This is a genomic window from Azospirillum sp. NS33, from assembly GCF_059703765.1.
This window is the reverse complement of record NZ_BAAKJB010000028.1, coordinates 1-56,640: the sequence shown is the minus strand read 5'-3', so window position 1 is coordinate 56,640 and position 56,640 is coordinate 1. Positions and strand designations below refer to the sequence as shown.

The 56,640-nt window shown below is 69.9% G+C and carries 47 protein-coding genes and 1 pseudogene (1 of these 48 only partly in view); 22 read left to right on the top strand and 26 right to left on the bottom strand.

What is annotated here, in order from left to right; translation table 11 throughout:
• From AC6H2I_RS22235 to mdh, 4 genes are all read right to left on the bottom strand, one after another.
• Positions 1 to 1,895 carry the 5' portion of a 2-oxoglutarate dehydrogenase E1 component gene (locus tag AC6H2I_RS22235; protein ID WP_497502908.1) on the bottom strand. 1,018 nt of this gene lie to the left of the window's left edge, so only the first 1,895 of its 2,913 coding nucleotides appear in the window; the start codon lies at positions 1,893 to 1,895; its stop codon lies beyond the left edge, outside the window.
• A 190-nt stretch (positions 1,896 to 2,085) separates the two neighbouring features.
• Positions 2,086 to 2,961, bottom strand: coding sequence for a succinate--CoA ligase subunit alpha (gene sucD / locus AC6H2I_RS22230; RefSeq protein ID WP_497502907.1), 876 nt, complete (start codon positions 2,959 to 2,961; stop codon positions 2,086 to 2,088).
• A gap of 1 nt (position 2,962) precedes the next feature.
• Positions 2,963 to 4,159: an ADP-forming succinate--CoA ligase subunit beta gene (sucC, locus tag AC6H2I_RS22225; protein ID WP_497502906.1), complete on the bottom strand. Its 1,197-nt coding sequence runs from the start codon at positions 4,157 to 4,159 to the stop codon at positions 2,963 to 2,965.
• Positions 4,160 to 4,354: 195 nt separating this feature from the next.
• Positions 4,355 to 5,323, bottom strand: a complete 969-nt coding sequence (gene mdh, locus AC6H2I_RS22220) for a malate dehydrogenase (RefSeq protein ID WP_497502905.1) — start codon at positions 5,321 to 5,323, stop codon at positions 4,355 to 4,357.
• A gap of 260 nt (positions 5,324 to 5,583) precedes the next feature.
• Here mdh and AC6H2I_RS22215 point away from each other — a divergent pair, with 260 nt between their 5' ends.
• On the top strand, positions 5,584 to 5,982 hold the full coding sequence (locus AC6H2I_RS22215; RefSeq protein ID WP_497502904.1) for a hypothetical protein: 399 nt from the start codon (positions 5,584 to 5,586) through the stop codon (positions 5,980 to 5,982).
• Positions 5,983 to 6,000: 18 nt separating this feature from the next.
• Here AC6H2I_RS22215 and AC6H2I_RS22210 read toward each other — a convergent pair whose 3' ends face one another.
• The 4 genes from AC6H2I_RS22210 to AC6H2I_RS22195 form a co-directional block, all read right to left on the bottom strand.
• On the bottom strand, positions 6,001 to 7,266 hold the full coding sequence (locus AC6H2I_RS22210; RefSeq protein ID WP_497502903.1) for a DUF2336 domain-containing protein: 1,266 nt from the start codon (positions 7,264 to 7,266) through the stop codon (positions 6,001 to 6,003).
• Between the two features lie 101 nt (positions 7,267 to 7,367).
• The gene (locus AC6H2I_RS22205) at positions 7,368 to 9,032 is read right to left on the bottom strand and encodes an NAD+ synthase (protein ID WP_497502902.1); all 1,665 of its coding nucleotides are present in this window, start codon (positions 9,030 to 9,032) and stop codon (positions 7,368 to 7,370) included.
• A gap of 57 nt (positions 9,033 to 9,089) precedes the next feature.
• Positions 9,090 to 9,971 carry an HpcH/HpaI aldolase/citrate lyase family protein gene (locus tag AC6H2I_RS22200; RefSeq protein ID WP_497502901.1) on the bottom strand — a complete coding sequence of 294 codons (882 nt, stop codon included), beginning with the start codon at positions 9,969 to 9,971 and terminating at the stop codon, positions 9,090 to 9,092.
• Between the two features lie 135 nt (positions 9,972 to 10,106).
• Complete coding sequence (locus AC6H2I_RS22195; RefSeq protein WP_497502900.1) at positions 10,107 to 10,508, bottom strand: hypothetical protein; 402 nt, start codon at positions 10,506 to 10,508, stop codon at positions 10,107 to 10,109.
• Positions 10,509 to 10,690: 182 nt separating this feature from the next.
• On the opposite strand from AC6H2I_RS22195, the gene pdxY reads away from it, so the two are divergent.
• Positions 10,691 to 11,551 carry a pyridoxal kinase PdxY gene (pdxY, locus tag AC6H2I_RS22190; RefSeq protein WP_497502899.1) on the top strand — a complete coding sequence of 287 codons (861 nt, stop codon included), beginning with the start codon at positions 10,691 to 10,693 and terminating at the stop codon, positions 11,549 to 11,551.
• Between the two features lie 10 nt (positions 11,552 to 11,561).
• Here the strand turns inward: pdxY and AC6H2I_RS22185 are convergent, their stop codons facing one another.
• Positions 11,562 to 11,972 (bottom strand): YbaN family protein, encoded by a 411-nt coding sequence (locus AC6H2I_RS22185; RefSeq protein ID WP_497502898.1) that lies wholly within the window; start codon positions 11,970 to 11,972, stop codon positions 11,562 to 11,564.
• A gap of 268 nt (positions 11,973 to 12,240) precedes the next feature.
• Between AC6H2I_RS22185 and AC6H2I_RS22180 the strand changes: the two genes are divergently transcribed.
• Positions 12,241 to 12,798: a hypothetical protein gene (locus tag AC6H2I_RS22180; RefSeq protein WP_497502897.1), complete on the top strand. Its 558-nt coding sequence runs from the start codon at positions 12,241 to 12,243 to the stop codon at positions 12,796 to 12,798.
• 68 nt (positions 12,799 to 12,866) lie between these two features.
• Here AC6H2I_RS22180 and AC6H2I_RS22175 read toward each other — a convergent pair whose 3' ends face one another.
• A complete protein-coding gene (locus AC6H2I_RS22175) occupies positions 12,867 to 13,637 on the bottom strand; it encodes a HAMP domain-containing protein (protein WP_497502896.1) in 771 nt (256 codons plus the stop codon).
• Positions 13,638 to 13,756: 119 nt separating this feature from the next.
• Between AC6H2I_RS22175 and AC6H2I_RS22170 the strand changes: the two genes are divergently transcribed.
• Both AC6H2I_RS22170 and AC6H2I_RS22165 read left to right on the top strand, forming a co-directional pair.
• On the top strand, positions 13,757 to 15,511 hold the full coding sequence (locus AC6H2I_RS22170) for a uracil-xanthine permease family protein (RefSeq protein ID WP_497502895.1): 1,755 nt from the start codon (positions 13,757 to 13,759) through the stop codon (positions 15,509 to 15,511).
• Positions 15,508 to 16,452 (top strand): TAXI family TRAP transporter solute-binding subunit, encoded by a 945-nt coding sequence (locus AC6H2I_RS22165; RefSeq protein WP_497502894.1) that lies wholly within the window; start codon positions 15,508 to 15,510, stop codon positions 16,450 to 16,452. Before AC6H2I_RS22170 ends, AC6H2I_RS22165 begins: the two co-directional genes overlap by 4 nt.
• Here AC6H2I_RS22165 and AC6H2I_RS22160 read toward each other — a convergent pair.
• Positions 16,428 to 17,693, bottom strand: a complete 1,266-nt coding sequence (locus AC6H2I_RS22160) for a cytochrome P450 (RefSeq protein ID WP_497502893.1) — start codon at positions 17,691 to 17,693, stop codon at positions 16,428 to 16,430. The genes AC6H2I_RS22165 and AC6H2I_RS22160 overlap by 25 nt on opposite strands.
• A gap of 182 nt (positions 17,694 to 17,875) precedes the next feature.
• Here AC6H2I_RS22160 and AC6H2I_RS22155 point away from each other — a divergent pair, with 182 nt between their 5' ends.
• Complete coding sequence (locus AC6H2I_RS22155; protein ID WP_497502892.1) at positions 17,876 to 18,319, top strand: DUF2141 domain-containing protein; 444 nt, start codon at positions 17,876 to 17,878, stop codon at positions 18,317 to 18,319.
• Positions 18,320 to 18,436: 117 nt separating this feature from the next.
• Positions 18,437 to 18,772 (top strand): hypothetical protein, encoded by a 336-nt coding sequence (locus tag AC6H2I_RS22150; protein ID WP_497502891.1) that lies wholly within the window; start codon positions 18,437 to 18,439, stop codon positions 18,770 to 18,772.
• Positions 18,773 to 18,806: 34 nt separating this feature from the next.
• On the opposite strand, the gene AC6H2I_RS22145 is transcribed toward AC6H2I_RS22150, so the two are convergent.
• The 5 genes from AC6H2I_RS22145 to dctP form a co-directional block, all read right to left on the bottom strand.
• Positions 18,807 to 19,742 carry a shikimate dehydrogenase gene (locus tag AC6H2I_RS22145; protein WP_497502890.1) on the bottom strand — a complete coding sequence of 312 codons (936 nt, stop codon included), beginning with the start codon at positions 19,740 to 19,742 and terminating at the stop codon, positions 18,807 to 18,809.
• 2 nt (positions 19,743 to 19,744) lie between these two features.
• Positions 19,745 to 20,179: a type II 3-dehydroquinate dehydratase gene (locus AC6H2I_RS22140; protein WP_497502889.1), complete on the bottom strand. Its 435-nt coding sequence runs from the start codon at positions 20,177 to 20,179 to the stop codon at positions 19,745 to 19,747.
• A 28-nt stretch (positions 20,180 to 20,207) separates the two neighbouring features.
• On the bottom strand, positions 20,208 to 21,509 hold the full coding sequence (locus AC6H2I_RS22135; protein WP_497502888.1) for a TRAP transporter large permease: 1,302 nt from the start codon (positions 21,507 to 21,509) through the stop codon (positions 20,208 to 20,210).
• Entirely contained in the window at positions 21,506 to 22,024 is a 519-nt protein-coding gene (locus AC6H2I_RS22130; RefSeq protein WP_497502887.1) for a TRAP transporter small permease, read from the bottom strand. Before AC6H2I_RS22130 ends, AC6H2I_RS22135 begins: the two co-directional genes overlap by 4 nt.
• A 78-nt stretch (positions 22,025 to 22,102) precedes the next feature.
• The gene (gene dctP / locus AC6H2I_RS22125; protein ID WP_497502886.1) at positions 22,103 to 23,089 is read right to left on the bottom strand and encodes a TRAP transporter substrate-binding protein DctP; all 987 of its coding nucleotides are present in this window, start codon (positions 23,087 to 23,089) and stop codon (positions 22,103 to 22,105) included.
• 206 nt (positions 23,090 to 23,295) lie between these two features.
• Here dctP and AC6H2I_RS22120 point away from each other — a divergent pair, with 206 nt between their 5' ends.
• The 3 genes from AC6H2I_RS22120 to AC6H2I_RS22110 all read left to right on the top strand — a co-directional run bounded on the left by AC6H2I_RS22120 (position 23,296) and on the right by AC6H2I_RS22110 (position 27,458).
• Positions 23,296 to 24,672, top strand: a complete 1,377-nt coding sequence (locus AC6H2I_RS22120) for a GntR family transcriptional regulator (protein ID WP_497502885.1) — start codon at positions 23,296 to 23,298, stop codon at positions 24,670 to 24,672.
• A 54-nt stretch (positions 24,673 to 24,726) separates the two neighbouring features.
• The gene (locus AC6H2I_RS22115) at positions 24,727 to 26,607 is read left to right on the top strand and encodes a bifunctional sugar phosphate isomerase/epimerase/4-hydroxyphenylpyruvate dioxygenase family protein (RefSeq protein WP_497502884.1); all 1,881 of its coding nucleotides are present in this window, start codon (positions 24,727 to 24,729) and stop codon (positions 26,605 to 26,607) included.
• Positions 26,608 to 26,858: 251 nt separating this feature from the next.
• Positions 26,859 to 27,458 carry a polysaccharide biosynthesis/export family protein gene (locus tag AC6H2I_RS22110; RefSeq protein ID WP_497502883.1) on the top strand — a complete coding sequence of 200 codons (600 nt, stop codon included), beginning with the start codon at positions 26,859 to 26,861 and terminating at the stop codon, positions 27,456 to 27,458.
• A gap of 223 nt (positions 27,459 to 27,681) precedes the next feature.
• Here the strand turns inward: AC6H2I_RS22110 and AC6H2I_RS22105 are convergent.
• From AC6H2I_RS22105 to AC6H2I_RS22090, 4 genes and pseudogenes are all read right to left on the bottom strand, one after another.
• Positions 27,682 to 28,074, bottom strand: a pseudogene (locus tag AC6H2I_RS22105) (NAD-dependent epimerase/dehydratase family protein); the annotation flags it as partial.
• 212 nt (positions 28,075 to 28,286) lie between these two features.
• Positions 28,287 to 30,422, bottom strand: coding sequence for a glycosyltransferase (locus AC6H2I_RS22100; protein ID WP_497502882.1), 2,136 nt, complete (start codon positions 30,420 to 30,422; stop codon positions 28,287 to 28,289).
• Positions 30,392 to 31,525, bottom strand: a complete 1,134-nt coding sequence (locus AC6H2I_RS22095) for a glycosyltransferase (protein WP_497502881.1) — start codon at positions 31,523 to 31,525, stop codon at positions 30,392 to 30,394. The genes AC6H2I_RS22100 and AC6H2I_RS22095 overlap by 31 nt, the downstream gene beginning before the upstream one ends.
• A gap of 419 nt (positions 31,526 to 31,944) precedes the next feature.
• Entirely contained in the window at positions 31,945 to 33,318 is a 1,374-nt protein-coding gene (locus tag AC6H2I_RS22090) for an outer membrane beta-barrel protein (RefSeq protein WP_497502879.1), read from the bottom strand.
• Between the two features lie 409 nt (positions 33,319 to 33,727).
• Here AC6H2I_RS22090 and AC6H2I_RS22085 point away from each other — a divergent pair, with 409 nt between their 5' ends.
• Positions 33,728 to 34,861, top strand: a complete 1,134-nt coding sequence (locus AC6H2I_RS22085) for a glycosyltransferase family protein (RefSeq protein WP_497502878.1) — start codon at positions 33,728 to 33,730, stop codon at positions 34,859 to 34,861.
• Here the strand turns inward: AC6H2I_RS22085 and AC6H2I_RS22080 are convergent.
• Positions 34,832 to 35,620, bottom strand: a complete 789-nt coding sequence (locus AC6H2I_RS22080) for a WecB/TagA/CpsF family glycosyltransferase (RefSeq protein WP_497502877.1) — start codon at positions 35,618 to 35,620, stop codon at positions 34,832 to 34,834. The genes AC6H2I_RS22085 and AC6H2I_RS22080 overlap by 30 nt on opposite strands.
• Positions 35,621 to 35,682: 62 nt before the next feature.
• Positions 35,683 to 37,125, bottom strand: coding sequence for an O-antigen ligase family protein (locus AC6H2I_RS22075; protein WP_497502876.1), 1,443 nt, complete (start codon positions 37,123 to 37,125; stop codon positions 35,683 to 35,685).
• Between the two features lie 101 nt (positions 37,126 to 37,226).
• Between AC6H2I_RS22075 and AC6H2I_RS22070 the strand changes: the two genes are divergently transcribed.
• From AC6H2I_RS22070 to AC6H2I_RS22045, 6 genes are all read left to right on the top strand, one after another.
• Positions 37,227 to 38,099, top strand: a complete 873-nt coding sequence (locus AC6H2I_RS22070) for a class I SAM-dependent methyltransferase (protein ID WP_497502875.1) — start codon at positions 37,227 to 37,229, stop codon at positions 38,097 to 38,099.
• 153 nt (positions 38,100 to 38,252) lie between these two features.
• Positions 38,253 to 39,680 (top strand): sugar transferase, encoded by a 1,428-nt coding sequence (locus tag AC6H2I_RS22065; protein ID WP_497502874.1) that lies wholly within the window; start codon positions 38,253 to 38,255, stop codon positions 39,678 to 39,680.
• A 124-nt stretch (positions 39,681 to 39,804) separates the two neighbouring features.
• The gene (locus tag AC6H2I_RS22060; RefSeq protein ID WP_497502873.1) at positions 39,805 to 42,015 is read left to right on the top strand and encodes a polysaccharide biosynthesis tyrosine autokinase; all 2,211 of its coding nucleotides are present in this window, start codon (positions 39,805 to 39,807) and stop codon (positions 42,013 to 42,015) included.
• 34 nt (positions 42,016 to 42,049) lie between these two features.
• Positions 42,050 to 42,733, top strand: a complete 684-nt coding sequence (locus tag AC6H2I_RS22055; RefSeq protein ID WP_497502872.1) for a hypothetical protein — start codon at positions 42,050 to 42,052, stop codon at positions 42,731 to 42,733.
• A 73-nt stretch (positions 42,734 to 42,806) separates the two neighbouring features.
• A complete protein-coding gene (locus AC6H2I_RS22050; protein ID WP_497502871.1) occupies positions 42,807 to 43,568 on the top strand; it encodes a class I SAM-dependent methyltransferase in 762 nt (253 codons plus the stop codon).
• A complete protein-coding gene (locus AC6H2I_RS22045) occupies positions 43,561 to 44,349 on the top strand; it encodes a polysaccharide deacetylase family protein (RefSeq protein ID WP_497502870.1) in 789 nt (262 codons plus the stop codon). Before AC6H2I_RS22050 ends, AC6H2I_RS22045 begins: the two co-directional genes overlap by 8 nt.
• Here the strand turns inward: AC6H2I_RS22045 and AC6H2I_RS22040 are convergent.
• Positions 44,286 to 45,479 (bottom strand): glycosyltransferase family 4 protein, encoded by a 1,194-nt coding sequence (locus tag AC6H2I_RS22040; RefSeq protein WP_497502869.1) that lies wholly within the window; start codon positions 45,477 to 45,479, stop codon positions 44,286 to 44,288. The two genes, AC6H2I_RS22045 and AC6H2I_RS22040, sit on opposite strands and share 64 nt — an antisense overlap.
• Before the next feature lie 195 nt (positions 45,480 to 45,674).
• Here AC6H2I_RS22040 and AC6H2I_RS22035 point away from each other — a divergent pair, with 195 nt between their 5' ends.
• Genes AC6H2I_RS22035 through AC6H2I_RS22025 form a run of 3 tightly spaced genes read left to right on the top strand, consistent with a single transcriptional unit; the run spans position 45,675 to position 49,336 of the window.
• Positions 45,675 to 47,018 carry an O-antigen ligase family protein gene (locus AC6H2I_RS22035; RefSeq protein ID WP_497502868.1) on the top strand — a complete coding sequence of 448 codons (1,344 nt, stop codon included), beginning with the start codon at positions 45,675 to 45,677 and terminating at the stop codon, positions 47,016 to 47,018.
• Entirely contained in the window at positions 47,015 to 47,809 is a 795-nt protein-coding gene (locus tag AC6H2I_RS22030) for a metallophosphoesterase (protein ID WP_497502867.1), read from the top strand. Before AC6H2I_RS22035 ends, AC6H2I_RS22030 begins: the two co-directional genes overlap by 4 nt.
• On the top strand, positions 47,810 to 49,336 hold the full coding sequence (locus AC6H2I_RS22025; protein ID WP_497502866.1) for an oligosaccharide flippase family protein: 1,527 nt from the start codon (positions 47,810 to 47,812) through the stop codon (positions 49,334 to 49,336). It abuts the gene before it with no gap.
• 19 nt (positions 49,337 to 49,355) lie between these two features.
• Here AC6H2I_RS22025 and AC6H2I_RS22020 read toward each other — a convergent pair whose 3' ends face one another.
• The 3 genes from AC6H2I_RS22020 to AC6H2I_RS22010 form a co-directional block, all read right to left on the bottom strand.
• A complete protein-coding gene (locus tag AC6H2I_RS22020) occupies positions 49,356 to 50,513 on the bottom strand; it encodes a glycosyltransferase family 4 protein (protein ID WP_497502865.1) in 1,158 nt (385 codons plus the stop codon).
• Positions 50,514 to 50,641: 128 nt separating this feature from the next.
• Positions 50,642 to 51,745: a hypothetical protein gene (locus AC6H2I_RS22015; RefSeq protein ID WP_497502864.1), complete on the bottom strand. Its 1,104-nt coding sequence runs from the start codon at positions 51,743 to 51,745 to the stop codon at positions 50,642 to 50,644.
• 432 nt (positions 51,746 to 52,177) lie between these two features.
• Positions 52,178 to 53,482, bottom strand: coding sequence for a glycosyltransferase (locus AC6H2I_RS22010; RefSeq protein ID WP_497502863.1), 1,305 nt, complete (start codon positions 53,480 to 53,482; stop codon positions 52,178 to 52,180).
• Between the two features lie 418 nt (positions 53,483 to 53,900).
• Here AC6H2I_RS22010 and AC6H2I_RS22005 point away from each other — a divergent pair, with 418 nt between their 5' ends.
• On the top strand, positions 53,901 to 54,578 hold the full coding sequence (locus AC6H2I_RS22005; protein WP_497502862.1) for a hypothetical protein: 678 nt from the start codon (positions 53,901 to 53,903) through the stop codon (positions 54,576 to 54,578).
• Positions 54,575 to 56,455, top strand: coding sequence for an O-linked N-acetylglucosamine transferase, SPINDLY family protein (locus tag AC6H2I_RS22000; RefSeq protein ID WP_497502861.1), 1,881 nt, complete (start codon positions 54,575 to 54,577; stop codon positions 56,453 to 56,455). Before AC6H2I_RS22005 ends, AC6H2I_RS22000 begins: the two co-directional genes overlap by 4 nt.
• Positions 56,456 to 56,640 lie beyond the last annotated feature (185 nt).

Genomic DNA, 56,640 nt, shown 5'->3' with positions numbered 1-56,640 from the left:
TAGGCCAGCTGCTCGGCGGTCGCCCAGTCGATCGGCCCGCCGGCCTCGACGGCCTTGCGCTTGGCGTCGAGCTGGCGGGAGATCTTGGAGTTGATGTTGAAGCCGTCGGGCACGTCGCACAGCCGCCGCCCGACCTCCTTCAGCAGGTCGATCGGCACCCCCGTCTTGGCGCGGAAGTCGTCGTCGGAGTTGGCGCCCTCCAGGCCGAGCCACTTGCCCTCGAGCCAGTCGGCCTTGTTGGGCTTGAACGAGGCGGACACCTCGAACTCCTCCTCCAGGCGCTTCATGAAGTCCTGGACGAGCTGGTCGCCCTCGCCCTCGGTGATGACGCTCTCGGTCACCAACTGGCGGGCGTAGAGGTCACGGGTGGTCGGGTGCTGGCGGATCGCCTTGTACATGATCGGCTGGGTGAAGCCGGGCTCGTCGCCTTCGTTGTGGCCATGGCGGCGGTAGCACACCATGTCGACCACCACGTCGGTCTTGAAGCGCTGGCGGAACTCGATGGCGATGCGGCTGACGTGGACCACCGCCTCGGGGTCGTCGCCGTTCACGTGGAAGATCGGCGCCTGCACGATCTTCGCCATGTCCGAGCAGTAGATGCCCGAGCGCGAGAAGTGCGGGTTGGTGGTGAAGCCGATCTGGTTGTTGATGATGAAGTGGATGGTGCCGCCGGTGCGGTAGCCGCGCAGCTCCGACAGGCCCAGCGTCTCCGCCACGATGCCCTGGCCGGCGAAGGCCGCGTCGCCGTGCAGCAGCAGGCCGACGACCTGGTCGCGCTCGTCGTCGTGGCGCTGCATCTGCTTGGCCCGCACCTTGCCCAGCACCACCGGGTTCACCCATTCCAGGTGGGACGGGTTGGCGGTCAGCGAGAGGTGGACGACGTTGCCGTTGAAGTCGCGGTCCGACGAGGTGCCCAGGTGGTACTTCACGTCGCCCGAGCCCTGCACGTTCTCCGGCGCCGAGGGGTTGCCCTGGAACTCCGAGAAGATGGCCGCGAAGCGCTTGCCCATGAAGTTGCCGAGCACGTTGAGGCGTCCGCGGTGGGCCATGCCCAGCGCCACCTCGCGCAGGCCGAGCTGGCCGCCGCGCTTGAGGATCTGCTCCAGCGCCGGGATCAGCGACTCGCCGCCCTCCAGGCCGAAGCGCTTGGTCCCGGTGTACTTCAGCTGGAGGAACTTCTCGAAGCACTCGGCCGCGGTCAGGCGCTCCAGGATCGCCCGCTTGCCGTTGACGGTGAAGTCGGTCTGGTTGCGCGCCCCCTCGATGCGCTCCTGGATCCACGCCTTCTGGCCGGGGTCCTGGATGTGCATGAACTCCACGCCGATGGTGCTGCAGTAGGTCTTCTGCAGCAGGTCCATGATCTGGCGCAGGGTCGCCGTCTCCAGGCCCAGCGAGTAGTTCAGGAAGATCGGCCGGTCGTAGTCGCCGGGCCCGAAGCCGTAGGTCGCGGGGTCCAGCTCGGGGTGCGGCTCGCGCTTCTCCAGGCCCAGCGGGTCGAAGTGGGCGTTCATGTGGCCGCGCACGCGGTAGACGCGGATCAGCATCAGCGCGCGGATGCTGTCGAGCACCGCCTGGCGGAGCTGATCGTGGCTGACGCCGCCGAACACCTGCTGGGCGTGGGCCAGCAGCGGCCCGCGGGCGGCCGGCATCGGCTCGGCCAGCGAGGCCGCCACCACGTCATCGGTGCCGTTGGCGCCGTTGGCGTCGCGCAGGGCCCACGAGGCACCGCGCAGTTCGTCGAGCACCGCGCGGGTGTCGTCGTCCAACTCTTTGAAGAAGCCGCTCCAGCTCGAGTCCACCGCGTTGGCGTCCTGCAGGAAGCGGGCATAGAGCTCGGCCACGTAGGTGGCGTTCGAGCCGAACAGGAACGAGGACTTCTCCAGATTCACCGACATGGTCTTCGCCGCGGGCGTGCGCCGCGCGTTCCCTAGCGTCCGAGGTTGTTATCACGGGGCCGTTCGGCCCCTTCGTTGATATGGATGAACCCGCACGCCGGATCACCGGCGGCGGGCGCACCCCTGCCCTTCGTCGCGCCGGGGGCGGGAGCGGTCGCCCGCCCCCGCCCCCGGCCCGCCGCTCCCCGCATCAGCCCTTCATGACCGACAGCATGGTCGAGCCGAGGCTCGCCGGGCTGTCGGCGACGGCGATGCCGGCCGACTTCATGAACTCGATCTTGAAGTCGGCGGTGTCGTTGCCGCCCGAGACCACCGCGCCGGCGTGGCCCATGCGGCGGCCCGGAGGCGCCGTGCGGCCGGCGATGAAGCCGACGACCGGCTTGGCGGTCTTGGAGTCCTTGATGAACTCGGCGCCCTTGACCTCGGCGTCGCCGCCGATCTCACCGATCATGATGATGCCCTCGGTCTCCGGGTCCTTCAGGAACAGCTCCAGGCTCTCCACGAAGTTGGTGCCGTTGACCGGGTCGCCGCCGATGCCGATGCAGGTGGTCTGGCCGAGGCCGGCCGCCGTGGTCTGGGCCACCGCCTCGTAGGTCAGCGTGCCCGAGCGCGACACGATGCCGATCTTGCCACGCTTGTGGATGTGGCCCGGCATGATGCCGATCTTGCACTCGTCCGGCGTGATGATGCCGGGGCAGTTCGGGCCGATCAGGCGGGTCTTGGAGTTGGCCAGCGCCCGCTTCACGCGCACCATGTCGAGCACCGGGATGCCCTCGGTGATGCAGACCACCAGCGGGATCTCGGCGTCGATCGCCTCGAGGATCGCGTCGGCGGCGAAGGGCGGCGGCACATAGATGACCGAGGCGTTGGCGCCGGTCTTCTCCACGGCGGCGGCGACGGTGTCGAACACCGGCAGGTCGAGGTGGGTGGTGCCGCCCTTACCCGGGGTGACGCCGCCGACCATCTTGGTGCCGTAGGCGATCGCCTGCTCGGAATGGAAGGTGCCCTGGGCGCCGGTGAAGCCCTGGCAGATGACCTTCGTGTTGGAATCGACGAGAACAGCCATCTTACTTGGCCTCCTTCACGGCCTTGACGACCTTTTCGGCGGCGTCGGCCAGGTTGTCGGCCGACAGGATCGGCAGGCCCGATTCGGCGAGGATCTTCTTGCCGAGATCGACGTTGGTGCCTTCCAGGCGCACCACCAGCGGCACGTGCAGATGCACCTCGCGCGCGGCGGCGACCACCCCTTCGGCGATCACGTCGCAGCGCATGATGCCGCCGAAGATGTTGACCAGGATGCCCTCGACGTTGGCGTCGGACAGGATCAGCTTGAAGGCCGCGGTGACGCGCTCCTTGGTGGCGCCGCCGCCGACGTCCAGGAAGTTCGCCGGCTCGCCGCCGTACAGCTTGATGATGTCCATGGTCGCCATCGCCAGGCCGGCGCCGTTGACCATGCAGCCGATGTTGCCGTCGAGCTTGACGTAGTTGAGGCTGTGCTTCGCCGCCTCGATCTCCGCCGGGTCCTCCTCGGACTCGTCGCGCAGCTCCTCGACGTCCTTGTGCCGGAACAGGGCGTTGTCGTCGAAGTTCATCTTGGCGTCGAGCGCCAGGACCTCGCCCGCGCCGGTGACGATCAGCGGGTTGATCTCGACGATGGAGCAGTCCAGCTCGATGAAGGCCTTGTACATGCCCATCAGGAACTTGGTGGCCGCGCCGACCTGCTTGCCCTCGAGGCCCAGCCCGAAGGCGACCGTGCGGCAGTGGTGGCCCTGGATGCCGGACACCGGGTCGATGGCGACCTTCAGGATCTTCTCGGGATGGTCGTGGGCGACCTCCTCGATCTCCATGCCGCCCTCGGTCGAGGCGATCACCGTGACGCGGCCGGAGGCGCGGTCGATCAGCATGCCGAGGTACAGCTCGCGCTTGATGTCGGCGCCTTCCTCGACGTAGATCCGCTTGACTTCCTTGCCCTCGGGCCCGGTCTGCTTGGTGACCAGGACCTGGCCCAGCATCTGCCCGGCGTTCTGGCCCACGTCGTCGACCGACTTGACGACGCGGACGCCGCCCTTGCCGTCGGGGTTGTCCTTGAAGCGGCCGGCTCCGCGGCCGCCGGCGTGGATCTGGGACTTCACCACCCACACCGGGCCACCCAGCTCGCGGGCGACGGTCTCGGCTTCCTGGGGCGTGTAGGCGACGCCGCCGCGGGGAACCGCGACGCCGTACTTCTTCAGCAGGCCTTTGGCCTGGTATTCATGGATGTTCATCGGGCGTCCATCTAGATTTGATCGGCAGACGATGGGCGGACGCAGGGCTTGACGCGTCGGACGTTTCGGCCTTTCGGCCGGAGGGCGTATCCCCCCGGTCGAGAGGCCGGCGGTACTTTACCACCTCGGGCGGAGCGTTCAACCGTCCGTCCCGAGCGGCGCGACCAAACCCCGTCAGGCAAAAAAGGCCGCCCCTTACGAGGCGGCCTTTTCGGCTTGCTGCTTCTTCACCACGGCGACGAGCTGCTTCACAGCGTCGACGGAGTGGTCGAACATCTTCTTCTCTTCGGCGTCCATCTCGATCTCGACGATCTTCTCGACACCGTTCTCACCGATGACGACCGGAACGCCCACGTACAGGTCGTTGACTCCGTACTGGCCGGTCAGGTAGGCGGCGCACGGCAGCAGCCGGCGCTGGTCCTTCAAATAGCTCTCGGCCATGGTGATGGCCGACGCCGCCGGCGCGTAGAAGGCCGAGCCGGTCTTGAGCAGCTTCACGATCTCGGCGCCGCCGTCCCGGGTGCGCTGGACGATGGCGTCGAGCCGCTCCTGGGTGGTCCAGCCCATCTTCACCAGGTCGGGCAGCGGGATGCCGGCGACGGTGGAGTAGCGGGCCAGCGGAACCATGGTGTCGCCGTGGCCGCCCAGCACGAAGGCGGTGACGTCCTCGACGGACACGTCGAACTCGTCGGCCAGGAAGTAGCGGAAACGCGCGCTGTCGAGCACGCCGGCCATCCCCACCACCTTCTCCGGCGGCAGACCGGAGGCCTGCTGGAGCACCCACACCATGACGTCGAGCGGGTTGGTGATGACGATCACGAAGGCGTCGGGGCAGTGCGTCTTGATGGCCTCGCCGACGGCCTGGCAGACGCCGGTGTTGATGCCGATCAGGTCGTCGCGGCTCATCCCCGGCTTGCGCGGCACGCCGGCGGTGACGATCACCACGTCCGCGCCCGCGATCACCGAATAGTCGTTGCCGCCGGTCAGCTTGGCGTTGAAGCCCTCCACCGGGGAGGCCTCGGCGAGGTCGAGCGCCTTGCCGTCGGGCATGCCTTCGGCAATGTCGAACAGGACGATGTCGCCCAGTTCCTTCAGGCCGGCCAGGAGGGCCAGCGTGCCGCCGATCTGGCCGGCACCGACGAGAGCGATCTTCTTGCGTGCCATGGAGCGTTCCCTGAGCATGAGCACCCCCGTTCAGTGAGGGGTCCAACCGGGTGGATTTTCTTTCCTTAGGGGTCCAGCGCCCTTAGAATTCGTGGCGGGTTCGTAGCGCGAATCCACACCGAGGGCAAGGGCAACGGGGCGCACATAACCGGAACCGGTCACCGATTCCGCGAAACCGCCAAGGCGCACCCGGCCGGCGCCCGACCTATGTCCGACCCATGACGACACCGATTCGACACCGCTTCCAGGAGAGCCCCCCCATGCGCCGCTTCGCACTTGCAGCACCGCAGGTATTCGCAACCGTCCTGGCCACGGGCCTGCTGGCGTCGGCGGCGCCCGCCGCGGCCCAGACCGTGGCGGACTACCAGACCGCGCTGGCGGAGGCGCCGATCGCCGACGCCGCCGCGCCGGCGACGGCGGAGCTGTGCCGGCCGCTGATGAACTTCGTCTTCGTGGAGATCGTCGCGGAGCACCGCGCCCATCCCTGGTACACCCGCCTGCTGTCGGCGCCGGAGGGCGACACCGCGACGGCGCCCAAGCGCGCGGCCTGCCTGGAGGTGCGCCGTCAGGCGCTGATCGATTTCGGCACCGCCGACGGCGAGCTCATCGTCACCCCGCCCAAGGTGCGCGATCCCGACAGCGACCGCATGGCCCGGTGACCCGGGCCGGCGGGCGGCTCAGCCGACCACCCCGTAGCGGGAGAGATGGCGCGCCATCTCGGCCCCGCTCATCGGGAAATCGGTGCCGCCGCGGGCGTTGAGCATCGCCGACGGCGCCAGGCCCGCGGCGCGGGCCTGGACCTGCATGGCGCAGCGCATGCTGAAGCCGGCCCGCCACACCAGCGCCGTCACCGCCCGCGCGTCGTCGCCGCCGAGGATCGCGTCGACGGTGGCGGGCGGCACCGCGGCGCGCAGGCCGAGGGCCGCACGCACGAACCCCCTCTCGTCCCACGACAGCGCGTCGCCGATCGCCGTCTCGTCCAGCCCGCCGCAGCGGTGCAGCCGCGACGCCCGGGCCGCGTCGGGCTCGGCCGGGTCGCGCCACGCCACCCAATCGACGCGGCGGCGCACCGTGGCGGCGATCTCGGCGGCGGTGGCGTCGTCGAAGTCGGCGCGCCGCCGCAGCAGGTCGAGCACGGAGCGGTCGACGAACGCGGCGAGGCGCACGGCCAGCCGGGGCGGCAGGGCGGGACGGCGGGCCAGCCCGGCCTGCCAGTGCTGGCGGTCGGCCGCGTCCTCCACCAGGCGCTCCAGCGCCGGCTCGGGAATGATGGCGCCGGTGTTGTCGATGAGCACGCCGGTGGCGGCCGGGTCGCCGGTGGCGGCGATCGCCTCCGACACCGCGCCGCTGACCCGGCGGCGCCCGGCGATGGCGGCGAGCCGCCAGGTCTCGGGCCGGCCGGCGATCACCCCCAGCAGGTCCTCATCGGTCAGCGTCGCGCAGCAGTGCAGGATCGGCTCGGCGACGCAGCGCTCCACGTCGCGGGCCAGCCGCTGCACCACCGGCGGCGGCGCGCAGGCGACGTCCTTGATGGCCGAGGCGAGGGCGGCGCGGACCTGGGCGACATGGTCGCCGGCCAACTGCTCCAGCGCCCGGAAGGCGCTGCGGGTGAGGGTGTCCCGGCCGTCCGGCGGCAGGTCGGGCAGCAGGCGGCACAGCTTGCGTGCCAGCACGGCGCGCACGCTGTCGTGGCCCCACCCGTCGAGCCGGCTCTGCGCCAGGGCGTCGCCCAGCGCCCGGGCGGTGTCGCCGCGGCCGCCCTCGGGCGCGGCGGACACGGCCGGCCCGGCGCCGTCGGCGAATAGGTAGTCCATCTCGCCCGCCTCGACCCCCTCGCCTTCGGCCGGCGCCGCGAGCGCCGGCAAGCGCGCCGGCGGCACGCCGGCGCGGAACCCCGAGGTGGCCGGCGGCCGAAGCCGCGCGGGTGTCGCCTTGCCCTTCACGCAACCGTCCCGATGGCAGCGGACGCCCGCCGCGGCGGCGAACGTCCCGTCCCCCCATGGAACCGCCACCCGGTTAACGAGGGCCTAATCCGCGCCCCGGCTCAGACGACGCTGGTGAAGCCGTTGGTGATCGGATAGCGGCGGTCGCGGTTGAAGATCCGCCGGGTGATCTTCACCCCCGGGGCCGCCTGCCGGCGCTTGTATTCGGCCAGATGCAGCAGGCGCCAGACCTTGTTCACGGTCTCCGGTGCGTGGCCGCGGGCGACGATCTCGGGGATGCCGAGGTCCAGCTCCACCAGGCAGCGCAGGATGTCGTCGAGGTCGTCGTAGGGGGGCAGCGAATCCTGGTCGGTCTGGTCCGGCTTCAGCTCCGCCGTCGGTGCCTTGGTCAGGACGCGCTCGGGCACGACGCGGCCGGCCGGGCCGCGGACGTCGTCGGGCAGATGGCCGTTGCGCCAGCGCGACAGCGCGTAGACGGTGGTCTTGTAGACGTCCTTCAGCGCGTTGAAGCCGCCGCACATGTCGCCGTAGAGGGTGGCGTAGCCCACCGACACCTCCGACTTGTTGCCGGTCGACAGCACCATGGCGCCGAACTTGTTCGACAGCGCCATCAAGGTCAGCCCGCGCGAGCGCGACTGGATGTTCTCCTCGGTGATGTCGGGGTCGCGCCCGGCGAAGACGGGGGACAGCATGTGCTCGAACGCGTCCATCGCCGGGCGGATCGACACGCTGTCGAGGCGCACGCCCAGCAGCTCGGCGCATTCCGCGGCGTCGTCCAGGCTCTCCTGCGAGGTGTAGGGCGAGGGCATCATCACGCAGTGCACCCGGTCCGGACCCAGCGCGTCCACCGCCAGGGCCGCCGACAGCGCGGAGTCCACGCCCCCCGACAGGCCCAGGAGCACGCCGGGGAAGCGGTTCTTGTTGACGTAGTCGCGCAGCCCCAGCACCAGGGCGCGGTAGATCGCCTCGGTCTCCCCGGGCGGCGGCACCAGGTCGCCCTCGGCGCAGCGCCACACATCGTCGGCGCCGCGTTCCCAGCGCGTCACCTGGAGGTGTTCGACGAAGGCCGGGGACTGCGCCGCGAGCGTGCGGTCCGCCCCCAGCGCGAAGGAGGAGCCGTCGAACACCAGCTCGTCCTGGCCGCCCACCTGGTTCACGTAGATCAGCGGCAGCCCGGTCTCGGTCACCCGGGCGACCGCCAGCGCCATGCGGCGGTCGTGCTTGTCGGTCTCGTAGGGGCTGCCGTTGGGCACCACCAGGATTTCCGCCCCGGTCTCCGCCAGGGTCTCGGCGGCGGCGTCGCTCCACATGTCTTCGCACACCATGACGCCCAGGCGCACGCCGCGGACGTTCATCGGCCCCGGCAGCGGCCCGGCGGCGAACACCCGCTTCTCGTCGAAGACGCCGTAGTTGGGCAGGTCGTGCTTGAAGCGGACCGCCGCCACGGCGCCGCCGTCGAGCAGCAGGGCGGCGTTGTAGACCCGCCCGTCCTGGCGCCACGGCGCCCCCACCAGCACGGCCGGCCCGCCATCCGCGGTGTCGGCCGCGAAGCCGGTCACCGCGGCCTCCACCGCGTCGAGGAAGAACGGCTTCAGCACCAGGTCCTCGGGCGGGTAGCCGCAGACCACCAGCTCGGGAAAGACCACGAGGTCGGCGCCCCGCGCCGCGGCCTCGGCCCGCGCCGTGCGGATGCGCTCGACGTTGGCGGGGATGTTGCCGAGGGTCGGGTTGACCTGGGCGAGGGCGATGGCAATGCGGTCGGTCATGGTGTGCGGGCCGTTCCCTGGCTGCTCGTGTCGGTGCGTGTGCCGGAGTCTAGCGCGTTATCCGCCGTTCTCCAGCGCCGCGATCGCCGCGGCCATGGCGACCAGCCGCCGGGCGTTCTCCACGTGCAGGTTCTCCACCAGCTTGCCGTCGACCACCACCACGCCCTTGCCCGCCGCCACCGCCTCGGCGTGGGCGTCGATGACGCGCCGGCACGCCGCCACCTCGTCGGCCCCGGGCGCGAACGCCGCGTTGCAGGCCGCGATGGTCTTGGGGTGGATCAGCGTCTTGCCGTCGAAGCCGAGCGCACGGCCCTGGGCGCACGACGCCGCGAACCCCGCGTCGTCGGCGAGGTCGAGGTGCACGCCGTCGAGGATGGCCAGCCCGTGGGCGCGCGCCGCCAGCAGGCAGAGGCCCAGCGCGGTCAGCAACGGCAGGCGGTCGGGGGTGTGGGCGGCGTGCAGATCCTTGGCCAGGTCGGAGGTGCCCATCACCAGGGCGCCCAGGCGTGGCGACGCCCCGGCGATCTCCTTGGCGTTCAGCATTCCCAGGGGCGTCTCCATCATGCACCACAGGCGCTGCTGGGCCGGCGCCCCGGCGGCGTGCAGCGCGGCCTCGGCCTGGCGCACGGCGTCGGCGCTCTCCACCTTGGGCAACAGGACCGCGTCGGCGCCGCTGGCCGCGGCCATGGCGAGGTCGTCGTAGCCCCAGGGGGTGTTGAGGGCGTTGACGCGCACCACCACCTCGCGGGCGCCGTAGCCACCGCCGGCCAGGGCCTCGCGGATCGCGGCGCGGGCGGCGGCCTTCGCGTCGGGGGCGACCGCGTCCTCCAGGTCGAGGATCAGCCCGTCGGCCGGCAGCGAGCGCCCCTTGTCCAAGGCCCGGGGGTTCGACCCCGGCATGTAGAGCACGCTGCGGCGCGGGCGGACGGTGGCGGCCATGGCGGGTCTCCGGCTGCGGTGATCGGACCGCCCCTGCTTACCCGCCGACCGCCCCGCCTGTCCACGAGGTCACGCGTCGCACCCACCCGGTGTCCGCCGGGCAGGCCCATCGGGCAGCCCCTTCAGGCAGCCCCATCAGGCAGCGCAGACGCGGGCGATGGAGCGCACCGCCCGGAACAGCGCCAGCGCCCGCCAGGCCGCCGCCCAGGTCGCCGGGTCGGCCTCCGGCCCGATGGCGGCGGGGCGTCCGGGGCGCAGCGCCAGGGGCGTCAGACAGGAGGCGCCGCCGATGCGGATGCGGTCGGCGACGAGGCCCGGGCCGCCGCTGCCGGCCCCCGCCAGCTCCGCCGGGGTCAGCGCCACCAGCGGCGCGACCGGGTCGAACGCTTCGACCGCCGCGACGATGGTGTCGGCGTGGGCCACCGCGTCGCCGAACAGGTCCACGGCGCCGTCGCTCTGCAGCACCACCGGCCCCGCCACCCGCAGCGACGTGCCGTCGTCGCGGCGCAACGTCATGCGAACGAACTCGATGGTCATCGCCGTCCCCTGTTCCGCTTTGCGCATTGGCAGCCTACGAACGGAACCGAATACTTGGGAGTCTTTTCGCGTTTCCCGGCGATTACATCAGATTTCCACGCCGACATGAAACGCCGGGGGGAGCCGCGGGGGTCTGCGCCCGGGCTGGACGGCGCGGCGCCGATCGCCTAGGCTGCGGCGCCATGCAGAGCGTCCTCTCCATCCAGTCCCATGTCGCCTACGGTTATGTGGGCAACCGCGCCGCCGTGTTCCCGCTGCAGCGGCTGGGATTCGACGTCACCGCGGTCCACACCGTGCAGTTCTCCAACCACACAGGCTACGGCGCGTGGACCGGCCAGGTGTTCACCCCGGAGCACATCGCCGACGTGGTCGACGGCATCGCCGCGCGCGGCGGGCTGGACCGCTGCGACGCCGTGCTGTCGGGATACATGGGCGAGGCGACGCTGGGCCAGGTCATCGTCGAGACGGCGGCCCGGGTGAAGGCCGCCAACCCCGGCGCCCTGTTCTGCTGCGATCCGGTCATGGGCGACGTCGGCCGCGGCTTCTTCGTCCGCCCCGGCCTGCCCGACTTCATCAAGGCGCACGCCGTGCCGGCGGCCGACGTGATCACCCCCAACCAGTTCGAGCTGGAGTTCCTGGCCGACCGTGCGGTCGCCACCCTGGAGGACGCGCTGGCCGCCACGGCGGCGCTGCGGGCCCGCGGCCCGCGGCTGGTCCTGGTCACCAGCCTGAGCCGCGCCGATGTCGGGGCCGACCGCATCGAGATGCTGGTGGACGGGCCCGAGGGCGCCTGGGCGGTGGAGACGCCCCGGCTGCCGCTGGACCCGCCCCCCAACGGCGCCGGCGACGCCACGGCGGCGCTGTTCCTGGCCCATCTGCTGAAGACCGGGGACCCGGCGGCCGCCCTGGCCGCGGCGACGGCGGCGATCTACGCCGTGTTCGAGGCCACCCTGGCGGCAGGCGAGCGCGAGCTCCAGCTGATCGCCGCGCAGGACCGGCTGGTGTCCCCGGAACGGCGGTTCGCGGCGCGCCGGGTGCGCTGAGGGCGCCCGGTCACCCCTCCGGTTCGGGAAGCGGCCGGGTCGCCACGTAGAGGGCGACGAGCGCCATCACCACGCCGGCCACCAGCGGCACCGTCGGCCCCTCGGTGGTGCGGTAGATGATCGCCCAGCTCACCGCCATGCCGCCCAGAGCGGCCAGCTTGCCGCGCAGGGGGATGGCACCGCGGTCGCGCCACTGCCGCAGGAACGGCCCGAAGCGCGGGTGATCGTAGAGCCAGCGCTCCAGCGCCGGGCTGCCCTTGGCGAAGGCCCAGGCGGCCACCAGCAGGAACGGCGTGGTCGGCAGCACCGGCAGGAACGCGCCGACCGCGCCCAGCGCCACGGCGCCATAGCCGAGCGCCAGCCACGCCCAGCGCCGCAGCCGGCCGGGGCTGCGCCGCGTTTCCTCCGCGCACCCGCTCATCCGTTCTTCTGCCATCCTCGCACCGACACCATTTTCGAATCGCGGGCCACCCGGCCGGGGTCACCGTTATGATCGGGTCACCGTTATGACCGGGTCACCGTTATGACCGGGTCACCGTTATGAAATGTGGTGATCCCCTGCGGTTTGGAAGGCGGCCTCTCTCGAACCGGACACGACGCAAGGCGGGATTGCCGCGGCGGCCGCGCGCCACACCTGATTTGCGCGTTCGATTTCCCGTCCCCACGGCCGCGGCGGAGGCTGGCACGCGATGCTGTTCGACTTCGAGCCCTCGGGCATCAACGACACCTACTTGCGCATCAGCCGCAGCGGCGTCTCCTGCATCCTGGTCCCGGCGGGCACCTGGAACGGATTGCTGCGGATGAACTATCTGGTCAGCGCGCCGACCGGCGGCGGGGAGCCGCACGCCGTGTTCCGGGCGTCCGACGTCGGCTGGGACGACGGCCGGTTCTTCTGGCGCGGACGGGCCGCTCCAGTGATCACCTCCACCGCCATGATCAACGTGCTGCTGGAGCGTGGCATGGTCGGCGACTCTGAGGTGGAGAGCCTGGTCTTCGCCGGGCCGGGCGACGGCGGCGCCGCGCGGGCCGACGAGCGGCTGATGCTGCGCGCCCTGCTGCGCGGGTGCAGCTTCACACCGGTCTACGAGGACCGGCCGACGCCCCACGCCGGCGCCCGGCCGCCGGCGGTGACGGGATTCGCCGTGCGCACCCTGTCGGGCAGCGGGGCCCACCTGGTGGGGGCCCGCGAGGGCCTGCCGGTGCTCGACGCGCCGACCCGCGCCGCGCTGCAACGCGACGCCGGCTGACCGGGCGGGGCGGCCCCCGCGCAGCAGGAGGCCGGGCCTCAGGGGGCCGGACGCCAGAAGGCCCGGCGTCAGAGGGCGTCGCCCTTGGCCAGTTCGCGGGCGCGCTGCTCGACCATGCTGTCCATGCGGTCGGCGGTCAGCTTGAGGGTGCGCGCCAGAAGAAGGACGCCGCGGGCGAGCCGCCCGAACTCGTCGCGGCGGTGGGCGAGCGGCGACAGCGCCGCCACGTCGACGGTGCCGTCGCGCACCGTCTCCGACACCTTGACCAGGGTGTCGACGGGGCGGCTGATGCGCCGCGCCAGTGCCGTCGCCGGGATCATCCCCATCGCCAGCACGGCGACCGCGACACCGCCGGCGAACATGAGCCGCTCGGTGGGGGGGACGGCGTGGATCTCCGTCGGCACGGCGATGGCCAGCACCCCTCCCAGGTCGCCCTGGGGATCGATCACCGGGGTGGCGACGAACAGGGTGTTGGCGACCCGCCGGGTGATGCCGATTCCCTCGTCCAGCACCTGGGACAGGGCCGCGCGGTCCAGCCCGGCCGCCGGATCGTGGTCGCCCAGCCCGGGGACCACCGCGGTGGCCGCCACCGCGAGGGTGCGGTCGAACATGGTGACGCCGATCAGCGGGCCGGAGGCCAGCAGCCGCCGCAGCGAGTCCTCCGTCGGGGTGCCGGTCGCCACGGAATGGGCGATCAGGCGCGCATAGGCCAGCATGTCCGTGCGCCCGTGCTCGGCCAGCGCGCGGCCGATGATCACCTCGTAGGAGGCGACGGCGGTCAGCACCGTCAAGGCGATCGCCGCCGAGGTCATGATCCAGATGCGGGCGAACAGGTTCATCGGCAGGCCCCCCGGAAGCAAGCGTCCGGCCCCGCCCCGTGGACGAACGCCGCGCCGTCCTGTATAGCCTAGCATTCGTCCTTTCCCAAGGCGGGTCCACGCTTTCACGCCCGGAGCCCATGTCGGCCCAGCCCCAGACGCTGATCTACGGTGTCGACGACCGCCCGCCGCCGCTGGTGACGCTGGCGATGGCGGTCCAGCATCTGGCGCTCGTCACCATCTTCCTGATCGTGGCGGTGACGCTGGCCCGTGCCGCCAAGGTGCCGACGGAGGTGGCCGACGGCTTCGTGTCGCTGACCATGGTCGCCGGCGGTCTCGGCGCCATCCTCCAGGCGCTGCGCCGCGGCGGCGTCGGCTCCGGCTTCCTGATCCCGCCGACGACCACGACCATCCTGCTGCCGCCGGCCCTGGTGGCGCTGCCGCTCGGCGGGCTGCCGCTGGCGCTGGGCATGACGGCGGTCGCCGGGCTGCTGGTGGTGGGGCTGTCGCGGGTGGTCCACCGTCTCCGGCCGATGCTGCCGCCCGAGATCGCCGGATTCGTGGTGCTGATGGTCGGGCTGTCGGTGATGATCCTGGCCACCCGCAACGTGCTGGGCATCGACGTGGCGGCGGCGGCGCGCGGGCCCGGCCTGCTGGTCGCCCTGATCGCGCTGACCGCGATGGTGGCGCTCAGCGTGTGGGGGGCGGCGCCACTGCGCCTCTACTGCTCGCTGATCGGGGTGGTGGTCGGCTACGCCGTGGCGATCCTGATGGGCATGCTGGGCCCCGACCAGGTGGCGCGGATCGCCGAGGCGCCGGCGTTCCGGATGCCGCCGGTGGGCGGCATGGGCCTGGCCTTCGACGCCGGACTGCTGGTGCCCTACGCCATCGCCGCCCTGGCGATGACCCTCAACACGGTGGGCGCCGTGACCGCGGCGCAGAAGGTGAACGACCCCGCCTGGAAACGGCCGGACTTCACCTCCATCAGCCGCGGCGTGCTGTCGGAGGGGCTGACCAACGTGCTGGCCGCGCTGATCGGCGGCATGGGGCAATCATCGACGTCGAGCGCGGTGGGGCTGTCGGCGGCGACCGGTGCGGCCAGCCGGGTGATCGGCTTCGCGGTCGGCGGGCTGATGATCACCCTGGCCTTCCTGCCCAAGGTCACGGCCGTCCTGCTGGTGATGCCGGTGCCGGTGGTCGGCGCGGCGCTGCTGTTCAGCGGCTGCCTGCTGGTGGTCAACGGCATCCAGATGATCGCCTCGCGCCTGCTCGATTCCCGCAAGGCCTTCGTGCTGGGCATCGGCCTCGCCTTCGGCCTGGCGCGCAGCGTCTTCCCCCAGGCCTTCGAGGACGTGCCGCACTGGCTGGCGCCCTGGGTCAGCTCGCCCATGGCCCTGGCGGTGAGCCTGGCGGTGGCGCTGAACCTGCTGTTCCGCATCGGCATCTGGCGCAAGGACAGCCTGCTGGTCGACACCGCGCAGGCGGACATGGCCGAGGTCGGCGCCTTCCTCACCCAGCAGGGCGCCGCCTGGGGTGCCCGCCCGGAGGTGGTGGCACGCGCCACCATCGCCGCCAGCGAGGTGGTGGAGAGTCTGATCGCCAACGAGCTGGTCTACGACCGGGTCGATCTGGGCCGCCATTTCCCCGGCGTGAAGGTGCCCGACGGGCTGATCGCCATCGGCACCCGGTTCGACGAGTTCCGGTTCGTCGTCAGCATCCGCTACTCCGGGACGCTGCTGGAGCCGCGCGGCGAGCGTCCGACCCAGGAGGAGATCCTGGAGAGCCCCGACGGGGTGCTTGAACTGGCGCGTTACCTGCTGTTCCGCGCCGCCGACGACGTCCGTTCGCTGCAGGAGGGAGACCTATGCACGGTCAGCCTCGTCATGAAGGATTGACGCGCCGCGCGCTGATGCGCGGCACCGCCACCGCGCTGGCGGCCGGCGGGCTGGCCGGGTGCCTGCCCGGCGGCGGCGGCATCCTGATGCTCGGCACCGCGGAGACGGAGGGCGTCTACTTCAAGGTCGGCAACGCCATCGCCTCGCTGCTCAACACCGGCCATGCCGACCACGGCGTGCGCTGCCTGCCCCAGAGCATGCCCGGATCGTCGGCCAACCTGAAATCGCTGCTGGCCGGCTCGATGGACCTGGCGCTGATCCAGGGCAACGATGTCTGGGACACCCGGGCGGCCGACCACGGCCGGCTGCGGCTGCTGGCGGCGCTGCACGTGGAAAGCCTGGTGGTGCTGGTGCGCCCGGGCATCCGCTCGCTCGACGACCTGCCGGGGCGGCGGGTGGCGCTGGGGCCGCCCGGGTCCGGGCACCGCACGGCGATGACCGCGCTGATGGAGGCGCGGGGCTGGACCCGGGACCATTTCGCCGCCGTGCACGACGACACCGTGCGCTCCTCCCTGGCCGACCAATGCCAGGACGAGATCGACGCGGTGCCGCTGATGATCGGCCACCCCGTCACCACCATCGCCGCCGCGGTCGAACGCTGCGACCTGCGGCCGTTGCCGCTGAGCGCGCAGGACCGCGCCGCGTTCGCCGGCCAGCAGCGGGGATTCGAGCCGGTCACCGTGCCGGCCGGCACCTATGGGCCGGGAACCCCGGAGCTGGTCACCGTCGGCACCCGGGTGAAGCTGGTGTGCACGACCGGGCTCGCCGACGGCATCGCGGCCCTGGTGGTGCGCACCCTGCTGGAGGGCCTCGACACCCTGCGCGGCGCCCACCCGGTGTTGGCCGGGCTGACGCCGGCGGTGCTGCGCCCGCCGGCCGACAGCCCGGTGCCGGTGCACGACGGCGCCGCCGGAGCCTACGCCGACGCCGGACTGGCCTGAACCGCCTCGACGACCAAGCCGCTGGCCGGCGCCGCCGGCATGCGCGCGAGATCGACGCGGAGATCCTGGTCGGCGGGCACGGTGTAGCGCGTGCCGGACACCAGCAGGCGCACCAGGGTCTTCAGCACGGCGATGGTGATCCATTCCCCGGGACAGCGGTGCCCCTGGGCGAAACCCCCGCCGCCCTGGGGCACCAGCGCGTGGGCGCCGATCTCGCGGCCGCGGAAGCGCTCCGGCCGGAAGGCGTCCGGGTCGTCCCAGATGCGCTCGTCGTGGTTGGTGCCGTAGAGGTCCAGCAGAACCCAGGCGCCGCTGCCGAAGGCCTCGCCGCGCCACTCGAACGGCGTGCGCACCCGTCCGCCGACCACCGGGAAGAAGGGGTAGAAGCGGCGCACCTCCTGGACGAAATGCTCCACCGCCGCGTCGCCGCCGCCGCCGTCCAGGGCCACCCGGCAGCCGGGGTGCTGGTGCAGGGCCAGGGCCGCGAAGACGCCGAACTGGGCGATCGCCACGGTCGGCCGCAGCAGGTTGAGCAGTTCCACCACCGCGACGTCGGCGTCGAGCGGCGCGCCGTCGGCACCGCGGTGCCCCACCACGGCGGCCAGCGGTGTGCCCTCCGCCGCGGGCCGGGTGCCGGCGCGCGCCGCCTCGACCACGGCGCGCACCCACCGCTCGGTGCGGCGGCGCAACAGCAGGCCGCGCCAGTTGCGCGGCCCCACCGCGCCGGCGCCGTCGATCATGGCGGCGAACTCGGCGGTGCGGCGCGGCGCCTCGGCGTCCGCGAGGGGAACGCCGACCCAGCGGCATGCCGCGCGGCACAGCACCGCCCGCATGGCGCCGAGCAGCGCGACCCGTCCGGACGCCCGCCATCCCGGCAGCGCGGCGACCCATTCCGCGGTGACGAGGTCGCACAGCCGGGCGATCTCGTCCGCCGTCATCAGGTCGAGGAACATGCGCTTGCGCACGGCATGGGCAGCGCCGTCGAGGGTCTGCACGCTGCCCCGGTCCTGGAGCGCCAGCAAGGTGGTCGTCGGCATGGCACCGGACCGGGTGAAGCGGCCGGGCACGTAGAACATGCGCGCGGCGTCCTCGCCCACCGCGCACACCACCGGCCGCAGCATGAGGCGGGTGCGGAAGGCATCGGAGCCGAGGCGGCGGCAGCGGTTGGTGACGAACCGGTAGCCTTCGGACAGCAGGGCCAGGGTGGCGTCCGGGCTTCGGTCCTGCGCAATGGCGGGCATGGCGGTTCTTCTCCGGTGGTGGCGACGACGGGCGTTGATGGGAACAACGGCCGGCGGGCGCAAAGGGCGCCACGGCCTGCGGCCGATGGTCGCAGGCCGTGGCGCCAGTGCCGGCCGTCATGCCCCGCCCGGGCCGTCCCGTGCACTCTGCCCGCATCGCCATCGACGCCGGGACCGGAGCCATGACACGCCGCCGCCGCCTTCACACCGCCGTCCTCGCCGCCACCTTCGCCGCCCTGCTGGCCACCGCCGGGCCGGCCGGCGCGGCCGACCTGACGGTCCGCCTGGACGGGGTGCGCGACGCCACCGGACAGGTCCGCGTCCTGCTGTTCGACCGCGCCGACGGCTTCCGCAAGGAGGCGGAAAGCCTTGCCGTGCGCGTGGTTCCGGCCGCGGCCGGTGCCGTCACCGTCACCTTCGCCGGGCTCCGGCCCGGCCGTTTCGCGCTGATGGCCTACCACGACGAGGACGGCGACGGCGCCCTCGACCGCTTCCTCGGGATGATCCCGACGGAGGGCTACGGCCTGTCCAACGACCCGGTCGTGACCGGGCCACCCGCCTTCGAGGACGCCGCCTTCACCCTGCCCGTGGGCGGGGCGAGCCTCGCGGTGGCCATGCGCTACTGAGGCGGCGGGCGGACGGCGGTGGGCGCGAGCCGGAACGCCGCGGTCTGGACTCTGGTGCGCTGCGGCATTACATCGAAAGGCGAACTGTCAGCCACACCTGCCATTGGGAGGTGCCCCTTGACCGCCGTCATCGTCGACCTGTCCGAGGAGCGCCTCGTCCGCCGCGCCCCGCTCCGTCCACTGCCGCTGGCCCCCGACGACCACGCGTATGTGCTGGCCTGCCTGGTCGCGGTGGAGACGAGCTTCGGCCTGCGCGCGGTGCCCGCGCTGCCGCTGAAGGCGTTGCCGGGGCGCACGCTGATGCGCCTGCTGGTGGACCTGCGGCGCACCCTCCGGCCGCGGGGGCACGCGCAGCGCACCGCGCACGGCCGCCTCACCGGCGCCATCCACCTCGTCGATGCCGCCCGCGCCTTCGCCTCGGATCGCGTCACCGCCGGCGGCGCGCGGCCCTGACGGCCGCCCCCGGCGGCCGGGCGCCGGACCGGGATCATCGCATCCGGGCGAAGTGGGCGAGCATCCGGTCGGGGTCGGGCGCCTGCCCGGTGAACAGCTGGAAAGCGCCGACCGCCTGGAACACCGCCATGCCGCCGCCCGCCATGGTGCGGCAGCCCAGCGCCCGGGCGCGGCGCAGCAACTCGGTCTCCAGCGGAAAATAGACGATGTCGGCGACCCACAGGCCGGGGCGCAGGGCCGCCACCGGCACGGCCGTCCCGGGGTATTTGGCCATGCCGAGCGGCGTCGTGTTGACCACGCCGTCGGCGTCCGCCAGCGCCGCGACCACAGCGGGCGCGAACTCGGGCGTGGATTCGGGCGCGGGCGCGAACTCGGGCGCGAACTCGGGCTCGGGCGCGGCCGGGGGGACGGCCACCGCCCGCCCGGCGCCGAAGCGCGCGCACAGCGCCGCGGCCAGACCCGCAGCGCGGTCGGCCTCGGGGTCGACGATCGTCAGCCGGCCGGTGCCCAGGGTCAGCAAGGCGTGGGCCACGGCGGCGCCGGCGCCACCGGCGCCGAACTGGACGACCCGCTCGCGCGCCGCGTCGGGCAGCTCGCGCCGGGCGCTCTCGGCGAACCCCCACCCGTCGGTGTTGTGGCCTTCGCGCCGGCCGTTGCGCAGCACCACCGTGTTGACGGCGCCCAGCGCCCGCGCCTCCGCCGACAGCTCGTCGAGCAGCGGGATCACCGCCTGCTTGCAGGGATGGGTGATGTTGAGCCCGGCGAAACCGAACCGCTCCGCCGCCGTCAGGATCTCCGGCAGCGCGGCGGCGTCGAGGCCGAGGGCGTCGAGGTCGATCAGCCGGTAGAGGCAGCGCAGCCCGAGGGCAGCGGCCTCGGCCTCGTGCAGGGCCGGGGTGCGCGAGGCCTGGATGCCGGTCCCGACCAGGCCCAGGAGGACCGAACCACGGTTGCCGACGGCGGCGGGCATGGTCATTCCTCCAGGAGGTCGCGCATCGCGCGCACCGCGACGGGGTAGCCGCGGGCGCCGAGGCCGGCGACCACGGCGGTGGCGACAGGCGACACCAGCGAGGTCCGATAGATCGGCTCGCGCCGGTGGATGTTGGAGATGTGCAGCTCGATGATCGGCCGGCCGACCATCTTCAGGGCGTCCAGCAGCGCCACCGAGGTGAAGGTGAAGGCGGCGGGGTTGATGACGACCCCGGCCCCGGCGTCGACCGCCGCGTGCACCCAGTCGATCAGCTCGTACTCGCGGTTCGACTGGAGGAAGGTCAGCGGGTGGTCCCCCGCCGCGTCGCGGCACAGCGCCTCGATCTCCGCCAGGGTGGTGCGGCCGTAGACCGCCGGCTCCCGGGTGCCGAGGCGGTTGAGGTTGGGTCCGTTGAGGACGTGGATGGGTGTGCTCATGGTCGCTTCTCGCGGGGGGTGAGGCCGGTCAGCCCTGGTAGCCGAACAGCCGCGGCAGCCAGAGGACGACGTCGGGAACGAAGGTGAGGACGGCCAGGGCGACGAGCATGGCGGCCAGGAAGGGCTGGGTGTCGCGGACGATGGCGTGGACCGGTGCGCCGGAGATGCTGCGCATGATGAACAGCAGCAGCCCGTAGGGCGGCGTGACCAGGCCGATCATGATGTTGATCACCACGACCACGCCGAAATGCACGAGGTCGATCCCCAGCGCCTGGGCCGTGGGAATGAAGACCGGAACCACCACCAGGAGGATCGCCGTGCCCTCCAGGACGCAGCCGAGGACCAGCAGCAGCACGTTGACCAGGATCAGGAATCCGGTGGGCGAGAGGTCCCAGGCGCCGAGCAGGAGGCGCACCGAGTTGGGGATGTTCTCGATGGTCACGACGTAGTTGAAGACGATCGCCCCGGCGATCAGCATGCCAATGGACACGGTGGTCCGGGCGCTCACGGCCAGCGACCGGTAGAACCCGGCCCAGCTCACGCTGCGGTAGATCACCGTGGACACCACCAGGGCGTAGGCGGCGGCGACCGCGGCGGCCTCGGTCGGGGTCATCACGCCGCCGTAGATCCCGCCCAGCAGCACCACCGGCATCATCAGCGACGGCAGCGCCCGCCAGGCGATGCCGGGCAGCGCGCGCAGCGGCACCGGCGCCTCGACGGGGAAGTTGCGGCGGCGTGCCGTCACCGCGACGATGGCCATCTGGGTCAGCGCCATCAGCAGCCCCGGCATCATCCCGGCGAGGAACAGGAACCCGATGGACGCGTCGGACACCAGGGCGTAGAGCACCATGGGGATCGACGGCGGGATGATCGGCCCGATCACCGACGACACCGCCGTCACCGCCGCGGCGTAGCTGGGGGTGTAGCGGCCGCCGCGGGTCATCATGATCTGCATCATCCGCCCGGTGCCGGCGGCGTCGGCGATGGCCGAGCCGGACATGCCGGCGAAGACGATGCTCTGCAGGATGTTGACGTGGGCGAGGCCGCCGCGGAAGCGGCCGACCAAGGCGTTGCAGAACGCCGTCAGGCGGTCGGTCATGCTGCCGATGTTCATGAACTCGGCGGCCAGGATGAACAGCGGCACGGCGAGGATGACGTAGTTGCTGTACATGCCGTTCAGCAGCTGCTCGGCCACCAGGCCCATGTCCTGGCCGGCCAGGAACAGGTAGAGGACCGATCCGCCGATCATGGCGTGGCCGATCGGCAGGCCCAGCACGGCCAGCGCCGTGATCGCGACCACGGCGACGGAGAAGGGGGTGGCGACGGTCATGCGCCGCCCGGCCCCGCGGGGCCCGCCTCGTCCCACGCCGCCGGCCGGAACAGGGCCCGCCAGCCGAGCCAGAGATGGCGCACGACCGCCGCCACGGCGAACAGGACGTAGGCCGAGAACAGCCAGTCGAAGCGGATCTTGAGATAGGTCGTCTTCTGGATCTTCATGAAGGTCACGAAATCGATCACCGCCGGCAGGGAGAGCAGGTACAGCGCCACCAGCGCCGCGGAGGTGATCACGCACATCGCCCGGCGGGTGCGCGGGCGCACGGCGCTGTAGACGATGTCGAAGCGGATCTCCTCGGCGTCGGACAGCACGACGGCCGCCCCCCACAGCACCAGCCACACCCACAAGATGGCGCTCAGCTCGTGGGTCCAGCCGGTCGGCAGGCCCAGCACGTAGCGGAACAGGATCTGCACGAGGAACGCCGCGAACATGGCGGCCAGCATGGCGGCCGCCACGTTTTCGGCGCGCCGGGCCAGCCAGGGCCCGGCCTTGCCAAACAACCCGGTCATCGGGACGGATCTCCGCCTGGGCAGTCGAGAAGGGGGCGGTCGCGACGGACCCGGGGGACGGCGCCCCCCGGGAGAGCGTCACATGGCGTTGATCCTGTCCAGCATGCCGGGCACCCAGCCGGCCGCCAGGTCCGACGCCGTGTACGTCTTCTGGGCGTGGTCGCGGAACGCGTCGACGTTCGGCGTGTAGACGGCGAGGCCCTTCTCCTTGAAGAACGCGGCCAGCTCGTCCTCGCGCGCGACGTGCTGGGCGGTGCTCCAGGCGATCGCCTCGTCGGCCGCGGCCTGGAACGCCGCCTGCTGGGCCGGCGACATGGCGTCCCAGACCGTGTTCGACACCGCCAGGAGGTCGAACGCCACGAGGTGCGAGGTCAGGGCGATCTGCTTCATGACCTCGTAGAACTTCATGTTCTGGACGTTGGGAAGCGGGTTGTCCTGGCCGTCGATCGCGCCGGTCTGCAGGCCCGTGTACACCTCCGCATAGGCCATCGGCGTGGGGTTGGCGCCGATCGCCTCGCCCAGGAACTGCCACGCCTCGCCCCCGGGCATGCGCAGCTTGATGCCGGCCATGTCGGCCGGGGTGTCGATCTTCTTGTCGACGCGCAGCCCGACCTGGCGCGACCCGTAATAGGTCGGGCCGAGGATGTGGATGCCGAGCTGCTCCGAGGCCATCGCCTTCAGCTCCCGCCCGACCTCGCTGTCGAAGACCGTCTTCAGATGGCCGGCGTCGCGGAACAGGTAGGCCGAGGTGACGATGGACCAGGCGGGAATCTGCTTCGAGACGTCCTGGGGCGCGATGTTCCCCATCTCCAGGTTGCCGCGCTGCATGGCCACCAGCTCGGTGCCCTGCTTGAACAGCGTGCCGCCGAGATAGGGCTGAACGGTGAAGTCCGTTTTCACCGCGTCGGCGAACCGCTTCATCATCTCGGCGCGGATGTCCTGCTCGGAGAACACGGCGGAGAAGCGCAGGGTCTGCGGATCCTGGGCCGCGGCGATGCCGCCGCCACCCCAGGCCATGAGGGCCACGCCGGCGGCCAGGGCGACGCGTCGTGTAACGGTGAGCATGAGTGTCTCCTCCTCGGGGGTGGGCGCAGTGGGGCTGCGTCTTGACGGGCACTATCCCCTCGGATGGTTGGCCGATCAATAGCTATTTGCTGAATCACATGACATTCCGCACTTGATCCTATACGATGCCCGCCGGGCCGACGGGCGTGCCCGCCGCGGACGGCGGCGGCACCCGGCGCCCACCCGAGAGCAGGATGGGACCTTCCATGAGCGTCACGCTTCTGGCGCCGTCGATCGCCGACCGGACCTACGAGCGGATCCGCACCGACATCATCTTCGACCGCCTGGGGCCGGGGGCGAGGCTGCGGCTCGACCGTCTGGCCAGCGCGTACGGCACCAGCGTCAGCACACTGCGCGAGGTGCTGAGCCGCCTCTCCTCGGAGGGGCTGGTGCACGCCGAGGGGCAGCGCGGCTTCCAGGTGGCGCCGGTGTCGCCCGACGGGTTTCGCGACGTCGCGGCGATGCGCCTGCTGCTGGAAACCCACGCCCTGCCCCGCTCCTTCGCCGCCGGCGACCTGGAGTGGGAGAGCCGCGTGGTCGCCGCCCACCACAAGCTCAAGGTGCTGGAGCGGCGCATGCTGGCCGGCGACCGCGCGGACACGGAGCTGTGGAAGCGCTACGACCGGGAGTTCCACCAGGCGCTGATCGGCGCCTGCGGCTCGCAGACCCTTGTCGACCTGTTCGGCGGCGTGTTCGACCAGTACCTGCGTTACCAGATGGTGGCGGTGATGTTCCGCGGCGCCGTCGCCGCCCGGGAGCACCAGGAGCTCCTGGACTGCGCGCTGGCGCACGATGCGGAGGGTGCCTGCGCCGTGCTGACGGGCCACGTCGAGGGCTGCGTCACGCACATGGTGGAGAGCGGCGGCCTGCCCGCCAGCGCCACCGCCAGCCCCACCGGGCGCGGGGGCGGCGCGCCGCTGCCGGGGTCCCTGCCCGCGAGCGTGGGCGAGAGCGCCTACCGCCGCATCCGGGCCGACATCGTGTTCGGCCGCCTGCCACCCGGCGGCAAGCTGAAGCTGGACGCGCTGAAGGCCGAGTACGGTGCCAGCGTCAGCACCCTGCGCGAGATCCTCAACCGCCTGTCGTCGGAGCGGCTGGTGGTGGCCGAGGGGCAGCGCGGCTTCGAGGTGGCGCCGGTGTCGATCGCCAACCTGCGGGAGATCGCCGACCTGCGCCTGCTGCTTGAATGCCAGGCGCTGGAGCGCTCGTTCCACGCCGGCGACATGGACTGGGAGAGCCGCGTCGTCGCCGCCCACCACCGGCTGGCCCGCATGGAGCAGCGCATGGCCGCCGACGACCGCGGCGCCACCGGCGACTGGAAGCACTGCGACTGGCAGTTCCACCAGGCCCTGATCTCCGCCTGCGGGTCGCGGATGCTGATCGACGCCCACGCCGCGGTCTTCGACAAGTACCTGCGCTACCAGATGATCGCGCTCAGCTACCGCGGCGCCATCGCCGCCGACGAGCACGCCGCCCTGATGGACAGCGCCCTGGCCCGCGACGCCGGCCGCGCCTGCGACGTGCTGCGCCGCCACGTCGCCGGCGGGGTCGAGCACGCCCTGGCCACCGGCACCATACGCTGACGCACCCCATCATCCGATGCGACCGGCCGCCACCGGAACGGGAGAGACACCACCATGCGCACCGCCATCGCCACCGTGTGCCTGAGCGGCACCCTCGCCGAGAAGATCGAGGCGATCGCCGCGGCGCGGTTCACCGGCGTGGAGATCTTCGAGAACGACCTGCTGTCCTTCAACGGCACCCCGGCCGAGGCACGGCGGATGATCGAGGGGCTGGGGCTGGAGACCATCACCTTCCAGCCCTTCCGCGACTTCGAGGGCATGCCCGAGCCGCAGCGCGCCAAGGTCTTCGCCCGCGCCGAGCGCAAGTTCGACGTGATGCAGGAGCTCGGCTGCGACCTCCTCATGGTGTGCAGCAACGTCTCCCCGGACTCGCTGGGCGGCATCGACCGGGCCGCCGCCGACCTGTGCGAGCTGGGCGAGCGCGCCGCCCGGCGCGGCCTGCGCGTCGCCTTCGAGGCGCTGGCCTGGGGCCGGCACATCCACGACTACCGCGACGCCTGGGAGGTCGTGCGCCGGGCCGACCACCCGGCGGTCGGGCTGGTGCTCGATTCCTTCCACGTCCTGGCCCGCGGCACCGACCTGTCGGCGATCCGCGCCATCCCGGCCGACCGCATCTTCCTGGTGCAGATGGCCGACGCGCCGCGCCTGGACATGGACTTCCTGTCGTGGAGCCGGCATTGGCGCTGTTTCCCCGGCCAGGGCGAGCTGCCGGTCGACGATTTCATGACCGCACTCCAGGCCACCGGCTTCGACGGGCGGCTGTCCCTGGAGATCTTCAACGACCGCTTCCGCGCCGGCTCGGCCCGGGGCGTGGCGGTGGACGGCCAGCGCGCGCTGGTCGCCATGCTCGACGGGCTGCGCCGGCGCACCGGCGTGCCCGTCGCCGGGCTGCCCCCGCTGCCGGCCAAGGCGCGCTGCACCGGGGTGCAGTTCCTGGAGTTCGCGGTGGACGAGCCCGGCGCACCGGCCCTCGAGCGGACCCTGCGCGGCCTCGGCTTCCGCAAGGCCGGGGTGCACCGCTCCAAGGCGGTGACCCGGTGGCGCCAGGGCGCCATCAACATCGTCGTCAACGCCGAGTCCGACGGCTTCGCCCACGCCTTCCGCATCACCCACGGCACCTCGGTGTGCGCCATGGCGCTGGACGTGGACGACGCCACCGGAACCGTCGACCGCGCCCTGGCGCTGCTCGACCAGCCCTTCCACGGCGCGGTCGGCCCGGGGGAGCTGGACATCCCGGCGGTGCGCGGCCTCGGCGGCAGCCTGCTCTATTTCGTCGACCGGACGAGCGGGCTGGACCGGCTGTGGGACGTGGACTTCGCGCCGGTGGACGAGCCCGGCCCCCCGGGGGCCGGCCTGACGGCGGTGGACCACGTGTCGCAGTCCATGCAGTACGAGGAGATGCTGAGCTGGCTGCTCTTCTACACCTCGCTGCTGGAGGTGCGCACCACGCCCACCCAGGCGGTGATCGACCCCGGCGGGGTGGTGCAGAGCCAGGCGGTCGAAACCGCCGACGGCGCGCTGCGCCTCATCCTCAACGCCTCGCAGAGCCGGCAGACCCTGGCGTCGCGCTTCCTCACCGAGTTCTTCGGGTCGGGGGTGCAGCACGTGGCCTTCGCCACCGACGACATCGTCGCGACGGTGGAGCGGCTGGCCGCGGCCGGCGTCGCCCTGCTGGCCATCCCGGAGAACTACTACGACGACCTCGAGGTGCGGGCCGACCTGCCCGCCGAGGAGCTGGCCCGCCTGCGCGCCGGCAACATCCTTTACGACGCCCAGGGCCCGGGCGCCTATTACCACGCCTACACGGCGACCCTGGAGGGCGGCTTCTTCTTCGAGATCGTGCAGCGCCGCGGCTACGACGGCTACGGCGCGGTCAACGCGCCGATCCGCCTCGCCGCCCAGACCCGCACCGCCCCGCCGCCGGCCGTCCCCTGACGGAGGGGTCGGGACGGCCAATGCGAAACGCCCCCGACAGACCCGGTGCGGTTCAGTTCCTGCTTGCCGCCTGATCACAAAAACGCGAAGAGCCCACAATCGTTGGCACGTTCCGTTCCGCCGTTGCAGTTGGCGAAGGAACTTGCTTATGTCAGTCCGCGTGTTCGCGGGCGGCAAGCAAGCGCGGCCTTTGAAGACGATCCGGCGGAAAGCCGCCGAAAGACGCGCAAAGAAGAGGAGCGGTTTTCTCAATGGCATTTGTACGCATCGGAAGCGCCTGGCGGGCTGCGGTTTTGGCGACTGCGCTGTCTGCCGGCTTTGCCACCGGCTGCGCGCCGGTTGCCGTGTTTCCCAGCGAAGACGCCCCCACGATTACCGGAAACCCGGCGGAGAGCTACCCGCTCGAGCCCGGCAACCGGGTGCGCATCATCGTGTTCAACGAACAGAGCCTGTCCGGCGATTTCACCGTCGATCCGCTGGGCAACATTGCGCTGCCGCTGGTCGGCAACATTCCCGCCAGCGGCATCACCGCCAAGGGGCTGTCCAACCGCATCGAGGAAACCCTGATACGGGACGCCTATCTGAACGACCCACGCGTTGCCGTCGAGATCCAGACCTTCCGCCCCTTCTACGTGCTGGGCGAGGTCCGGGGGCCGGGCGAGTTCCCCTATATGACGGGAATGACCGTGCTGAGCGCCATCGCAAAGGCCGGCGGCTACGATTACCGCGCCCGCCAGGGGGAAGTCGTGCTGGTGCGCACGCTCGAGGGCGGTCAGAAGGATTACCGAGCGGTCGAGCGCACGCCCATCCTGCCCGGCGACATCATCAAGGTCCTGGAGCGACGTTTCTGATCGCCACCGGCCGCGCCTCCCCGCGGCCCGCCCGTTGTCCGGTTCCGTCAGCGGTCGCGCCAGCTTGATCGCGGCGGGGCACCGCCGCCGGTGCTTTTTCGCGACCGTTGTCCCAGGCGCCCTCGGGGCCGAAGACGTTGTGGTAACGCGCGATGCGCACGTCCATCCCATGGTTGCGGCCGTAGGCGAGGTGGAGCCGCTCGCCGAACAGCCGTTCCCGGCCCTAGTCGCTGTCGGGGTGGGAGCGGTACGCGGTATCCTCACGGCAGACCGGGTTCTCGCTGCTGGCCTGGTTCTCCTGAGGGTAGATGCAGGCCGAGGACGCGTCGAACACCCGTTTGACCGTACGGCGGCGGCACGCCTCCAGGACAGTCCGGTTGATCGTGGCGGAGTTGTGCATGATCTCCGCATCGTCCGCACCGGTGAAGATGTAGCCGGCACCCCCCATGTCGGCGGCGAGCTGGTAGATCTCGTCGAAACGCGAGTCCACCACCGCGCGGCACAGGGCGGACTCGCGCAGATCGCCGACGATGGAGTGATCGGCCGGTGTCTCGCTGTACTGCGGCAGCTTGAGATCGACGCCACGAACCCAATGACCGTCGCGCTTGAGCCGCGTTACGAGATGGCTGCAAACGCCAGGGCGAGAGCGGGCGCCATACCCTGGCGGACATCGGGATGGCGGCGGTCTCGGTGGACTTCGGACGTGGACGCCACCGCCGACCGGACGACGGGGCCGGCCGGTCCGCTATGGGGAGATTGCCGTTGAGACCGGGCTGACGCTGCGCCTGGCGTTCGGACGCCGTCACGCCGATGTGCGCACCAAATCGGCTAACGGCGGCCGTCCTCCGGGCGCAGCGCACGGCGCAGCGCGGCCAGAGTGGCCTCGACCATGGTCTCCACCGTAAGCCCCTCCGCCGTCCGCCGGGCGCCCTCGGCGAGGCGCACGGCTAGGCCCGGTTCAGTCAGCAACCGTTCCAGCGCCGCCGCCAGCGCCGTGGCGTCGAGGGAATCGGCGAACAGGCCGTTGCGTCCGGGGTCGAGATAATCGATCTCCACCCCATGGCCGGGCGCGTTGCGGCAGGCCACGAGCGGCACGCCATAGTTGAACGCGTGTGCGACGAGAAGCCCGACCGAATCTGGGCAGACGACCGCCGTTGCCAGCCGGAACAGCGGCGCCAGATCGTGCTCCTCGAACAGGGCCGGTGCGAGGCGGACGCCGTCAGCTTCCGCCGCCAGCGCCGCAATCCGCAGGCGGTCCGGCCCGTCGCCAACGATCAGCAGGGTGCAGATGTGGCCGCGCCGGCGCAGCTCCGCCGTCGCCGCGATGGCCAGATCCACCCGCTTGGCGGTGTAGAGCCGGCCGATGAACAGGAAGAGCGGCTCCTGGTCCGGAAGCCCGTAGCGCCGCCGGGCCGCGGTCAGCGCGTCGGGTCCGACGGCGGCGGCCGCCGCGCGCACCGCCTCCCCATCAATCGTGTTGTGGGTGACGAACACCCGGTCGGCTGGAACGCCGTGTGCCACGCATTGCGCCGCGAAGCGCGGCGTGTAGGCCAGCACCGCGTCGGCTCCGCGCGCCAGCAGCCGGCGCAACCATCCGCGCAACGCGGCGACAAGGCCGGAGCCGTCGCCCTCCAGGCGGAAATGGCCGGACAGCAGCAACCGTGGCCGTCCCGTCAGCCGACGGCTCAGCCACAACACCCACACGCCCAGGTCATGCACATGGGCGGCGGCGATTGCGGCGTCGTAGCGCCCCGACAGTGCCTCCATGACCCCGCCAGTCCAGACAATGCGTCGGCCGCCCGGCAGGCTGCCATGGCGCACCGGCACCGTCGGCAGCGGCAATGGCTGGTCCGTCATCACCGCACCGTGGTTGGCCGGGGCTGGCCCGTGGAAGACGGTGATCGACCAGCCTTCGGCACGGGCGAGTGAGCGCAGGAACGGCAGGCGGTAATGCGCCATGATCCCGTCCATCAGTGCCACCCGCGGCCGGTGGTCGTCGCTTGCGGCGCCGGGGGCGGCGCCGGGCGCCTGATCGACCCCGTGGCGGGCGGCACGGCGGTCGGTCGCCAGGGCCGCCGGCAAGCGGAACACATAGGGGGACACCGCCCACAGCGGCCACGCCGGGCCGCCATGGCGCCGGGCGAAGGCGAACCATGCCCGCGGCGGGAAGCCGCGCGGACCGACCAGCGCCGCCACACGCGCGCGCCGCGACAGACGCCCGTCGCACCAAGCGGGCGCGGCATGGTTGGGCGCGCAGCGTCCCAGGAGCCCCGGCGCCTGCACCACCGGCACGCCCGCCTGCCCGGCGCGCAGGCCGAAGTCGGTGTCGGCGGTCCCCTGGACGCCGGCGAAGACGCGCGGGATGCCGCCCAGCCGCTCGTGGACGGCCGTCGGCACCAGCGCGATGTTGCCCTGGAAGGTGTCGCAAGGCTGCGGTGCGCCGGCGGGTGCGACGAGGTGGAAGCGGAACGGCCGTTGCGGGTGGCGGCGCTGGCCGCCGTAGCTGGGACGCCCCGTCGCCGGGTCGCGCGTGGCGCCGACCACGACCGGAGCCTGTCCCGTGTCGGCCCGCCAGCCGTCGTGGCAGGCCACAAGGGCTGCCACCGCCCCGACGTCCAGGCGCACATCGTCGTTGAGCCAGAGCAGGAAGTCCGGTTCGCTCCGCGCCGCCTCGGCGAGACCGAGCGCCATGGCGCCGGCCCACCACAGCGACCCGTCGCCATGCAACAGGCGTACCCGCGGAAAGCGTTCGGCGACCGCGGCGGTGGTGCCGTCGCTGCTGCCGTCGTCGACGACCACGGCGTCCAGCGCGACGCCGTCCGGCAGAGCTTGCCCGAACAGCGACGCCAGCCCCTCCAGCGTGGTGGCGACCCGCCCATGGCAGGCGAGCACGGCGGTGATCCGCCGCGTCGCGGTGGCAGCGGGCGTGCGGGTCAAGGGCACGGTCCCGATGGCACCCGCCATCCGTAGAGCTCCCGGCAGGCGGCCCAGCCGGCGGCTGGGCTGTGCCGCCGCCGCGCGATCGCCGGCGCGTCGGCGGTCAAGGCGGCCCGTGCGTCGGGGGTCAGGGCGGCCACCCCGGCCAGCGCGTCGGCGATTGAATGGGCATCCGTGCCGCACCAGCGAACCGCCGGGCCGAAGGAGCGCAGTTCCCGCAGTCCGTGGGTGTCCGTCAGCACCGACGGCACACCGCAGGCCAGGGCCTCAAGCGCCGCGATGCCCAGTCCCTCGCGCACGGACGGCATGACGAAGGCGTCGGCGGCGTGCAGCAGGGATCGGACGTCGTCGATGCCGCCGAGAAACCGCACCCGGTCGGCGATGCCCTCGGCGGCGGCCAGGGTGCGCTCGTCGGCTTCCATCGCTCCCTGGCCGGCGTGCAGCAGCAATACGTCCGTTCCGTCCGACCGCAGGCGGGTGATGGCCCGGATCAGGGCATCGTGGTTCTTGACCGGCGCACAGTTGCCGACGACCGCCACGGCGAAGGTTCCGAGGGCGAGGCCGAAGCGCCTGCGCGCCCGCTCCCTCTCCCCCTCCTCCGGGGGGCGGAAGGCGGGATCGACCCAGGCCGGAACGCACCGCGCCGGATTGCCGAAGCGCAGCCGCTCGTTATCGATCACCGCCGCCGAAAGCGCGGCGCTCTCAACGCCGAACAGTCGACGCGCCAGAGCGCGCTGGAGCGACCGGCGCAGCCGCAGGGAGCCGTCGAACTCGAACACGGCATGCACGGTGCGGACGATCCGCCGGACCCCGCCGGCGCGCGCCGCCAGCTCGATCCAGAAGGCCGCCCGCTCGCAATGGACATGCACGATCTCGGCCCGCGTCTGGCGGAACACCCCGACGAGGTGGCGAAGAAAGCCCGCGTCGCGGGAAAAGGGAACGTGGTGAATGGCGTAGCCGGCCGCCTCGAGGTGGAGGGCGAAGGGACCCGGCCCGGAGTCCCCGGTGGACAGGATGGCCGGACGCAGCCCGTCCGCGAGCGTCATCGGACCGATGGACTCGAGCATGCGCTCGGCGCCCGACGGCATCAAGGCGTTCAGCACATGGAGAAGCACCGGTTGTCGGCTCATGCCCCGCCGCCGTCCGGCGTCCGCGCCCGCCGCCGGGACGGCGCCCGAGACCAGCGGCCGACCGGTCGGATGCCGTTCACGGGGGCGGGATCTTGGCTGACCATGCGCACTCCTTAGGCGTCCGCCCGCAGCGTTGCAAGCCGCACGGACCGCTGCTGGTGCACGCAGGCCGGTATCCGGCGTGCCGCACGGAGGCGGTGACGGCAAGGGGTTGCCCCGCCTCGCCGCCGGTCACGCAATGCGGACCGAGTTCGCGCATCCGAGGTCGAGCATGCGGTTAAGCATGGTGGCACCGAACGTCAGCACTCCATCGCGGCGCAGACGCGTCGTGGGAACGACCGTGCCACGCTCGTCCACACCGTGGACCGGGAACACGGGCGTGGTCAGATCGAGGCCGATGCGTACGCGCCGCCAGCGCCTCAGATTCTCAGGCCGAGGCGTAGCGCAATGATGTACTGGTCATACTCGGAGGATGCGGTATTGGACGTACGCTTGCGATAGCCCAATTCGCCTCCGACATAGTATTCCGGAGCCAGAGCCCAGATGACACGGCCCCGGCCATCGTAGGTCCAGTTGGTCTGATTCGTCCCCTCGAACTCGTCCTTAAAGACGCTGGCCGTACCGGTCAGGACGATGTTGCGCGCGTATTCGTGGCGAACGAGCAAGGAGACACTCGTGCTGACGATCGCCGAGGCACCGACGCTGGTGGTTTCCTGCGTCGACCGCTCCAGCGACGGGACAACCACCGTCAGGCGGCTGGGCGTCCAGTTGAAGACGGCGCGGACGGCAAAGCCCTGCGGATCGGAGAAGCGCGGATCCTCGTAATCCTGCTGAAGATAGCCGACGAGGAAATCGCCGCGCACCAACTGGGTAAGGTCGACGCCGATACCCGCTTCGGCGCGCCAACCCTTGCTCGAACGGTTGTAGCCGAGGTCGTCGAACTCGTCGTCGTACTGGCGCCGGTTCGCTTGCAGCTGGGTGACCGCGGAGTAGCCGGGGAAGATCTCGTACCCGGCGCGCCCGGTGATGCTGTACTCCATGCGGTCGCGGTCGGAGTTGTTGTTCGGCGGGCCGCCGTCGACCTCGACGTCCTCGAACTGCCGGCGGGACACCCGCAGCCCCCCTGAGAAGACGTACCGTCCGGCCACCAGTTTCGAGCCGATCTGGCCGGTGACGCTGTTCGTCGGCGTCGGCTGCTTGCCGCCGGCATCGTCGGGGCTTCCGCGATCCTCATGCTGGCGGCTCACGTCCAGCGTACCGGTGCCTTCCCAGTTGCGGTCGAAGTCGTAGCGCCCATGGCCGAACAGCTGCGCGTTCAGATGATTGTCGCTGGAATAGTGTCGGAAGATATTCTGCTCCACCCGTGCGGTCAGGTTGAGCGCGTGCCGCGAGAAACGCGAGCGGACCTGCACTTCTGGTGCGATCCGCGTCTGGAAGTCCGACTTCTCGTCATTCGGCTGTGCGAAGAGGTTGGAGTTGAACCGCTCCTCCAGTTCGATCTGGGGCAACAGCAGAAAACTACCCAACTCCGCGCCCTTGGGCTGGTAAGAGTCCCCGACGCGCTGAGGGTCGTTCTTGCCTTCCACGTCATCCTGGGGGGCGGGCTCCGCGGTGATATTGGCTGCACCGGTGCCGCTGCGGCGGGGGTCTGTCTCGGGATGGCTCGGACCGCCCGACTGGGCCAGTCCCGACGACCACGGGGCTGCGACGACGCCGAGCGTCATCACCACAGCCAACAGTCGAGTGCGGCCGAAACGGAACGCTGTATGCGTGTCGCGAAGGGCGTTCTGCATTGCTAGCCGCCAATTTCCAAGAAAAAGTCTCGCTGTCCATACCACTCACACCCGCCATATGCCAGTCCGCCGGTGTCGCCTTCCGCATCGTTATATGGATTGTTGTAGGGACGGTTCGTAAGCATACGGTGAGCGCCGTCCTTCGTCAGCGGACGTTGGTGCGCAACTTGGCTCGCGGACACAACTCGCCCGGTCCGGGGTGACGGTCAGGCGATCGTCCGCGAAACCGGCCTGCCCAGGCCGGTCATCCGGTTGATGATGGTGCGAGCGGCCCGGGCCGCGCCCGCGGTGGCGGGACCCTGGACGTCACGCCGGAGCTGTTGCCGCGGTCCGCGTGGTGTGGGTAGGATGCCGCCCGCCGCGCCGTTTGCTGGCGGAGCCGGGCATCCCAGCCATTCGGATGGCATCCATGCGCCTCCTTTTCATGATGCAGGGGCGGTCGGTGACCGATCACCCGGGCTGGACGGACGCGTGCAACCGCCTCCGGTCGGAGGGGGCGCTGACCGATTGGCGGGCAATTCCCTACTATGGCGTGGCGGAGTCCGCTGGCTGGGACGGCGTGTGGAGCGAGGCGCTGCGGACCGCGCGCGCGATGGAGGCCGACGCCGTCCTCCTCCACTGTTTCCATGGGCCGATCCCCGATCCGACCGGGTTCATCGAGCGTCTGCGGCAATTGCCCGTCCGTCCGGTGGTCGCGGTCAGTTCGGGCGACCCGTTCGGCCGGTTCATCGGGCGCTTCCCCAAGTCCTTCCGCACCGCGGCTCGTCTCGCTGACGTAACGTTCCTGACGGAGATGGGGGGGCTTGCCCGCGATCTGGCCCGGTCGGGAGCCCGCCGGGTCACGCTGATGCCCCACGGCTACTGCCAGGTCCGCTTCGACGGCGCCTTCGATCCGGACACCTACCGGCCGGACTGCGACGTCGTGTTCGTGGGAAGCCGGATCCGGGTGCGCAACCCGACGCGCTACCTGTTCCTGGCGGCGTGGCGGCGTCTCGAGCAGGTCATGGCTCTGCAAAAGCGCTACGGACGCCGCTTCGCCCTGTTTGGCGCGGGGTGGGAGGGTTGGCCGTCGGCGCGCGGCCCGATTCCCTTCGCGATGCAGCAGGAAGTCCTCCGCAAGGCCCGCGTGATTGTCGGCCCACACCCGAACGGGCACATGGACTATTACATGTCGGACCGCAGCGCGGTCGCCATGCTGTCGGGCATTCCCTTCGTCGACGTCCGGGTGCCGCGGATCGACCGGATATTCCGCGACGGCAGCCAGATCTTCCTGCACCGCGGCACGCGCGGGATGCTGGCCGCCTGCGACCGCCTGCTCGACCTTGGCGACGACGAACGGCTGGACCTCGGCCGACGCGCCGCGGCCGACCTTGCCGCCCGCCACAGCCAGTATCACCGCATGCGATCGATGCTGGCCATCCTGTCGGACCTGCGCGCCGCGCTGGCGGCCGGCCGGACACCGTCACCACCGGCGCTCGACTGCTTCCTTCCGGAGGTGGATGCACGGGCGGAGCTACCCTATGCGACGGCCGGCTGGCCGTGACGGCCGGTCCCGCCGACGCCGGGAGGCGAGCCATTGCCGGGCGAAATACAGGATGAACAGGGTGTTGGTCACCAGATAGCGGCCGGCCAGCCGGCGCGGCTCGCTGGCCAGCCGGAACAGCCATTCAAGGCCGTTGCGCCGCATCCAGCGCGGTGCCTGCCGCTTGGTGCCGGCGTGGAAGTCGAAGGCGGCACCGACTCCGATCATCACCGGCGCACCCGGCCGGCCGGCGTGGTCGGCCATCCAGAGTTCCTGCTTCGGCGTGCCCAGCCCGACCCAGACGATGTCGGCGTCGCTGGCGGTGATGGCGGCGAAGGCCGCGACGTCCTCCGCGTCCGTCATCGGGCGGAACGGGGGCGAACAGGTCCCGACGATGGCGATGCCGGGAAAACGGCGCTCCAGATTGGCCTTCAACCGTGTCAGCACCGTCTCGCTGCTGCCGTACAGATAATGGCGCCACCCCTCGGCCACCGACCGTTCGCACAGCGCCAGCATCAGATCCGGCCCATAGACCCGCTCGGCCTGCCGGTGGCCAGCCAGCCTGGACAGCCAGACCAGCGGCATGCCGTCGGTGGTTACCATCGACGCCTCGTTATGGTTCCGCATCAGGGTCGGGTCGCGCCGGCTGGCGACGACGCCGTGCACCGCGGTGACGCAGACATAGGCGGGGGTCCGCCGCGCGATCCAGCCGGCGATCCGCTCCGTCGCCTGTTCCATGGTCTGGGCCCACACCCGGACGCCCAGGACGTCGACGCGCACGACGTCGAGATCCCGACCGTCCGGCTGGACCGTTTGCGCGGGCTGTTCCGGAGGGGCGGACGTCATGGCTGGCCAGGGGCTTGGCTGTACCGCTGCGACTGCGCCACCGCCACGCCGAGAATGGCCGCCCAGGTCACCGTCAGGCCGGGGATCTGGAGACTGAAATCCAGCAGGGCATGGACCCCGACCAGAAGCGTGGCGGCGACCCCGAGCAAGGGATAGAGCGTGTCGCGCTGACGGTTCACCCCGCCGCGCAGACAAGTCCACAGCAACCGGAGCACCACCGCGACCAGCACCGCCGCTGCCGGCACACCGAGATCGACGGCCAGTTCCAGATAGGTGTCGTGCGCCTCCGACCAGACCTGGAGGATGTCGGGGGGCCGCACGGTGGCGAAGACGGCGGCGAAGCTGCCCGGTCCGTAGCCGGTCAGCGGCCGGGCGGCGATCAGGTCCAAAGTCAGCTGGTAGATGCGGAGCCGGTCGGAAAAATGCCCATCGAGATCCCCCGCCCGAACCAGGACGCCGAACGCGATGGTCAAAAGCAACGCTATCGTCACGCCACCCCAGGCCAGGGTTCGCCAGCGCGCCGCTCCGGGCGGACGACTCGCCGTCTTGTGCGCCCAGGCCAGCGCGACCACCCCCACCAGCGTCGCCGCGCAGCCGGCGCGAGAACCGCTCGCCAACAGCGCGACCATGACGACGGTCGCCACCAGCGCGAAGATCCCGGTCGGCCGGCCAAGGTGCAGGATCAGCGTGCGAAGGTGGATCGGCGCTTCCAGGCGGGTCGACACCGCGGCCAGCGCGCAGAGCAGCGTTAGCCCGGCGTAGGTGGCGTAGTGGTTGCGGTTGACGAAGGTCGCGGTCAGATCATCGTGATAGGCCCATTTCCGCATCAGCAGGATGCTGTCGTTTCCGGTCATGTAGACCAGCAGGCCGTACGCCGCGTAGGCGCCGCCGGCCAACGCCAGCGTGTCGATCAGGCGATGGGTGCGCCGCGACGACCGGCCATGCTGCAATGCCAGCCACATGACCCCGGCATAACAGAGAAGCCGCATGACCCCTGTGGGCACCGCGAACAGGTCGGTGGCCAGCGGAACGGCCCGCGGGGCGGTGCCCGCCAACTCCTGTTGCGCCTCCACCCAGATCGGAACGCCCCATCCGGCCGGCCACAGGGGCGACGCCTGCGCCAGGGCCCAGGCGACCACCGCCGTGAATCCGACCAGCGGGCCTGCGACACGCCAGGGCGAAACGGAGGGCGCCTGCCGGTCGGTCAAAGGCACGATCGGCCAGGTGAGGCAGAGCAGGCCGATCAGGCCGGCGAGCAGCGACCAGCTCCACGGGCGGTTGGCGCCGAGCGGCAGCGGCGCCAGAACGATGACGGACGCGAAAATAAAACAATGCACACGACGAACGATCGTCATCCGATACCCACATGAAACCGCCGATTCTTCCACCGCGCGCCCGCCTCCGCCATCGCCCTTTTCAATAGGCGTGATCGATGTCATCCTTCCGGCCGCTGCTGAATCGACTTTCGGGCCATTCCATTTGCCACGACCGGAAGCACGAAGGCAACCACCTTATGGTCTCAAGAAAAAGCGGTCCTGGTATGTCGTCGCATTTGCCTCCCACCACCGTCATTTTTGATTTTTCCACTCGCGACCTTGTGCACATGGTCGGCTCCTGCGCATCGGACGAGCTTTTGCCGGTCATCGAGTCAACCGTGCCACGCGGCGCGGCGGTTTTGGAGGCTGGGGCGGGCTCCGGACGGTGGGTGAAGGCGCTTTCCGATCGCGGCTACGCCGCGGCCGGAATCGAGTTGAACCGGGGCGACGTCGACCGCTTCCGTGCGGCGTGGCCGGACCTTCCCTATGACCATGGCAGCGTTGAGGACCTGCCCTATCCGGACGGCCGATTCGACGCCCTGCTGTCCCTGGGAGTGATCGAGCATCTGTTCCACGGGCCGGAGCGGGCGATGGCGGAAATGCGACGCGTTCTGAAGCCGGGCGGCATCATCCTGTTGACCGTTCCCCACGCCAACCCTTCCTTCCGGCTGGAGCGGTGGAAGGACGCGCTGTTCCACCGGCTCTATGGCAGTGCCGCGATCCGCCGGGTTCTCGGCAAGCCGCCGCTTGATTTTCCGGCAGACACCGAACGGCTCCGGTTGCAGGCGATCCGCGCCGGGCGGCGGGCGGGACTGGCCGTCAAGTTCTGTTTCGCGCGCGACCGGGGGCGGGACTTCTACGAATACCGCTTCACGACGGCGCAGCTTCGCGCGCTGACCGAAGCGTCCGGCTTCGCGGTGCAATCGGTCCATACCCTGTATGTGGCCGACCGGCTGTACCAGATCTTCGGCCGCCTGCTCGGCCGATACGACGGAATCCGGTCGCCGCGGCTGAACGGGCTGGGGCGCTGCCTGGCCACACTCCTCCCGGCCGGCTGGATCGGCCACATGGTGCTGATCGTGGCGCGACGGACATAAGGCCTCGACGGCGGGACGCCTGCGTCGCACGCGGCTCGACAGGAAGGTCCGCACCCGACCATTTGTATAAGTCCGTTTTTCTTGTGCATTGACAAGCGAAGCTTGATCATACGCATATACGAAGGCCGTGAGACCTCCGAACCAACTGGCATAATGGATCATCTTTTTCGCGCTCTACAGCCCCAAATGGTGGGACGGGCGGGCGGCAACGCGCGCGCGTTCCGGTGGGTGCGGGGCCTGCTCAAGCCGGCAGCCCCCGCGGGCATTCTCGCCCTGGGGGACGTGGCGCTCATCGAGGGGGCCGTCCGTCTGGCCACCCTGCTGCGCGACCGGCTGGGCGCCTGGTTGCCGATCTCGCTCGATGAACGGGTCGTGTACGAGTTGCATGTCCTGACCATCCTTCTGCCGATCGGCTTCGCGCTGGCGGGCCTGTATCCCGGCTACGGTCAATCGGGGGTTGAACGGACGCGGCTGCGCATTCTCGTCGCCGCCCGGATCTTCGGCGCAATCCTGCTGTACGACTATCTGCTTCAGGACGGACGGTGGTCGCGCGGCATCACGCTGATGTCCGCGACGATCAGCCTGACGGTCCTGCCCGTGTGGGACGGGCTGGCGCGCGCCCTGATGGTGCGGATGCGGTTGTGGGGCGTCCCGGTGGCGGTGCTCGGTGACGATCCGGAACGCCGCCGACGGATCGCGCGCACCCTGTCGCGCTCGCCCGATCTGGGATGGCTGCCGGCGGTCGAGGGCCCCTTGCCCTTGCCGGACGACCCGCCGTCGCCGGGCATCGACGTCGCCGTGGTCGTGCTGGGCGACGGTTTCCGGCCGCCGGTCACCGAGGCCTTGCCGTACCGGCGTGTGGTGCTCGTGCCCGCTTTCGACGGGGCGCAGACCCTGTGGGTCACCGTGCGCGACCTCGGCGTGCATCTGGGGCTTGAGACCCGCCGCAATCTTCTGCTGCCGGCCAACCGGCTCTTCAAACGCCTGTTCGACCTCCTGTTCGCCGGGACGCTGCTGCTGCTCGCCGCCATTCCGGTCGCCGTTTACGCCGTGCTGTTGAAGATCCTCTCGCCCGGGGCGGTCTTCTTCACCCAGGTCCGGCACGGCATGGACGGCCGCCCCTTCCGGATGCACAAGCTGCGCAGCATGGTGGTCGATGCCGACCGCACGCTGGCGAGCCTTCTGGAGCGCGACCCCGATGCGCGTGCGGAATGGGAGCGTCACATGAAGCTGCGTCGCGATCCGCGCGTCATCCCGGTGATTGGGCGGATCGCCCGCCGCTTCAGCCTGGACGAGCTTCCCCAGCTGTGGAACGTCGTGCGCGGCGACATGAGCCTGATCGGGCCGCGCCCGCTTCCCGACTATCATCTGGCGCAGATCGACCCGGCGGTGAACCGGCTTCGCCAAAGCGTGCGGCCAGGCCTGACCGGGCTGTGGCAGGTGTCCGGCCGAAGCACGCGGTCGATCGAGGAGTTGCAGTCCCTGGACACCTATTACGTTCGGAACTGGTCCTTCTGGCTCGACCTTCATATTTTGGGCCAGACCGTGGCCGAGGTCGCGAAAGGGGACGGCGCATGGTGAGCGTCGCAGCCGTCCGGCGGGGGCAACCGCTGAAAAACAACGCAATGAAGATCGGATGAGTGGCGTGGACGCATCGGGACAACCGTATCGATCTTTGAACGGGCCGGCGGCCGGTTCGAACCGCTTGAACCCGGAACTGCACATCGATCTGGGCCGTACGCTGCGCACGCTGTGGCGGCGGCGCCTGCTGCTGCTTGTCTGTCTGCTGCTGGCCGCCGGCAGCGCCTGGGCGTACACCGCGCGCATGCCCCCGGTCTACACGGCGACCGCGGTCGTCATGCTGGACAACAACCGATCGCGGGTGATCGATCTGAGGGACCGGGCGGGACAGGAGACGCCCCTGTACGTCACCGTCAATTCGGAGGTCGAGGTGATCCGCTCGCGCAGCGTGGCGCAGCGGGTCGCCGACACCCTGAACCTCTACGACGACCCCGAACTCAACCCCGCCCTGACCCCCAAACGCGAGACCTCCGACCTCATCCGGCTGGTGTCGGCTCTGTGGACGGAGCTGGTCGCGGACATCACCGACCAACCCGAGGCGAAGCCGGAAGCGGTGGAGGAGCGTCAGCAGGCCGCGCGCGCCGAGGTGGTCGACGCCATATCCAAGGGCATGGAGATCGCGGCGATTCCCCAGTCGGTGGTCATCCGGATCAGCTTCCAATCGACCGATCCGGAAAAGGCGGCACTGATCGCCAACGCGATCGCCGACGCCTACCTCGTCGAACAGATGGAAACCAAGTTCGAGGCGGTGCGCCGGGCGGCCACTTGGCTGAACGGCCGGCTGGACGTGCTGCGCCGCACCGTCGAAGCCTCGGAACGGCAGGTCGTCGCCTACCGCCAACAGATGGGCCTGGTGGAGGACCAAGGCGGACTTGCTGATGCCCAGAAGCTGGCCGACATGAATTCCCAGCTGGTGCAGATCAAGTCCAGGCGGACCGAGACCGAGGCCAAGCTTGACCGCATCGACTCCCTGTCGATGTCGCAGGACAGCACCGGCGCCGCCGGCGAATTCGTCGACTCGCCACTGATCCAGCACATCAAGCAGTTGGAAGCCCAGTTGTCGCGCGAGGCATCCGAGCTGTCGTCACGCTACGCCGCGCGGCACCCGATGATGCTGAAGATCCGGGCCGAGCTGGCCGAGATGCGCAGCAAGCTGCGCGCCGAGATCGACGGGCAGGTCCAGGCCATGCGCGACGATCTTGCGATCCTGCGCGACCGCGAGACCAGCCTGACCAAGCAGATCCGCGAATCGCAGGACTCCACCATCAAACAGAGCGGCAACGAGATCCGCCTGCGCGAATTGGAGCGCGAGGCCCAGGCCAGCCGGGCGATCTTCGAGGCGTTCCTGAACCGCTTCAAGGAAACCGGCGAGCAGGAGCACATCCAGCAGGCCGATGTCCGCATCATCTCCGGCGCCGAGACGCCGAAGGTCCGGAGCGCGCCGCGCACCCGGCTGCTGGTCGGCGCCGCCGCCCTGCTCGGGCTGTTCGGCGGCGTGGTCCTGGTGATGGTGCTGGAGCAGCTGGACAACACCTTCCGCAGCCGCGAACAACTGGAAACGGCAACCGGCCTGCCGTCGCTGGGCCTGATTCCGTCCATCCGTCAACTGATCGGCCAGCACTCCGCCGAATCCATCCTCAGCGACAAGCCGTCCTCGTCCTTCGCCGAGGCGTTCCGCATCGCCTGGTTTGCGCTGAAGCATGGATTGCCCGACATCGACGCAGGCCGGTCCAATGTCGTCGTCGTCACCTCCTCGGTGCCGGACGAGGGCAAGAGCCTGACGGCGCTGTCGCTCGCCCGCACCGCGGCCAACCTGTCGATGCGGACGATCCTGGTGGACGCCGACCTGCGGCGGACCTCCATCGTAAGCACGCTGGACCTTTCGCCCGCGTACGGCGTCGCCGACGTGCTGGCCGGGCGAGCCGATCTGGATCAGGCCATCGTCCGGGACCCCCGCTCCCGTCTGGACATCCTGACGGGGCCGCCGATCAAGCCGCAGCAGTACCAGCACGACCTCCTGAATTCCAAGAGCGTCAACACCCTGGTCGACGAGCTGCGCAACCGCTACGATCTGGTGGTGATCGACAGCCCGCCGACCCTGCCGGTGGCCGACCCCCAACTCCTCGCCCAGTTCGCCGACCGGGTGGTGTTCTGCGTCCGCTGGAACAAGACGCCCAAGGAGAATGTGCTGTCAGCGCTGCGCATGCTGCAGGACGTCAACGCCCCGATCAGCGGCCTGCTTCTGACCCGCGTCAACCTTCGCAAACATGCCCGTTACGGCTATGGCGATGCCGGACACTATTATGGCCGATACCATGGTTACTACACCGAATGACGCCACCGCGCCCCGCGCCGGGCGTTGGGCGGCCATGGCCGTGTCCCTGGTGCTGGGGGCGGGATTGTTGCTGACCGGCGCGCCGCAGCGGGTGCAGTCGGAGCTGTTCCTGCTGAATCCCGCCCGCACCATCCGGAACGCCGAGGCCGGCGCCGCCGTCGCGCTGGACGCGTTGGAAGATGCCACCCGGCAAGCGGACGCGGAGGCCGCGGCGGAGCTGTCGGCCGACGCCAGCGATCTCTCCGGCCGCGGCCACACCCTGCTGGCGCTCTACCGCGATCCGGAGTCCCCGGAAGGCCAAGCCGAGCTGGAGGCCGCGCGGGCGGCCTTCCGCGCGGCGCTGTCCCGCGCGCCGCTGGCGCCCTACATCTGGAATCACCTCTCCTACGCCGAACACACCGCCCATCGCTTTCACGAGGCCGTCACGACGTGGCGGATGTCGGTGCGCACCGGACCCTTCGACCCCGCCCTGATCCCGCCTCGCTTCGAATCCGGTCTCGCCCTTCACCGCTTTATGGACGCGGCCGGCCGTCGGGACTTCGCGGCGCAGGTCCGGCTCTACGCCCGCTGGCGACTGCCCGGGCTGGCCGAACAGACCGTGCGGTTCGGCGCCGCCGGCATCGTGCGCCCGATCCTGGCCGACGACCCGTCCAGCCTCGCAGAGTTGAATCGGCTGATACCCCTGCTGCAGGAACGGCAAAGACTGGGGCGGCGATGAGGGGCGGACCGCACCGCGACCCGCTCGGCCGCCCCTGCGGCCGTCCGGCCTGCGATCTGGACGGCGTGTCGGCGTGACGCACCGCCTCGTCCTCGCCTACCGGCGCGTGCAGGACTGGGTCGTTCCGGAACGGCGCATGATGGACCGCTTCATCGCCGCCCATCTGCCGAAGGCGCTGCCCCGATCGGGGCTGTGCCTCGACATCGGCGCTGGAACGGCACCCTACGCCGCCGCCCTCACGGCGGCTATGCCCGGTCTGCGGCACGTCGCCGTCGATCGGATCGCCAACGACACCGTGGCCGTGCTGGGCGACGCCGAGGCCCTGCCATTCCCACCGGGCAGCGCCGGACTGGCCTGCTTCTTCCAGGTGCTGGCACACCTGCCGGATCCCCTCCACGCGCTGGGCGAGGCACGGCGGGTGCTGGCGCCCGGCGGGTGCCTGCTGGTCAGCTATCCCCTGCTCTGCCCGCAAGGGCGCAGCCGCGACCTGTGGCGATGGACCCGGCCGGGCATGGACCAGCTGCTCGACCGCGCCGGTTTCGATGTGGTGGCCCATGGCACGCAGGGCGGTGTTTTCTCCTATCTCACGGCGATGATGGCGCAGATGCCCGGGCGTCTGCTGGTCGCCCACCGGCAAAGCTGGCGGAGCGGGCGCGGGCCGGGCGACGCGCTGCGGCTGGCCACAGCCTTCCTGCTGGCCCTGCCCTTTCACCTGCTGGGCTTTCCCGCCTGGCTGCTCGATCGCCTGTGCGACCCCGAGCCGGCCTTCTACATCGGCGGCATGGTGCTGGCCCGGCGGCGCGAGGATGCTCCGGCGGACGACCGCGATGGCTGAGGCGACGCTCGTCACCTCGTGGGACGACGGCCACCCCGCCGACCGGCGGCTGGCGGACCGGCTCGCCCGACTGGGCATCGCGGCGACCTTCTTCGTGCCCGTTCGCAACAGCGAGGGGCGGCCGACCATGGGCAGCGCCGACTGGCGGGCTTTGGACGCCGCCGGTTTCGAGGTGGCGGCCCACACCCTCGACCATGTCCGTCTGGCCGGCCGGCCGCCGGCCGAAATCCGCCGCCAACTCGCCGACGGCCGGCGGCGGTTGGAGGATGCGCTCGGCCACGCGGTCCACGGCTTCGCCTACCCCGGCGGACGGCTGGGCCGCCACGGGCGCCGGCTGGTGGCGGAGGCCGGTTTCGCCTACGCCCGCACCACCCGGATGTTCTGCCTCGACCCCGGCACCGACCCGCTGGCGATGGCCACCACAGCGCAGGTCCATCCCCATGGCGCCGCGGCGGTGCTGCGCAACTGGCTGCGCCAGGGCGGCGGGCTGAACCGGCTGCACCTCGCCCGCCGCTGGCTGGCGGCCGACGGGCTGGCCGGCGGCATCGCCGCGATGGCCGCGGCCGCCGGGGCGGCCGGCGGCGTCCTCCATCTCTGGGGACACGGCTGGGAGATCGAGGAGCGGGGACTCTGGCCGGTCCTGGAGCGGGCGATGGCCATGGTCGCCGACCGGATACCGCCGGAACGTCGGATGACCGCCGGGGCGCTCGCCGCCGCTCAGGACGGCATCGGATCGGCCTCCCTCTGCAACCGGATCGGCCGGCCGCACACCTCTTCGTAGAGCGCGATCCGGCGCTCCAGGGCCGCGGCCCGGCCGTAGCGCTGCCGGAAGACCGTGCGGCCGCGGTTCCCCATGGCGGACAGCCGGTCGGGCTGGTCCAGCAGGTCCCGCGCGACGGTCCGCCACGCCTCGGCATCGCCTGGCGGCGCGAAGACGCCGGTCCGCCCCTCTTCCAGCGTGTCCTCCACCGCACCACCCGACGCGGCGAGCACCGGCAGTCCGTGCGCCATCGCCTCCGCCACCGAAAGAGGGAAGTTCTCGTAGCAGAGCGAGGGAAAGAGAAGCAGTGCCGCCCGTGCCATCGCCTGGGCGACGACCTCCGGTGGCTGCCAGCCGAGGAATCGCACCTGGGGCGGGGCTGCCCGGCGCAGGGCTTCGGCCAGCGGCCCGTCGCCGATCACCGTCAACGGATGGGGCACGCCGCGCCACGCCGCCACCAGACTTTCCACTCCCTTTTCCAGGCTGAGCCGGCCGACGAACAGCCCGCCGGCCCGCGGCTCCGACCCGCCGTCGGCGGGTTGCGGCTGGCGGACCACCGGTGGGCAGACCGTCAGCCGGTCAGCCGGCAGCCCGCCGGCGACGAAGCGTCGGGCGGAGAAGGGCGACAGGGCGATGTAGCGGTCGACCGCGTGACGGCGGACCCCGGTCAGGCGGTGGACCGCGGCGACCGCGGCAACCACGGCGCTGGCGGCCCGGCTGTCGCGGTAGCAGCCATGGACGACGCCCGGCCATTTGACCAGCTTGTCCACGCAGCGCTCGCACGGCCGCCCGTCGCGCAGCAGCAGGGCGTTGGCGCAGAGCAGCCGGAAATTGTGAAGGGTCTGGACGACGGCAATTCCTCGTTCGCCGGCGGCCCCATAGATCGACGGGGACAGGAGGGGAAAACCGTTGTGGACGTGAAGGACGTCGGGGCGGAAGCCGTCGACCGCCGCCGCCACGCGCCGCCGGCTCTCCAAAGACCACAGGGCCTGCGCCGCAAGGGCCGGCGTTCCGCGGGAGATCCGCTGATTGTCCTCGGTGAACAGCGAGACCGCGATCCCGGACTCGTGCAGCAGGCCCGCCTCGGCGGCCACCGCGGCATCCTCGCCACCGGGGTTGCGGTAGCGTTCGTGAACGATCAGGACGCGCATCGACCGGACGCCCGGTGCGACGCGGCGTTCGAACGGCGGAGGGCGGCTCCCTCCGTGACGCCGTGATAAGGGCTACCGCCACGGGAGGCGCCCCTGTATGGTGCCGCACTGTGTTCCGGTCGACAGTTCGCGTGCCGATCCGAAACGCGGCATCTTCGGATCAAGATCACCGGCGTGAGCTGGAGTAATTGGATCGTGAACAGGTCTATCGTCGACGTCCCGGGCGACGCGTTGATCATCATCCTGGCCGCGTCCCTTCTGGGGATTGTTTTCGTATCGTTGTGGTCCTGGCGCCTGATCATCCCGATCACGGTGACGGCAGGGATCATCGGGGTCCAGCTCGGACTCAACCCGGTGTTTAGCATATATGCCTATGACATTGCACCTTTGGACGTTCTCGTTCTTGGAATCCTGGTCGCCTACGGCGTCCGCATCGTGGCGATCGGACAGATCGGCCTCACCCATCTCTGTTGGCTCGGGCTGGCGGGGCTGATGCTGCTGGCCCTGCTGCGCGGCATCGCGGCCAATGGGCTGGCCACGGCCATCGTCAGCTTCCGACCCGACTTCTATTTCATCGTCTGCGCCCTTTACATGCAGAGCTTCCGGTGGGAGCCCCGCGACATCGACCAATTCGCCCTGCTGTGGCTGTTCCTCGCCGGCGCCCTGTCCACCTACGCCGTGCTGTGCTGGATCGAGCCGTCCCTGTCGGTCGCGGCGTTCACCACGGTGTCCGCGTTCTTCTCCTCCGACGCCTTTCTCGGGTGGCGCGTGCTGCCGGCGTCGTCGGCGCTCCTGATCGCCGAAGCCGGCCTGATTGCCGTCGCCCTGTGGTTGCGCTCCCACCGGGCCGGCCTGGTCCAGCTCACCGCGATCCCCCTGCTGGTGATGGTGGCGCTGCTCTATCATCGCAGCGTCTGGGTCGCCGTGGTCGTCGGCGCCGCGGTCCTGCTGGCGCATCGCCCGGCGCTGCTCAGCCGATTGGCCCTGCCTCTGGCCATCAGCGCGGTCGGCCTCTTCCTGATCTGGGGGCTGGACAGCGGGTTGCTGACGGGGGCCTTCACCTCGGCGATCTCGGAGCCTTTCCGCGACAACAGCACGTGGGACTGGCGCGTCGACAACTGGCTGATCATGGTGCCGCACACCCTGACCTCCGGCCCGGCGACGGCCCTGTTCGGCTGGGGGTACGGCAAACTGTTCGCCGATGTCCAGACCGGCGCCGCGCTGTCCAATCCCCACAACGCCTATGTCGCCGTCTTCCTGAACACGGGCGTTCTGGGACTGACCACGCTGCTGGCCTGCTGTCTCGTGCCGCTGCGGCGGCTGTGGCTCGCCGAGTTCCCGGCCGGGCGCGCCTTCGACCGCTTCACCGCCCTCATGCTTTTCGCCCTGTTGCTGGCCTACTACGTCGCCTACTCGACCGGCCTCGACCAGGGAGTCATGCTCGGCGTGCTGGCGGGGCTGGCGGCGCGCTGCGGCACCGTGGACGACCCCGCTCCGGCGGAGGAGCGTCACCCGGCCGCCCTGGAGCCATCCCGGTGATCCGCGGGAGGCTGACCCGCCTGTTCCACCGCATGGCAACCCGGGCGCCGCGGGAGGAGGACACCCGCCCCGAAATTCCACCCGGACGGATCGTCTATGCCATCGGCGACATCCATGGGGAGATGGCTCTGCTTGACGCCCTGCTCCGCCGTCTGCGCGAGGACGCCGCCCACCGGGACGCCGCTCCGCTGGCGGTGTTCCTCGGCGATTACGTGGATCGCGGGCCCGGAAGCCGGGCGGTCCTGGACACGCTGTCCGGCGATCCCCTGCCGGAATTCGCCGTCGACCGGCTGATGGGCAACCACGAACAGGGCATGCTGGCTTTCCTCGCCGACCCGCTGGCCGGAGCGGCGTGGCTCGGGTACGGCGGCTTCGCGACGCTCGCCAGCTACGGCGTCCCGATCCCGCCGGGCACCGTCACGCCGGCGCGCCTCAAGGACCACCGAGACCAGCTTGATGCCCGGCTTCCCGACGCGCATCGCCGCCTTCTGCACGGGCTGAAGCCCTGGGTGGTCCATGGCGACTATCTGTTCGTCCACGCCGGCATCCGGCCGGCGGTGCCGCTGGCGGATCAACGGGAAGAGGATTTGCTGTGGATCCGCGACCCGTTCCTGACGTGGCCGCACCGCCACGACAAGATGGTTGTCCACGGCCACACCATCCGACCCGCGCCAGACCTGCGGCCCAACCGCATCGGCATCGACACGGGGGCCTACGCCACCGGCGTTCTGACCGCCGTGGCATTGGAAGGCCGCGACCGACGGATTCTCCAGGTCCGGCGGGAGCGCTGAATGGTCCCGGACGACGAATCACGCGCGGTCCGGGGCATCCGTATCACCCTGCTCTTCAACGTCCTCACCATCGTCTTCCAGACGGCGATCATGGCCGTCCTGGCCCGGCTGGTCACGGCGGCGGACTATGGCCTGCTCGCCAGTGCGCTGATGGTGATGCGGCTGGTGCAGCATCTGCTGGCCGCCGGGCCGGAACGGGCGCTGCTGTTGCTGCCGAATCCGGACGCGGCCATGCTGTCGGCCGCTGTCCGGGTTCTCAGCGGCATCGGGCTGGCGGTGGCGATCCTGCTCGCCGGCGGGGCCGGAATGGCGCTGTGGCTGGGGGCGCCCCCCTCCTTCGCGATGACCCTGGCCGCCCTGTCGCCGCTGGCGCCGCTGACCGCCGCTGGGGTCGTGTTCCGCGCAGCCCTGCGCCGGCACTTCGCCTATGGCCGGCTCGCGCTGGCGGATGCCGCCGGACAGCTCATCGGCGGCGTCACGGCCGCCTTGACCGCCGCCAACTGGGGCGTTTTCGCGCTGGTGGCCGGGCTGCTCGCCGCCGGTCTTGTGCAAACCGCCCTGGCCGCCGTCTTCGCTCTCGGCTCGGGGTACGTCCGTATCCGCCGTGGGCCGGAGCGATGGCGGACGGTGTTGGCGCCGGCCACCTCTGCCAGCCTGTCGATTTCGCGGACGTCGTTGCTGGAGATGCTGCACAGCCAGGTCCTGCCGGGCGTGGTCGCCGTGCTCCTCGGCGAAGTGCCGCTTGGCCTCTGCAACCGTGCCGCCGCGCTGGTTCAGGTGCCGATGGAGTTGATCGTCACCGCCGTGACACGGGTGCGGATCGGGACGGTCAGCGCCCTGCGCGACGATCGCGCGGCGCTGTGGGCGGCCTGCCGCGACCTGATGATGATTGTGGGCGCGATCGTCCTGCCGTTGAGCGCCGGCATCGCCGCCGCGGCCATGCCGTTAACCGTGACCGTCCTGGGACCGGACTGGCGCGCAGCCGGTGCGGCCTCGGCCTGGACGGCGGCTGCAGCGGCGGTCACCCTGCTGGGGCACGTCGTGGCCATGATCAACGAAGGCATGCTGCGCTTCGACGACCGCTTCCGCATCCAGGTGGCGACCCTGGCCGCCGCGGTCGCCGGCACGGTCCTGGGCGGCGCGCTGGCCGGACTTTCCGGCGCGCTGGCAGGCTGGACGGCGGCGTGGGTCCTGTTCCTGACGCTGCATCTTTCGGTCGCCGCGCGCGGGCTGTCCCTTCCGATCGCCACCCTGTGCGGGGCGTGGCGACCCGGCGCCACGGCGGCCGCGGGATGTGCGATCGCCGTCCTTGCGGCGACGGCACTGATGCCGGCCGCCGCGGCGCCGCTGCAACTGGCCATCGACATCCTGCTGTGCGCGGCGGTGACGATCCTGCTCTACGCGCTCCGATTTCCCCGCCTTTTCGCCTTGCTCCTGTGCCATGCCGGGCTGCGCCGCGACGCCGACCAAGGGCCGGCGATGCCGCACCAGCGAACGGCCCCAGGGCCGCGGGCACCCGCCGGCTGAGTGTCCCCCGACCGCCCGGTCAGGCGCCTTCTGCGCGCAGGTCCCGCAGCAGCGCGCGGTACCGGTCGGCAACCGCCTGCGCGGTGAACCGGCTCCGCCCGCTGGCGAGGCCGGCGGCCGACTGGCGCTCCCACCGGTCCGGGTCGGACAGCAGGGTGGCGATGGCGGAGCACAGCGCGGCAGGGTCGCGTGTGTCGGTCAGCAGGCCCGCTCGCCCCTCCTCCAGCAGCCAGGGGATCGCCCCGGCGTTGCGCCCGGCGACGACCGGGGTTCCCGACGCCATGGCTTCGAGAACGATCTGTCCGAACGACTCCTCCGAGGACGGGTGGACGCACAGATGGCTTTGCCCCAGACGGTCGAGAACGACGGCGTGGGGAACGGGACCGCCGAAGACGACGCCTTCGGCGAGCCCAGCCGACCGCGCCCATTGCTCCGCCGGTTGCCCGGCGCCGTGGTCAAAGCCGTAGAAGGTGAGCGTCGCGGTCGGGAAGCGCCGCCGCAGCAGGGCAAAGGCTCGGATCAGCGACTGCGTGTTCTTCAGGCGTCCCCAGCCGTTGGCGACAGAGATGAGGGACGGTTCCCCCCCAGGCCATCGCCGCGGTGCCGGCCGGAAAAAGTGCTCCGCAAGCGGCTGCCCCACCACCGCGCAGGGCTTCCCGCCGATCCGGCGTACCCGTTCGGCGATGTAGGGGGACGGTGCGGCGAAATGCCGGCCCGCGGCGAGCGTCCAGAGAAACAGCCCCAGCCGGCCAAACCGGTACAGATCGGGCGTGAGCCTGAGGATCATCGGCGCCCAGTCGCAGACGGTGATCAGGGTCGGCCGTCCGCCCGCCAGGGCGCCCAGGGCGAATTCGTAAGACCATTGCGCGCTGACGACGTCCGGCGGATCCTCCCGGATCATGTCCCGGATCGTCCGCCGTTCGGCGGCCATCAGGTCCCGCATGCGATGGCGGCGGCGGTAGGGACCCACATGAATCGTCATGTGCTCCGAATCGAACCGCAGGCGGCGCTCCACGCTGTCATCCAGCGTGTAGAGCACCACGCGGTCGTCACCCACGCTCAAGGCGCAGGCAAGCTGGGAAACGACCGTCGATCCGAGGCCCGACGGCAGCGTCACACCGGGAAACAGCGGTGCAAGAAGCGGAAGATCCGCCGGAGCGGCAATGCCGATGCGCATGGACGCCAGTGTGCATTCGCTTGGAAACAGGGGGCGACATCGCCGTGAGGCTGGTCCGCGCAGGATTCAGCCGGCGCACCGCCCGTCTCCGTGCCGGCAGCGGTGGCTCCGGACGGATCCCCGCCGGGTCAGCTCGGGCTCGAGTTGAAGTTGGACGTCTGGGGCGCCACCGGTGTAACGGCCGGCGTGTCATCCGTCGTGGCGGTCGCCGTACTGGGAGTCGTGTCGGTTGTCGCACTGGGAGTCGTCGTGCTGGCGGGCGCCGTGCCGGACAGGATGGCGTTCACCTGACTCCCGTTCGCGCTGTTGGACGCGCTCAGCGCGGTCGACGTTCCCGCCTGGGTGAGGATGGCCGTCATCCGCGCCGACGCCGTCGGAACCGCGTTCGTCACCGCCTGCGACGTCGCTGCGGCATAGACGTCGGACATGGCGCTGAGCGCCGTCTGCGGCGCGACCTGGTAGACCACCGGATTCGATACCACCTGGGCCACCGACATGGCCATGGAGGCGACCGTTTGCGGCGCGACGCTCTGTGCGGTGGGATTCACCGCCACCCGCGCTGCCGTGGTGACCGCCGCCAAGGCCTGGCCGGGAGCCGCCGCCTGGACCGCCTGCGACTGGACGGCCTGCACCGCGTTGCTGGCGAGCTGGACAGCGGTGGCGGGTGCCACCTGCAGAATCCGCTCGGCCAGGACCGCCGCCTGCGCACTGACGCTGGCGGTGACCGCTGGCGCGGCGCCCGCCGAAGCGACCGTCATCGCGCGTGTGGCAACCGACGCCGCCGCCAGCGGGGCAGCCTGGAGCACGGTCGGGGCAACGAAGATGCGAGCGGCGGTGGTCAGCACGGTCGCCGTCTGGTCGGGTGCGGCCGATTGCATCCGGGCCCCCTGCACCGCTTCCACCGCGGCGCCGGCCGCCTGGATCGCCGCCTGTGGGTTTGTCGCAACCAGCTGTTCGGCCGCGGCGGCCACCGACGCGGCCAGTGTCGCCGCCTGCTGCGGGTTGCCCCCCGACAGGGTGCTGATCACCGCCTGGATCGCTTGCCCGTTGCCGCCCAGCACCGCCGACCGCAGGGCCGGCGGCAGCGCGTTCACCCGATTCTGGGCTGCGGCGGGCGCCTGCTGGGCATGGGCCGGCGCGCCCTGGGGTCCGGACATCGCGGCGACCACGGCGACCGCGGCCAGAACGCATCGGCGAAATACGGACATGCGGAGCCTCACCACCGGAACCATGAACCAATCTCCCCCTTGTATAGCATCGAAGAGGACCGTCAAGTTCAGGGGAGCACGTCATTCCTCAGGATCATCGCATGTTGCCTTTCGCCCCCGGCCCGTTGCGATTCAGTTGCAAGAAAGGCCAGCCGATGGGAGGTATGCCTATGCCGATCAGCAAGCGCCATGTCGGTGCCATGCCGCCGCCGGGCAGCCTGATCTGGGATGAAGGGCGCGGAGCAGTCATCGGCTTCGGCATGTGCTATCAGCACCGCTGACCGTGTGTGCCTCGTCAAGTACGCGGTCAATGGGAAAGGGCGGTGGTACGGCCTCGGCCCCTCGCACGATGTCCATCGGCCGGATTCCGGCTCTGCGTACCGCCGCGGACGAGGGTTATGCGGCGACGTTCCGCTCGATGGCGGATCGGCGGCGCGCTGCTGCGGAATAGAGGCCTCACAACACCGTAGTCCCGCCTCGGCTGAGCGCCGCGAAGGTCGAGACAAAGGCGCGCACCTGGGCCCGGGTGTTCAGTCGCGCCAAGCGTTCGGGATTGTCGCCAAGGGGAACGATGGGCAGGACCTCCCGGTGCTTGTCTATGAAGCGTCTGGCCTGGACCCGCCAAGCCTCACCGAACCGTCCCCGCGATGCGTGGACGATGCACAGATCGTTGCAGACCGCCAGACGGTAGCCCGCCCGCCACGCCGAATAGGTGAAATCCATGTCGTACAGATCGAAGCCGTCGAAGGTCACTTCATCGAACCCGATCGCTTCGACCACCGATCGGCGTGCCGCCAGGAACAGGCCGTCCAACGTCTGGGCCTGGGCACACACAACGCTGTCAACGCCGTAGACGACGACTTGGTAGCCTGGAACACCCGAAATCCGATGGGGCACCAGCCCATGCTGATAGCTCCAGCCCGAGTGGTGCCACCCCGCACCGACCATGCGGGTGGTCCCAGCGACGCCGACCACATCGAACCGATCCAGATGTGCCCGAATCCGGGTCTCAAAATCGGGACAGAGAATTTCAATGTCGTCATGGCAGAAGATGACGGTTTGGCCAGTGCACTGGCGAAAGCCGCGGTTATAGCCTTCACTCAAGGACCGGGCGTCGTGAATGCCGATCAGCTCGTAGTCGCTGCCGTCGAGGATGGCGGCGAAATTTTCCCTTACGAGCCCGAATTTCTCGTCGTCGATGCTACAGATAACCACAGATATCCGGCCGACATCCGCCCGTCCACCGCCCGGGCGATCGCTGCGCTGGGTCGCCCGGTCGTCCTGGTTTGCAGGGTCCTGCCGCACCTGGGCCTCGACCGCTTTCCAAATCGCGGCCCTGACATCGTCGCGCGCCGGATCGGAAATCAGACTTCGACGCAGAGCCGCTGCGGTGGCCAGCGGCACGCCGGCCACCGCGTGCGCTTTGACCATCCAGTGCCACAGGTCGGGATTGGCTGGCTCGATGAGCGCCAAGTGCCGCAATGCCTGCACCACCGCGCCGAAATTCCCCATCCGGCTGAGAACCTTGGCCAGATCGCGACAGGCCATGGCCGACATAGGCACCAGCCGCAGGGATCGATCCAGGTAGCGGGCGGCCAGGGCGAGATTGCCGTCCTTGCGCGCCTCCAGCCCCAGCAGATACCACGAGCGGGCTTCCCCCGGCAGATTGGCAACCACTGCCCGGCTGAGCACCTTCGCACGGGCGCTGTCGCCAAGCCGATGCCACTCGAGCGCCTTTTCGGTCGCCGTGTTGATGTCCATGGTCAGGTCCGTCAAGGTCATGGAGATTGGGAGATGGTCGTGGGCGTTGTTGGTGAGGCGGCTTTTCTGGCATGGCCAGCTGCTGGTTTAGTGGACACCGGAACAAAAAGTGAAGAGCTAACTGAAGGACAGGGGCGCCCGCCACCATCAATCTCTCGCCTGATGAATTATCCGGGCTATCCTCGCGCGACACCCAGCGCGCCGCAACGTAGGGCGCCGCAACGTAGGGCGCCGCAACGTAGGGCGCCGATGACGGATACCTCTGTCGTAGCGCGAGTTACACCCGTTCTCGGAACACGATCCAACATTCCGGTCAAAGGGCCGACCCCCACATCACTTCAAACGTAGGCAAACCTGACGACCGGACATCGTCGGATAGAGCGAAAAATTATTACCCTGCGTTGAATATGATGATAATATGACCATTATGGACGATACTCCGGAAGAAATCGCCGCTTTGCGCACCTTCGCCTTGGCTGGGGCCGGGCGTTCCGATGCGTCTGAGGCAGCGATGACCAACACCCTTGAGCGGCCGTCGTGCGGGGTGTCGATGATCGACTCCACGCAATCGAAGATCCTGAAACTCCACCGCGAACTTTACGTCGCCCGCTCCAAATGCAAAGCCCGGCTACTCCGTCAATTGGAATTTCAGTCGGAGGACGAGGAGGCTGCGTACGGCGTGGATAAACCGAACGCTGGACAGCCATCGGTGAAGACGAAAGACGTCCATCGGTGCAGTTGCAAAACACCTTCCTCCATGTCGTTTACAGGGTATTTTTCTCGCGACCGGGTGGAGTTGCCGGCCATGACGGCGTGCTGCTGGGCGCATGCCCGGCAGAACTTCTTCGAATTGGCGGATATCGCGGCCGGCGCCGCCAAGGCCCGACGGGCATGGAATTCGCCTCTGATGCCGCCGCTGGTCGCCTATCTCGAAGCGTGCATGGATGCCGCTCGAAAGGCGATGTGGAAGCACGCCCCCGTTGCCATTAGGGAAACCAGATTTATATTGCTGCAGAATGCCCAAACCCATCAGAACCTGCTAAATCACATCGAAACTGCAATCAGCAACATCATTTACACTTGGAAGCGAACATGAATTTGGATTCTGATAGCGATACCGCCTCAATTCCCGCCCACAAAGAAGACGAAACAATAAATTCTATTCGACTTAAGGTATCCATACGTCCTAGCCACCCCGTTCATTGGCACAATCTTGGCGCAGCCCTAAGGAGAAAGGGGGATCTCAAGAATTCAGTTTGTCTTTTTAGAAGAGCACTTACACTAAATCCTTATCTCACAAAAAGTCGTCTTCTGCTTATCGATGCGACAATAACAGGCGACCTTGGCGGCAACACACAACAAAAAATTCGAATTTTGCTTTCAATTGATCCAACACTATCGAAAGGCTGGCGTTTTCTCGGGCTTCAGCAAAAACGCCAAGGTGCGATGACGGAAGCACGCACGGCTTTTTCTAGAGCGACCTTACTTAATGCGCACGATGCGGCCTCGACATTTGGGATGGTAATGTCTTTGCTTCCCACATTCTACGACCGACCGGATGAGATCGACGACGCGCGTTCCGCCTATGCTGCCGCATTGGAAGCGCTGCCGGATTGTTTATTCCTCGACACGTCCGAAGGCGTTGCCCAGGCAGCCAACGCATACGGTTCTTTCCTCCCTTATTATCTAGCCTATCAAGGGCACTCCGACAGAGACCTTCAAAGCCGGTATGGTCGATTGGCGGTAGACTTGTTGGCTCGCCGCTATCCTGAATTCGCCACTCCACCTGTAACTCCACCGGAATATCCAATCCGGATCGCGGTGGTGTCAGGGCATTTTTGGCAACATACCATATGGAAACTATTCATCCGCGGTTGGATTAAAGGATTTGATCGGAAGCGTTTCCGACTGTTTGGATACAGCACAAACACTAAATCAGACAAGATGACTGAGGCGATACGAGCCGGCTTCGACCATTTTTTTGACGAAGAACTGAACTTTGAGGCTCTAGTGCGGCGTATTCGGCGTGATCGGCCTCATGCGGTTCTCTTCCCAGAAATCGGCATGGATAATTTGACGGCGCGGCTTGCAACGGTTCGTCTCGCTCCCTTGCAATGCGCTTTCTGGGGACACCCGGAAACAACCGGACTTCCAACTATTGATGCCTTTATTTCAAGTGACCTGATGGAGCCGCCTGGAGCGGAGTCTCATTACACTGAACAACTCGTTCGTCTTCCAGGAATTGGCACACTATACACTCCGCTCACGTTTCCTAATGAACAACTGGACCTTGGCTCCTTCAATATTAGTCGCGATAATATCGTTTATTTGTGCTGCCAATATCTTTCAAAATACCTTCCCTCATACGACGATCTCATTGCCCGGATCGCATTGGCAGTACCGAATTCTCGCTTCCTGTTTATCAACCCTCAGTCAGACAATCTGGTCCCTCGCCTACGCAACCGACTTGGCAATGCCTTTCGCCGGGCCGCGGTAAGAGATGGAGATTGTCGTGTGACGGTACTTCCTTATCTCTCACCTAGTCATTATGCATCTCTCAATGCCCAGGCTGATGTCTATCTTGACAGCGTCGGCTGGTCTGGTGGGAACACCACCTTGGAGGCTGTAGCGTTCGGATTACCAATTGTAACATGGCCGAAGGGGCTTATGAGGGGAAGGCATACCGCTGCGATTCTAACTTTGTTGGGCGCAACGGAAACCATTGCCACCAGCGCTGATGACTATGTCGATATTGCAGTTCGCCTCGGTCGCGATCCAGAGTTTCGAAACTCCATCAGACAAGCGACGTTGCGCGGCCTACCAAACCTGTACACCGACACCCGCCCCATTCGGGCTTTGGAGGATTTCCTTGAGGCTAAGATTCTCGGCAGCGAAATGACAATGGGATTGAGCTCCCGCCGAGAGAGTGGGAGCTGGATTATGCAGCCTGACGTACGCTCTGCTCTCACGTGAATGTCCGAGAAACGAATGGAACCGGTCACGTCCCAGGGCGTGGTGTAGCAGCGTGTTCGCCGGGGCAGGCCCGTAGGTCGGCGTAGCCGGCCGGAGGGCCTGCCCCGGCGGGCGGTCATCGTGGTTCTTCGGTACAGTCTGGTCACCACAACTCAAACCCTTACCGAGGGTGACCACGATGACCG

What these genes read in the sequence shown, in the direction of transcription:
- AC6H2I_RS22020 (WP_497502865.1), bottom strand. Translation starts at nt 50,513, where the DNA reads ATGCGCATCGGCATTGCCGCTCCGGCGGATCTTCCGCTTCTTGCACCG.
- mdh (WP_497502905.1), bottom strand. Translation starts at nt 5,323, where the DNA reads ATGGCACGCAAGAAGATCGCTCTCGTCGGTGCCGGCCAGATCGGCGGC.
- AC6H2I_RS22175 (WP_497502896.1), bottom strand. Translation starts at nt 13,637, where the DNA reads ATGAACCTGTTCGCCCGCATCTGGATCATGACCTCGGCGGCGATCGCC.
- sucD (WP_497502907.1), bottom strand. Translation starts at nt 2,961, where the DNA reads ATGGCTGTTCTCGTCGATTCCAACACGAAGGTCATCTGCCAGGGCTTC.
- AC6H2I_RS22110 (WP_497502883.1), top strand. Translation starts at nt 26,859, where the DNA reads ATGGCATTTGTACGCATCGGAAGCGCCTGGCGGGCTGCGGTTTTGGCG.
- AC6H2I_RS22140 (WP_497502889.1), bottom strand. Translation starts at nt 20,179, where the DNA reads ATGAGCACACCCATCCACGTCCTCAACGGACCCAACCTCAACCGCCTC.
- sucC (WP_497502906.1), bottom strand. Translation starts at nt 4,159, where the DNA reads ATGAACATCCATGAATACCAGGCCAAAGGCCTGCTGAAGAAGTACGGC.
- AC6H2I_RS22170 (WP_497502895.1), top strand. Translation starts at nt 13,757, where the DNA reads ATGTCGGCCCAGCCCCAGACGCTGATCTACGGTGTCGACGACCGCCCG.
- AC6H2I_RS22100 (WP_497502882.1), bottom strand. Translation starts at nt 30,422, where the DNA reads ATGGCGGGTGCCATCGGGACCGTGCCCTTGACCCGCACGCCCGCTGCC.
- AC6H2I_RS22145 (WP_497502890.1), bottom strand. Translation starts at nt 19,742, where the DNA reads ATGCCCGCCGCCGTCGGCAACCGTGGTTCGGTCCTCCTGGGCCTGGTC.
- AC6H2I_RS22085 (WP_497502878.1), top strand. Translation starts at nt 33,728, where the DNA reads ATGCGCCTCCTTTTCATGATGCAGGGGCGGTCGGTGACCGATCACCCG.
- AC6H2I_RS22090 (WP_497502879.1), bottom strand. Translation starts at nt 33,318, where the DNA reads ATGCAGAACGCCCTTCGCGACACGCATACAGCGTTCCGTTTCGGCCGC.
- AC6H2I_RS22185 (WP_497502898.1), bottom strand. Translation starts at nt 11,972, where the DNA reads ATGAGCGGGTGCGCGGAGGAAACGCGGCGCAGCCCCGGCCGGCTGCGG.
- dctP (WP_497502886.1), bottom strand. Translation starts at nt 23,089, where the DNA reads ATGCTCACCGTTACACGACGCGTCGCCCTGGCCGCCGGCGTGGCCCTC.
- AC6H2I_RS22205 (WP_497502902.1), bottom strand. Translation starts at nt 9,032, where the DNA reads ATGACCGACCGCATTGCCATCGCCCTCGCCCAGGTCAACCCGACCCTC.
- AC6H2I_RS22045 (WP_497502870.1), top strand. Translation starts at nt 43,561, where the DNA reads ATGGCTGAGGCGACGCTCGTCACCTCGTGGGACGACGGCCACCCCGCC.
- AC6H2I_RS22195 (WP_497502900.1), bottom strand. Translation starts at nt 10,508, where the DNA reads ATGACCATCGAGTTCGTTCGCATGACGTTGCGCCGCGACGACGGCACG.
- AC6H2I_RS22215 (WP_497502904.1), top strand. Translation starts at nt 5,584, where the DNA reads ATGCGCCGCTTCGCACTTGCAGCACCGCAGGTATTCGCAACCGTCCTG.
- pdxY (WP_497502899.1), top strand. Translation starts at nt 10,691, where the DNA reads ATGCAGAGCGTCCTCTCCATCCAGTCCCATGTCGCCTACGGTTATGTG.
- AC6H2I_RS22015 (WP_497502864.1), bottom strand. Translation starts at nt 51,745, where the DNA reads ATGGTTCCGGTGGTGAGGCTCCGCATGTCCGTATTTCGCCGATGCGTT.
- AC6H2I_RS22000 (WP_497502861.1), top strand. Translation starts at nt 54,575, where the DNA reads ATGAATTTGGATTCTGATAGCGATACCGCCTCAATTCCCGCCCACAAA.
- AC6H2I_RS22095 (WP_497502881.1), bottom strand. Translation starts at nt 31,525, where the DNA reads ATGAGCCGACAACCGGTGCTTCTCCATGTGCTGAACGCCTTGATGCCG.
- AC6H2I_RS22155 (WP_497502892.1), top strand. Translation starts at nt 17,876, where the DNA reads ATGACACGCCGCCGCCGCCTTCACACCGCCGTCCTCGCCGCCACCTTC.
- AC6H2I_RS22025 (WP_497502866.1), top strand. Translation starts at nt 47,810, where the DNA reads ATGGTCCCGGACGACGAATCACGCGCGGTCCGGGGCATCCGTATCACC.
- AC6H2I_RS22200 (WP_497502901.1), bottom strand. Translation starts at nt 9,971, where the DNA reads ATGGCCGCCACCGTCCGCCCGCGCCGCAGCGTGCTCTACATGCCGGGG.
- AC6H2I_RS22075 (WP_497502876.1), bottom strand. Translation starts at nt 37,125, where the DNA reads ATGACATCGATCACGCCTATTGAAAAGGGCGATGGCGGAGGCGGGCGC.
- AC6H2I_RS22040 (WP_497502869.1), bottom strand. Translation starts at nt 45,479, where the DNA reads ATGCGCGTCCTGATCGTTCACGAACGCTACCGCAACCCCGGTGGCGAG.
- AC6H2I_RS22180 (WP_497502897.1), top strand. Translation starts at nt 12,241, where the DNA reads ATGCTGTTCGACTTCGAGCCCTCGGGCATCAACGACACCTACTTGCGC.
- AC6H2I_RS22135 (WP_497502888.1), bottom strand. Translation starts at nt 21,509, where the DNA reads ATGACCGTCGCCACCCCCTTCTCCGTCGCCGTGGTCGCGATCACGGCG.
- AC6H2I_RS22005 (WP_497502862.1), top strand. Translation starts at nt 53,901, where the DNA reads ATGACCATTATGGACGATACTCCGGAAGAAATCGCCGCTTTGCGCACC.
- AC6H2I_RS22160 (WP_497502893.1), bottom strand. Translation starts at nt 17,693, where the DNA reads ATGCCCGCCATTGCGCAGGACCGAAGCCCGGACGCCACCCTGGCCCTG.
- AC6H2I_RS22010 (WP_497502863.1), bottom strand. Translation starts at nt 53,482, where the DNA reads ATGGACATCAACACGGCGACCGAAAAGGCGCTCGAGTGGCATCGGCTT.
- AC6H2I_RS22070 (WP_497502875.1), top strand. Translation starts at nt 37,227, where the DNA reads ATGTCGTCGCATTTGCCTCCCACCACCGTCATTTTTGATTTTTCCACT.
- AC6H2I_RS22055 (WP_497502872.1), top strand. Translation starts at nt 42,050, where the DNA reads ATGGCCGTGTCCCTGGTGCTGGGGGCGGGATTGTTGCTGACCGGCGCG.
- AC6H2I_RS22120 (WP_497502885.1), top strand. Translation starts at nt 23,296, where the DNA reads ATGAGCGTCACGCTTCTGGCGCCGTCGATCGCCGACCGGACCTACGAG.
- AC6H2I_RS22130 (WP_497502887.1), bottom strand. Translation starts at nt 22,024, where the DNA reads ATGACCGGGTTGTTTGGCAAGGCCGGGCCCTGGCTGGCCCGGCGCGCC.
- AC6H2I_RS22065 (WP_497502874.1), top strand. Translation starts at nt 38,253, where the DNA reads ATGGATCATCTTTTTCGCGCTCTACAGCCCCAAATGGTGGGACGGGCG.
- AC6H2I_RS22115 (WP_497502884.1), top strand. Translation starts at nt 24,727, where the DNA reads ATGCGCACCGCCATCGCCACCGTGTGCCTGAGCGGCACCCTCGCCGAG.